At 60.2% G+C, this 57,671-nt stretch carries 50 protein-coding genes and 3 pseudogenes (1 of these 53 running past the window's edge); 27 read left to right on the top strand and 26 right to left on the bottom strand.

Annotated features, from left to right (window positions below; translation table 11 throughout):
- From NKH52_RS15970 to NKH52_RS15935, 8 genes are all read right to left on the bottom strand, one after another.
- Nucleotides 1-747: the 5' portion of an ATP-binding protein gene (locus tag NKH52_RS15970; RefSeq protein ID WP_352732022.1), read on the bottom strand. 393 nt of this gene lie to the left of the window's left edge; 747 of the gene's 1,140 nt are visible here — the first part of the coding sequence; the start codon lies at nt 745-747; its stop codon lies off the left edge, out of view.
- Nucleotides 744-1,199, bottom strand: coding sequence for a response regulator (locus NKH52_RS15965; protein WP_352732024.1), 456 nt, complete (start codon nt 1,197-1,199; stop codon nt 744-746). Before NKH52_RS15965 ends, NKH52_RS15970 begins: the two co-directional genes overlap by 4 nt.
- On the bottom strand, nt 1,196-2,374 hold the full coding sequence (locus tag NKH52_RS15960; protein ID WP_352732026.1) for a sensor histidine kinase: 1,179 nt from the start codon (nt 2,372-2,374) through the stop codon (nt 1,196-1,198). Before NKH52_RS15960 ends, NKH52_RS15965 begins: the two co-directional genes overlap by 4 nt.
- Before the next feature lie 175 nt (nt 2,375-2,549).
- Nucleotides 2,550-3,485, bottom strand: a complete 936-nt coding sequence (locus NKH52_RS15955) for a lactate/malate family dehydrogenase (protein ID WP_352732028.1) — start codon at nt 3,483-3,485, stop codon at nt 2,550-2,552.
- Between the two features lie 292 nt (nt 3,486-3,777).
- The gene (locus tag NKH52_RS15950; RefSeq protein WP_352732030.1) at nt 3,778-5,316 is read right to left on the bottom strand and encodes an efflux transporter outer membrane subunit; all 1,539 of its coding nucleotides are present in this window, start codon (nt 5,314-5,316) and stop codon (nt 3,778-3,780) included.
- A gap of 2 nt (nt 5,317-5,318) precedes the next feature.
- Nucleotides 5,319-6,905, bottom strand: coding sequence for a DHA2 family efflux MFS transporter permease subunit (locus NKH52_RS15945; protein ID WP_352732032.1), 1,587 nt, complete (start codon nt 6,903-6,905; stop codon nt 5,319-5,321).
- Nucleotides 6,902-8,224, bottom strand: a complete 1,323-nt coding sequence (locus NKH52_RS15940; RefSeq protein ID WP_352732034.1) for an HlyD family secretion protein — start codon at nt 8,222-8,224, stop codon at nt 6,902-6,904. The genes NKH52_RS15945 and NKH52_RS15940 overlap by 4 nt, the downstream gene beginning before the upstream one ends.
- A gap of 532 nt (nt 8,225-8,756) precedes the next feature.
- Nucleotides 8,757-9,575 carry a hypothetical protein gene (locus NKH52_RS15935; RefSeq protein WP_352732036.1) on the bottom strand — a complete coding sequence of 273 codons (819 nt, stop codon included), beginning with the start codon at nt 9,573-9,575 and terminating at the stop codon, nt 8,757-8,759.
- 42 nt (nt 9,576-9,617) lie between these two features.
- Here NKH52_RS15935 and NKH52_RS15930 point away from each other — a divergent pair, with 42 nt between their 5' ends.
- The 3 genes from NKH52_RS15930 to NKH52_RS15920 all read left to right on the top strand — a co-directional run bounded on the left by NKH52_RS15930 (nt 9,618) and on the right by NKH52_RS15920 (nt 14,530).
- Entirely contained in the window at nt 9,618-10,790 is a 1,173-nt protein-coding gene (locus NKH52_RS15930) for an efflux RND transporter periplasmic adaptor subunit (protein ID WP_352732038.1), read from the top strand.
- Complete coding sequence (locus NKH52_RS15925) at nt 10,787-13,891, top strand: efflux RND transporter permease subunit (RefSeq protein WP_352732039.1); 3,105 nt, start codon at nt 10,787-10,789, stop codon at nt 13,889-13,891. The genes NKH52_RS15930 and NKH52_RS15925 overlap by 4 nt, the downstream gene beginning before the upstream one ends.
- 105 nt (nt 13,892-13,996) lie before the next feature.
- A complete protein-coding gene (locus NKH52_RS15920) occupies nt 13,997-14,530 on the top strand; it encodes a c-type cytochrome (RefSeq protein ID WP_352732041.1) in 534 nt (177 codons plus the stop codon).
- A gap of 56 nt (nt 14,531-14,586) precedes the next feature.
- Here the strand turns inward: NKH52_RS15920 and NKH52_RS15915 are convergent, their stop codons facing one another.
- A complete protein-coding gene (locus NKH52_RS15915; RefSeq protein ID WP_352732043.1) occupies nt 14,587-14,742 on the bottom strand; it encodes a hypothetical protein in 156 nt (51 codons plus the stop codon).
- 196 nt (nt 14,743-14,938) lie between these two features.
- On the opposite strand from NKH52_RS15915, the gene NKH52_RS15910 reads away from it, so the two are divergent.
- The 4 genes from NKH52_RS15910 to NKH52_RS15895 all read left to right on the top strand — a co-directional run bounded on the left by NKH52_RS15910 (nt 14,939) and on the right by NKH52_RS15895 (nt 19,031).
- A complete protein-coding gene (locus NKH52_RS15910) occupies nt 14,939-16,717 on the top strand; it encodes a PAS domain-containing sensor histidine kinase (protein WP_352732046.1) in 1,779 nt (592 codons plus the stop codon).
- A 325-nt stretch (nt 16,718-17,042) separates the two neighbouring features.
- On the top strand, nt 17,043-17,363 hold the full coding sequence (locus NKH52_RS15905) for a BA14K family protein (RefSeq protein WP_352967331.1): 321 nt from the start codon (nt 17,043-17,045) through the stop codon (nt 17,361-17,363).
- A 48-nt stretch (nt 17,364-17,411) separates the two neighbouring features.
- Complete coding sequence (locus tag NKH52_RS15900; protein ID WP_352732051.1) at nt 17,412-17,570, top strand: hypothetical protein; 159 nt, start codon at nt 17,412-17,414, stop codon at nt 17,568-17,570.
- Between the two features lie 192 nt (nt 17,571-17,762).
- The gene (locus NKH52_RS15895; protein ID WP_352732053.1) at nt 17,763-19,031 is read left to right on the top strand and encodes a cupin domain-containing protein; all 1,269 of its coding nucleotides are present in this window, start codon (nt 17,763-17,765) and stop codon (nt 19,029-19,031) included.
- Between the two features lie 715 nt (nt 19,032-19,746).
- On the opposite strand, the gene NKH52_RS15890 is transcribed toward NKH52_RS15895, so the two are convergent.
- The 3 genes from NKH52_RS15890 to NKH52_RS15880 are packed head-to-tail and all read right to left on the bottom strand — an operon-like array spanning nt 19,747 to nt 23,501.
- On the bottom strand, nt 19,747-21,864 hold the full coding sequence (locus NKH52_RS15890; RefSeq protein ID WP_352732056.1) for a xanthine dehydrogenase family protein molybdopterin-binding subunit: 2,118 nt from the start codon (nt 21,862-21,864) through the stop codon (nt 19,747-19,749).
- Between the two features lie 12 nt (nt 21,865-21,876).
- Nucleotides 21,877-22,860 (bottom strand): FAD binding domain-containing protein, encoded by a 984-nt coding sequence (locus NKH52_RS15885; RefSeq protein ID WP_352732059.1) that lies wholly within the window; start codon nt 22,858-22,860, stop codon nt 21,877-21,879.
- A complete protein-coding gene (locus tag NKH52_RS15880; protein WP_352732061.1) occupies nt 22,857-23,501 on the bottom strand; it encodes a 2Fe-2S iron-sulfur cluster-binding protein in 645 nt (214 codons plus the stop codon). The genes NKH52_RS15885 and NKH52_RS15880 overlap by 4 nt, the downstream gene beginning before the upstream one ends.
- A 299-nt stretch (nt 23,502-23,800) precedes the next feature.
- Here NKH52_RS15880 and NKH52_RS15875 point away from each other — a divergent pair, with 299 nt between their 5' ends.
- On the top strand, nt 23,801-24,367 hold the full coding sequence (locus NKH52_RS15875) for a cupin domain-containing protein (RefSeq protein ID WP_352732063.1): 567 nt from the start codon (nt 23,801-23,803) through the stop codon (nt 24,365-24,367).
- A gap of 24 nt (nt 24,368-24,391) precedes the next feature.
- Here the strand turns inward: NKH52_RS15875 and NKH52_RS15870 are convergent, their stop codons facing one another.
- Together NKH52_RS15870 and soxC are read right to left on the bottom strand one after the other, a co-directional pair.
- Nucleotides 24,392-24,931, bottom strand: a complete 540-nt coding sequence (locus NKH52_RS15870; protein ID WP_352732065.1) for a c-type cytochrome — start codon at nt 24,929-24,931, stop codon at nt 24,392-24,394.
- The gene (soxC, locus tag NKH52_RS15865; RefSeq protein WP_352732143.1) at nt 24,918-26,207 is read right to left on the bottom strand and encodes a sulfite dehydrogenase; all 1,290 of its coding nucleotides are present in this window, start codon (nt 26,205-26,207) and stop codon (nt 24,918-24,920) included. Before soxC ends, NKH52_RS15870 begins: the two co-directional genes overlap by 14 nt.
- A gap of 312 nt (nt 26,208-26,519) precedes the next feature.
- Between soxC and NKH52_RS15860 the strand changes: the two genes are divergently transcribed.
- The 5 genes from NKH52_RS15860 (at nt 26,520) to NKH52_RS15840 (ending at nt 30,092) form a co-directional block, all read left to right on the top strand.
- Nucleotides 26,520-26,972: a DUF2231 domain-containing protein gene (locus NKH52_RS15860; RefSeq protein WP_352732067.1), complete on the top strand. Its 453-nt coding sequence runs from the start codon at nt 26,520-26,522 to the stop codon at nt 26,970-26,972.
- 26 nt (nt 26,973-26,998) lie between these two features.
- Entirely contained in the window at nt 26,999-28,327 is a 1,329-nt protein-coding gene (locus NKH52_RS15855) for a PQQ-dependent sugar dehydrogenase (RefSeq protein ID WP_352732146.1), read from the top strand.
- Nucleotides 28,328-28,826: 499 nt separating this feature from the next.
- Nucleotides 28,827-29,252, top strand: a complete 426-nt coding sequence (locus NKH52_RS15850) for an MBL fold metallo-hydrolase (RefSeq protein ID WP_352732070.1) — start codon at nt 28,827-28,829, stop codon at nt 29,250-29,252.
- Nucleotides 29,249-29,701, top strand: a complete 453-nt coding sequence (locus tag NKH52_RS15845) for an MBL fold metallo-hydrolase (protein WP_352732072.1) — start codon at nt 29,249-29,251, stop codon at nt 29,699-29,701. Before NKH52_RS15850 ends, NKH52_RS15845 begins: the two co-directional genes overlap by 4 nt.
- Before the next feature lie 121 nt (nt 29,702-29,822).
- Nucleotides 29,823-30,092: a thiaminase II/PqqC family protein gene (locus tag NKH52_RS15840; RefSeq protein ID WP_352732075.1), complete on the top strand. Its 270-nt coding sequence runs from the start codon at nt 29,823-29,825 to the stop codon at nt 30,090-30,092.
- A gap of 17 nt (nt 30,093-30,109) precedes the next feature.
- Here NKH52_RS15840 and NKH52_RS15835 read toward each other — a convergent pair.
- Nucleotides 30,110-30,238, bottom strand: a pseudogene (locus tag NKH52_RS15835) (pyrroloquinoline-quinone synthase PqqC); the annotation flags it as partial.
- A 123-nt stretch (nt 30,239-30,361) separates the two neighbouring features.
- Between NKH52_RS15835 and NKH52_RS15830 the strand changes: the two are divergent.
- On the top strand, nt 30,362-30,526 hold the full coding sequence (locus NKH52_RS15830; protein WP_352732078.1) for a hypothetical protein: 165 nt from the start codon (nt 30,362-30,364) through the stop codon (nt 30,524-30,526).
- Nucleotides 30,527-30,703: 177 nt separating this feature from the next.
- Here the strand turns inward: NKH52_RS15830 and NKH52_RS15825 are convergent, their stop codons facing one another.
- A complete protein-coding gene (locus NKH52_RS15825) occupies nt 30,704-31,390 on the bottom strand; it encodes a hypothetical protein (RefSeq protein ID WP_352732080.1) in 687 nt (228 codons plus the stop codon).
- Between NKH52_RS15825 and NKH52_RS15820 the strand changes: the two genes are divergently transcribed.
- Nucleotides 31,368-32,825, top strand: coding sequence for an MHYT domain-containing protein (locus NKH52_RS15820; RefSeq protein ID WP_352732083.1), 1,458 nt, complete (start codon nt 31,368-31,370; stop codon nt 32,823-32,825). The genes NKH52_RS15825 and NKH52_RS15820 overlap by 23 nt on opposite strands.
- Before the next feature lie 389 nt (nt 32,826-33,214).
- Here the strand turns inward: NKH52_RS15820 and NKH52_RS15815 are convergent, their stop codons facing one another.
- The gene (locus NKH52_RS15815) at nt 33,215-33,811 is read right to left on the bottom strand and encodes an NADPH-dependent FMN reductase (RefSeq protein ID WP_352732085.1); all 597 of its coding nucleotides are present in this window, start codon (nt 33,809-33,811) and stop codon (nt 33,215-33,217) included.
- A 14-nt stretch (nt 33,812-33,825) separates the two neighbouring features.
- Nucleotides 33,826-34,794 (bottom strand): aldo/keto reductase, encoded by a 969-nt coding sequence (locus NKH52_RS15810; RefSeq protein ID WP_352732088.1) that lies wholly within the window; start codon nt 34,792-34,794, stop codon nt 33,826-33,828.
- Between the two features lie 1,057 nt (nt 34,795-35,851).
- On the opposite strand from NKH52_RS15810, the gene NKH52_RS15805 reads away from it, so the two are divergent.
- From NKH52_RS15805 to NKH52_RS15775, 7 genes are all read left to right on the top strand, one after another.
- Nucleotides 35,852-38,176 (top strand): FdhF/YdeP family oxidoreductase, encoded by a 2,325-nt coding sequence (locus tag NKH52_RS15805; protein WP_352732149.1) that lies wholly within the window; start codon nt 35,852-35,854, stop codon nt 38,174-38,176.
- 5 nt (nt 38,177-38,181) lie between these two features.
- Nucleotides 38,182-39,603 carry a cytochrome ubiquinol oxidase subunit I gene (locus NKH52_RS15800; protein ID WP_352732090.1) on the top strand — a complete coding sequence of 474 codons (1,422 nt, stop codon included), beginning with the start codon at nt 38,182-38,184 and terminating at the stop codon, nt 39,601-39,603.
- Between the two features lie 4 nt (nt 39,604-39,607).
- Nucleotides 39,608-40,627 (top strand): cytochrome d ubiquinol oxidase subunit II, encoded by a 1,020-nt coding sequence (cydB, locus tag NKH52_RS15795; protein WP_352732092.1) that lies wholly within the window; start codon nt 39,608-39,610, stop codon nt 40,625-40,627.
- Between the two features lie 232 nt (nt 40,628-40,859).
- Nucleotides 40,860-42,821 (top strand): FUSC family protein, encoded by a 1,962-nt coding sequence (locus NKH52_RS15790; RefSeq protein WP_352732095.1) that lies wholly within the window; start codon nt 40,860-40,862, stop codon nt 42,819-42,821.
- A gap of 539 nt (nt 42,822-43,360) precedes the next feature.
- Entirely contained in the window at nt 43,361-43,651 is a 291-nt protein-coding gene (locus tag NKH52_RS15785; protein ID WP_352732097.1) for a hypothetical protein, read from the top strand.
- A 608-nt stretch (nt 43,652-44,259) separates the two neighbouring features.
- Nucleotides 44,260-44,472 carry a hypothetical protein gene (locus tag NKH52_RS15780; protein WP_352732100.1) on the top strand — a complete coding sequence of 71 codons (213 nt, stop codon included), beginning with the start codon at nt 44,260-44,262 and terminating at the stop codon, nt 44,470-44,472.
- A gap of 872 nt (nt 44,473-45,344) precedes the next feature.
- On the top strand, nt 45,345-45,635 hold the full coding sequence (locus tag NKH52_RS15775) for a hypothetical protein (protein WP_352732102.1): 291 nt from the start codon (nt 45,345-45,347) through the stop codon (nt 45,633-45,635).
- Nucleotides 45,636-45,852: 217 nt separating this feature from the next.
- On the opposite strand, the gene NKH52_RS15770 is transcribed toward NKH52_RS15775, so the two are convergent.
- Both NKH52_RS15770 and NKH52_RS15765 read right to left on the bottom strand, forming a co-directional pair.
- The gene (locus NKH52_RS15770) at nt 45,853-46,101 is read right to left on the bottom strand and encodes a hypothetical protein (RefSeq protein WP_352732104.1); all 249 of its coding nucleotides are present in this window, start codon (nt 46,099-46,101) and stop codon (nt 45,853-45,855) included.
- A gap of 42 nt (nt 46,102-46,143) precedes the next feature.
- Entirely contained in the window at nt 46,144-46,398 is a 255-nt protein-coding gene (locus tag NKH52_RS15765; protein ID WP_352732106.1) for a DUF768 domain-containing protein, read from the bottom strand.
- A 73-nt stretch (nt 46,399-46,471) separates the two neighbouring features.
- On the opposite strand from NKH52_RS15765, the gene NKH52_RS15760 reads away from it, so the two are divergent.
- Nucleotides 46,472-46,744, top strand: a complete 273-nt coding sequence (locus tag NKH52_RS15760) for a hypothetical protein (protein WP_352732109.1) — start codon at nt 46,472-46,474, stop codon at nt 46,742-46,744.
- Nucleotides 46,745-46,924: 180 nt separating this feature from the next.
- Here NKH52_RS15760 and NKH52_RS15755 read toward each other — a convergent pair.
- A pseudogene (locus NKH52_RS15755) lies at nt 46,925-47,768 on the bottom strand (ATP-dependent DNA ligase).
- 871 nt (nt 47,769-48,639) lie between these two features.
- Between NKH52_RS15755 and NKH52_RS15750 the strand changes: the two are divergent.
- The 3 genes and pseudogenes from NKH52_RS15750 (at nt 48,640) to cueR (ending at nt 49,717) form a co-directional block, all read left to right on the top strand.
- Nucleotides 48,640-49,002, top strand: coding sequence for a hypothetical protein (locus NKH52_RS15750; protein ID WP_352732111.1), 363 nt, complete (start codon nt 48,640-48,642; stop codon nt 49,000-49,002).
- Nucleotides 48,999-49,268 (top strand): hypothetical protein, encoded by a 270-nt coding sequence (locus NKH52_RS15745; protein WP_352732113.1) that lies wholly within the window; start codon nt 48,999-49,001, stop codon nt 49,266-49,268. The genes NKH52_RS15750 and NKH52_RS15745 overlap by 4 nt, the downstream gene beginning before the upstream one ends.
- A gap of 69 nt (nt 49,269-49,337) precedes the next feature.
- Nucleotides 49,338-49,717: pseudogene (gene cueR / locus NKH52_RS15740) on the top strand (Cu(I)-responsive transcriptional regulator).
- A gap of 515 nt (nt 49,718-50,232) precedes the next feature.
- Here cueR and NKH52_RS15735 read toward each other — a convergent pair.
- The 3 genes from NKH52_RS15735 to NKH52_RS15725 are packed head-to-tail and all read right to left on the bottom strand — an operon-like array spanning nt 50,233 to nt 55,261.
- On the bottom strand, nt 50,233-53,412 hold the full coding sequence (locus tag NKH52_RS15735; protein WP_352732116.1) for an efflux RND transporter permease subunit: 3,180 nt from the start codon (nt 53,410-53,412) through the stop codon (nt 50,233-50,235).
- Nucleotides 53,409-54,857 (bottom strand): efflux RND transporter periplasmic adaptor subunit, encoded by a 1,449-nt coding sequence (locus NKH52_RS15730; protein ID WP_352732118.1) that lies wholly within the window; start codon nt 54,855-54,857, stop codon nt 53,409-53,411. Before NKH52_RS15730 ends, NKH52_RS15735 begins: the two co-directional genes overlap by 4 nt.
- The gene (locus NKH52_RS15725; protein WP_352732120.1) at nt 54,854-55,261 is read right to left on the bottom strand and encodes a FixH family protein; all 408 of its coding nucleotides are present in this window, start codon (nt 55,259-55,261) and stop codon (nt 54,854-54,856) included. Before NKH52_RS15725 ends, NKH52_RS15730 begins: the two co-directional genes overlap by 4 nt.
- Before the next feature lie 215 nt (nt 55,262-55,476).
- Here NKH52_RS15725 and NKH52_RS15720 point away from each other — a divergent pair, with 215 nt between their 5' ends.
- A complete protein-coding gene (locus NKH52_RS15720) occupies nt 55,477-55,902 on the top strand; it encodes a hypothetical protein (RefSeq protein WP_352732123.1) in 426 nt (141 codons plus the stop codon).
- Nucleotides 55,903-55,905: 3 nt separating this feature from the next.
- On the opposite strand, the gene NKH52_RS15715 is transcribed toward NKH52_RS15720, so the two are convergent.
- Both NKH52_RS15715 and NKH52_RS15710 read right to left on the bottom strand, forming a co-directional pair.
- Nucleotides 55,906-56,472: a type II toxin-antitoxin system VapC family toxin gene (locus tag NKH52_RS15715; protein WP_352732126.1), complete on the bottom strand. Its 567-nt coding sequence runs from the start codon at nt 56,470-56,472 to the stop codon at nt 55,906-55,908.
- A gap of 1 nt (nt 56,473) precedes the next feature.
- Nucleotides 56,474-57,007 carry a hypothetical protein gene (locus NKH52_RS15710; RefSeq protein ID WP_352732129.1) on the bottom strand — a complete coding sequence of 178 codons (534 nt, stop codon included), beginning with the start codon at nt 57,005-57,007 and terminating at the stop codon, nt 56,474-56,476.
- Nucleotides 57,008-57,671: the final 664 nt, after the last annotated feature.

Genomic DNA, 57,671 nt, shown 5'->3' with positions numbered 1-57,671 from the left:
CACGCGGTTCTTTGCCACTTCGCCGCGGGCCAGAGCAATGACCTCGAGGATTGCTTCGTTGATGTCCAGTTGGCCGTGTACGGGCGGTACATTCCTGATGAGGGCGCGGATGCGGCCGATGACATTGCCGGCTCGATTGGCATCCCTTTTGATGGAAACGAGGGCTTGTCGGACCTCCTCCAGATCTGGAGGATCGCGCCCGAGCCAGACCAGGGCGGCATCGGCGTTGGTGACCGCCGCGGCGATCGGCTGGTTGACCTCATGAGCAATCGAAGCCGTCAGTAGGCCCATGGTCGTGATACGATTGACATGCGCGAGTTCGGCCTGGGCCGCGTGCAGCGCCTCCTCGGCCTTTATGCGTTCGGCCTTTTCTCGGGCCTCGCGCATCGCACGCCGCACCGAGGGTACGAGCCTTGATAGGCGCATCTTCAGAACATAGTCGGTGGCTCCGATCTTGAGCGCCTCGATTGCCACTTCTTCGCCAAGCGTGCCAGAGACAAAGATGAAGGGCAGATCGGGCACGGCGCTCAACGCAAGCTTCAGGGCCGAAAGCCCATCGAACGATGGGAGTTTGTAATCCGCCAGAATCAGGTCGATCTTGTTACCTTCAAGGGCTGTGATGAACTCGACACGAGTTTGCACCCGGGTTATTTCACAGTCGAAATGCTCCGCTTGAAGGACCTCTTGAATGAGTTCCGCGTCACTCGTGTTGTCCTCCAGCAACAGAATTCGGCACGCAGAGGTCATGTCACCTTCTTCATGCTGCCTGGTGGTGGCTGATTGACGATACCCCAGAAGACGCCGAGTTCCTTTATCGCATTGATGAATTCGTGAAAGTCGACCGGCTTTACGACATAAGCGTTCACCCCGAGTTTGTAGCTTCTCATCATGTCCTTTTCCTCCTGGGACGACGTGAGCACCACCACTGGTATCATTCTCAGGTGCTCGTCCGACTTGACCTGCTTCAAGACCTCCAATCCATCGACTTTGGGGAGTTTCAGATCAAGGAGCATGACGGCGGGGTTTTCGTCCGGGCGACCTTTGAACTCCCCGCGGCGATGGAGATAATCCAAAGCTATTTCTCCGTCACGCGCAACCGTCACCTCATTAGCCAGATTGTATTCCGCCAGCGCTTCCAGAGTAAGTTCCACGTCGCTTGGATCGTCCTCTACCAGTAGAATGCGTCCCAACAGGCTCATGGCGTGTTTGCCTCCCCCTTCGCTGTATCCTGGGCCGTGGGCAGCGAGAAATAGAAGGTCGCGCCTTGGTCCACCGCTCCTTCGGCCCGGACCCTCCCGCCGTGCCGGTGGATGATGCGCTGAACGATGGCCAGCCCTATTCCCGTACCCTCAAAATCCTCGGGCAGGTGCAGACGTTGAAAGACGCCGAACAATTTGTCCACATATTGCATGTCAAAGCCTGCGCCATTGTCCCTGAAGAACACCTCTACTTCGTCCTTATGCCCGTCAACGCAGCCGATCTCGATTTGGGCCTGCGTGCGCATGCTCGTGAACTTGATCGCGTTGGAAACCAGGTTGACGACAACCAGTCTCAGCATGGAGCGGTCACCGTGGCAAACCGGAAGTGCATCGATCTTCCACACAATGTCTCGCCCTCTCGTCTCCTCGCCGATCTCCGTCACGACCTCGTCGACAAGCTGCTGCAGGCTTACGAGCCTCCTGTTAGTCTCGGCCCGGCCGATCCTGGAAAACGCCAGCAGATCGTCGATCAGGTTGCCCATTCGTTTTGATGAGGCGAGAATCGTCTGTATGTATCTCCGACTCTTCTCATCCAGGCCAGACGCGTGCTTCTGCAGCAGCTCCGCATAGCCGGCCGAATGGCGAAGCGGCGCGCGCAGGTCGTGGGAGACGGAATAGGCAAACGACTCCAATTCCCCGTTGCTCGCTTCGAGCTCTGAGGCCCGCTTGGCGAGTTCCTGATTGAGACCTCGAATGTCGTTCTCGCGGTGCTTGCGCTGCTCCACCTCGAGCTGAAGGGTGTCGCGGGCGTGGCGCAGATCGCTCTCGATGCGACGGCGGAGGTTGACGAACGAAGCGACAATTCCCGCCCATCCCAGGAGGAGGACCAAGTACGGCAGATCTCGGGTAGAAAAATCGAAAGAGTAAAGGGGCTCCAGGAAGAAATAATCGAAGCACGCCATGGTCAGTACGACGGCGACAACGGAGGGGCCAAGTCCAGCGTACCAGGCGATCATGACGATCGCCAGTTCAAAAATCGGCAGCTCCAAGTCGCGCAGCCCGTAGTGCTGGAAGGCCAACGCCGGCCCAACGGCAATTCCAACGCAAACAACCGAGAAGCCATACCGCATGATGAGTGCGAGGCCTCTCGACAGCTTTGGGTTAGCGTGCTCCACGGCTTGCCTCACTCCGACATCTGTGAGCCTTCTGCGCCCCGGCGACTATAGCCTGCCAGTCGAACCCCGATAAGGAGCAAGCGTCGACCATGCCAGCATGGTCGTTGCAGACGCGGCTGCAACGCGCTGCATCGGCTGACCAACGGCGGCTCTTGTCCGCGCGCGAGGACCAGCCTCAGCGAACCACGTGCATCTCTGCCTTCCTGATCGTCTCGCCGCTTCGCCGCAGAGCCTGCCGCTCATCATCCCACATGTCCGGTTCGATCACGTCGATGATGCCTTGGCATCCGACGATGCTTGGCAGCGACAACGTCGCGCCGTAAGCCTCATGATAGCTGCCAATGGGGATGACGGCCCGTTCATCGCTCAGGACTATTTCGGCGATGCGGGCAGAAACCATGCCGATCCCGTACTGGCTGGCGCCGATGCCCTCGATAATGGTGATGTTAGCGTAGCGCACGTCTGCCTCGATGCGCTTGCGGAAGTCCTCACGGCTGAGACCGCGCCGTTCGATCGCCTCCAGGATCAGGGACCCGGCAACTCGGGCGGATGACCACAGGAATACTTGGGAGGTGCCGTGCTCTCCCACCACGAGGGCTTCGACGGAAGTCGGACTGACGCCGAGTTCGCGGGCAAGATGCACGCGAAACCGGAGGCTGTCGAGGTAGGTGCCCGTGCTCAGCACACGCTCGTGGCCCGCGAGGCGCCGGACGTGATCCGCGAGCGGGTCGGGAGGATCGGTTACAACGAGCAGCACGGCGTTTGGCGATGCCTTTGCGATCCTAGGCACGATCTCTTCATAGACTCTGACATTCTGGTCGAGCAGCTTGAGCCTCCCGGTCGGATCGTTGCGGTCGATGGCGCCTCCGGTCTTCTCGTTGACGCCCGCGGTAATCATGATCAGGGCGGCACCGGCCAGATCTTCATAATCGCCGGCACGGATTTCAGTAATTGGTGAGAGTGGCGTTCCGTAGCGCATGTCGGTTGCGACCGCTTCGGCGCGCTTGCTGTTCCGATTGAGCAGCACGATCTCACGTGTCACACCACGCATAATTGAGGCCAAGGCACATGCCGTGCCGACCCCTCCCACACCGACAATGCCGATCTTCATGAGCAGCTCCCATATCGTTCCGCAACGGTGGTCCAACACGCAGCAAACTGGTCCGTTCCCATTTGCACCCGAGATCGGCAGCAATTCTTTTTCGGCGTTGCCCCGATTGGCGATATGTTGCGTTTTTGTGCCTTGTCCTTCGACCTTGACAACAGCTGGACCTTCGTATTCGCGAATGCCAATTCACCAAAGATCGGCGTCGAGATTTTATCGCTATCAACTCGTGATGAGATACATGAATTGACCTCTCGCCGGCTTCCAGCACTGCGCGTCGCAACAGGCATCGACATGGTCATGTCGGTTCTGTTGCTCTTGAACGTCCTTGAGCGCTGACCGATGGTTCGGGCGGCGCGCTCGGGTATGTCAATTCCCACCCGCCACCGAGCGCTTTGTACAGTTGGACGAGATTGATCGAGATGTTGGTCGTGCTCTGCGCATGATCCTGTTCGGCCTGAAGCAGTATGCGTGCGGTGTCGAGCACGGTCGTGAACTCGGTGACCCCGTCATTGTAGCGGTCACGGGCCAGCGACAAGGCTTGCCGCAGATGCTGAACCTGCATGGCCAACCGGGCGCTACGCTGCCGTTCTGTCCGGTAGGCGACGAGGGCATTTACAACCTCGTGCCAGGCTTCCAGCACCGTCCTGTGATAGGCGATCGCCGCTTCCACCTGTTGCGCCTTGCGAAGCTGCAACGTCGCCTTCAGCCGGCCACCCTCGAAGATTGGTATCGAAATGCTCGGCCCGACACTGGTCGGAATCGCGTGGGCCGTCAACTGGCTCGCGACCTTGAGGGCGTCGAAGCCCACCGACCCATTCAATTGGAGGGATGGATAGAACTCGGCGACCGCCACTCCGATGTCGGCGGTGGCTGCGTGAAGCTGGGCTTCCGCGGCGCGGATATCCGGGCGCCGCCGCGCCAGCTCGGAGGGAATGCCAATCGGAATCCGGGCAGGCCTCGGCACCACTTGTTTCCCAGTGGCGAGTTCGCCGCGCAGCGCATCCGGAGGCAGGCCGAGCAGAAAGCTCAACGCGTTGATCTGCTGCGCTTCCTGCTGTTCCAGGCTGGGCAACTGGGCACGAACGGCTTCGACCTGCGCTGCGGCGTTCTCGACGTCCAGACTGGTCGTCAAGCCCTTCTGCTGACGCGTTTGCGTCAGCTGCAAAATGTCCCGCTCAATTTTCAGATTGTCATTGGTAATCCTGATCAAGGTCTGCGTCCCACGCAGCTGGATATAGTCGCGTGCGGTTTCGGCGAGGCTCGAGAGCAGCGCGTCGCGCCGCTGTTCCTCCGAAGACTGAACTTGCGCATCCGCCGCTTCGACCTGACGGCGGACATGCCCCCAAAGATCGAGCTCCCATGATACATCGAAGCCACTGGTAAACAGGTTGTCCGGCTTTGCGGAAGAAATGGTGCTGTTCGGCGAACCAAGCAGACTGTCGATCAGGGTGCCTTTGGCACTCACATCGCTAAGATTTTGATGTTGGTACCTAGCGCTGCCATTCAGGCTGGGCAGTTGGGCGGAGGCCACGGCACCGCGCTGAAAACGGCTTTCCGCGAGCCGGACGGTCGCAGTTTGCACATCGAGGTTGGCGTCCGCAAGGCGCCGCACGAGCGAGGTAAGCGTCGCGTCGTGAAAGGCCTGCCACCAGGCGGGGTCGACGGGCTCGAGAACCGCCGTGCCCGATCCCGCAGAATTCGCCGCTGCAGCACTGGTGGCAAACCAGCGTTTCGGCAGCGCCGAATCCGGCCGGACAAAGTCAGGCCCCACGGTACAAGCTGTCAACGCGAACGTGCTGGAAATCAGTGCCAGAGTGCTTAATTTATGGCCCATGATCAATCCACGTGGCTGGCGCCCACGCCACCGGCGGCCCTCTTCCCTGACAGAAGGAAGCAGAAGGGAACGGTGAGGAAGGCGACGAAGGAGAAGAACAGAAAGACGTCCGAATAAGCGAGAACGGCAACTTGCGTCCGAAAAGTCTGGTAGACCTTTCCTACCGCCACGCCATGCACCGATGCTGCGGCATGCCCGGTCGCGATCAACGCACGTTCGTATTGATCCACCAGCGCATTGTAGGGTTGGTGAAAGGATGAGGCCCATTCCGATAGATAGGACTGCCGGATCTGACTCCGCTCTGTGACCATCGAAGTTGCGACAGAAATCCCTATCGACCCGGATACGTTGCGGACCATCGAAAAGAGGGCCGCCGCATCGCCGCTCAGTTCGCGCGGCAAAGTGAGATAGGTGGTCGTGCTGATCGGTACGAACAGAAACGCGAGCGCGGCAGCCTGCCAGCTACGCATCAGCACGAGCGTCGGGAAATCGATGTTTGGTGCCAGATGGCTCGAGAAGAAGAGCGCGCATCCCATCACAAAAAAACCGGCTGCCACGACGAACCGCGTCTGGACGATTGTCATGAGACGGCCAACCAATGGAATGAGGACGATGACAATAAGGCCGCCCGGAGAAAGAATGAGCCCCGCCCAGGTTGCGGTATAGCCGAGAACCTGTTGCGCGAGCTGCGGAATCACGACGGCGCTGGCATAGAGTATGCTGCCCATCGCCGCGATCATCGCGCAGCCGGCGGCGAAATTCCTATCCTTGAACACGTCGAGATTGACGATCGGTTTCTTGGCAATCAGCAGCCAGCCGATCGCGCCCGCGATCCCCAGGAAGGCGAGAAGCGCCACGACCACGATGAAGGACGAACCGAACCAATCGTCGTCTGTGCCGCGGTCCATCATGATCTGTAGGGATCCGAGACCAAGCGTGATGAGCGACAGGCCAACATAGTCGAGCCCCCGGCTCTTCCTGTTTTTCACCCACGGCGGATCCTCAACGAGTATCGAATTCAAAACAACCGCGAGGATGCCGACGGGCACATTGATGAAGAAGATCCAGCGCCAGGTCGACTGATCGGTGATGATGCCGCCCAGTGTCGGACCAAGGACCGGGGCGACGACGGTGGCGATCGCCGTGACGCCGAATGCGGCCGCGCGCCTGGCCGGCGGAAACGTATCCAGGATGATCGACTGCTGGTTTGGTTGCAGGCCGCCGCCGAAGAAACCCTGCAGCAACCGGAAAACGATCAGTTCGCCCAGACTGGTCGACGTTCCGCACAAGAACGAGAACACCGTGAACATGGTGATGCAGATCAGAAAGTAACGTTTGCGCCCGAAAAAATTGCTCAGCCAGCCAGAAATGGTCAGCACGATCCCGTTTGCTACCAGGTAAGAGGTGAGCGCCCAGGTCGCCTCGTCATTGCTCGCCGACAAACTGCCCGCGATGTGCGGCAAGGCAACATTGACGATCGTGGTATCGAGAACTTCCATGAATGCGGCAAGAGTCACCGAAACCGCAATGAGCCAGGGATTGTAACGGGGCTTCCAGGTCGAGCCCTCGTCGACTGTAGGGTTGCTCATCGAACCGTTACCATCGGAACCACCGATATCCCGAGCGGTAGCGGGACCTTGGGATCGAGCCCGCGGTCGATCACGATCTTGACCGGCACGCGTTGAACGATCTTCACGAAATTGCCGGTGGCGTTTTCGGGCGGGAAGGCGGTGAACTTCGAACCGGATCCCATCTGAATACTGTCGACATGGCCATGCAGGTTGAGTTCTGGATAGCCATCCACGTCGATCTTCACGCTCTGGCCTGGCCGCAGACCATCAAGCTGGTTTTCCTTGAAGTTGGCTGTGACCCAGACGTCTGGTGAAACGATTGAGAAAATCTGCTGCCCAGGCGTCACGTAGTTGCCCATTTCGACGTTGCGCCGGGTTATCCAGCCATCCTGCGGCGCCCTCACGACCGTCCAGGAGAGATTGAGCGCTGCTTGGTCAAGTTGCGCTTGAGCCTGCTCGACTTGCCCGTTCAGTTGTTCGACCTGCGCATCACTCTGGCCGATGTGCTGCTCGACCGGTGAGCTCAGTTGGACCTGGGCTTCGGCTTGCGTAGCTTGTGCTTTGCTCTGGCGCAGCGCGGCCAATGCCGCGTCGACCTCTTGCTGTGTTGTCGCGGCCTTCGGCAGACTGCTCTGACGGTCGTAATCGGCCTGTGCCTTGGTCAGATTGGCCTGTGCCGTCAGCAATTGGGCCTGGGCCTGTTGATACAGGGCGGGGAAATTCCTGCGGGCGATTTCGGCCAAGAGCCGTTGCCCTGTAGCTTGCGCCTTGGCGCTGTCGAGCGCGCCCTGCCCCCGATTCTGATCGATCGTGTAAGAGCGCGGATCAATATGGATCAGCGGATCACCCTTGTGGACATATTGGTTGTCCGTCACGTCAAGCGACACGACGAGGCCCGAAACCTGCGGCGCGAGGGTGACAACCCGCCCATCAGTATAGGCGTCATCCGTGCTCACCAGGTTGAGGTTCGAATACCAGTAGTAGAACCCGCTGAGGGCGAGGACAGCCACGACAACAAAACCGACGATGAAGACAGCCGGCTTGCGCCCTCGGTGTCCTGTGTCTGAACCGCCTGGTCCGCGCTCGTGCTGCGCACTCTCGACGGTCGCCTCAGGCTTCTCCCCACCAGGCAGCAGGCTGCCAGGCCCTTGCTGTTCGGAATCGCCTTCGCCAGGGCGGCTATCGGCAGTTATGGAAATAGTGCGATTGGCAACGCGAGCATCGGTAACAAGCGTTTTTGTGCCCGCCGCGATTTCGCGCGTAGGGGCGCTTGCTGCCAGCCGCTTGGACTCGCCATTGACTTGGCGGAGGGGAGTGATGCTGGCCGTTTGGGACATCGGACGCCTCTTTCATGTGAACTGACTTGAGACGTTTTCCCGATGTCGCCGCTTTCCCCTGGCACGACCGCTGTCGACTCGCGGGACCCTGGCGAGCCCTCGGCTGAAGCCGGATTGCCATCCTGGAACCAGCGATCACGAGCTAACGCTGAGAATCAATCCGTTATTCGGGCAACTGGCTGTCTCTCTCCTTCCACCCACGTTAAAGGGCCACAGACCACGTGATCCATCCGACAGAGGTATAGGAGAATGGAGTATAAGTCTGAAAGGCTCATACGTTGGTTTGTAGCGAAGACTTAGTCTTCGCCGATGCATTTGCTCGGACACGCCAGAGTAATTCACAACGAGCAACAAAGTTTTCCTCAGACACTGCCTCTGCACGCGTCACATGCTCGGGTTTGGCGTGCGAATATGGAAATCCAGCCGCCTTTAGGGAAGAGCGGCTCCCTTCCTTCTGGCATCATTTCGCTATCTGATCGGACCAACCCGACACCAATCTAGGGGTGAAATCTGTCAGATGCTGCGTCGACGATCAAAATCTTGGTCGCGCGGCGTATGCGATCGCGGTGACAATAATACGACGTTGTCGCCTATGCCTAAGTCTAGACACACGAACTGACGGCTGCCCCATGCATAATGAGCATAATGTTGCGTCGTTGAGATTGCTGATTGCCATGGCGATCGCGGTATTGTCCGGCGAGCCGAGCTTGGCGCAAGTCAGCACTACGATGCCGGCAACAGGAATGACTTCGCCCCTCTCTGCAGTTGGTTCGCCCCTCAATCCAGTTGGTGCAAATCCGGTTGGTATTCCCCTGGGCGCCATGGAGCTCGATCCTGGTGGCTTGACGACGTCCATCTCGCCAACATCCAGCTCCATGGGCAGCATTGGTACCTCCATGGGCGGCACCAGTGGCACGGGATGTACCAATGTCGTGGCGCCAAGTGCCACGACGTCAAGTTCCACAGTTGCCGGAAATACTTTCGACGGCGGCGGCATGAACGGAACCACGTCCACCAGCGGGACGTCGTCTACGAGCTTAACGGCTTCAACAGCATTGGGCACCTGCAACTCGCTGACGTCGAGTACGTCCAGCACCACAGGGATACTATCGACGACCACCGGGACAACGTCCGGGACAACGTCCACGAGCCTTGGGACTCCGGTTGGGATTCCACTCGGGTCTTCAGAGCTCAGCAATTTGGGAGTGAGCCCAATGTTGAGCATGCCAACACCCAATATATCCGATCCAGTAACAAGCCCACTGGTGTCAATTCCAACACTCAATGCATTGGGCACATCCTGCAGCAGCACGGGTATGACCGGCACAAGCGGCACGTCATCGACATCCAATTGCTCGATCCCTTAACAGCCTTCCCTTGGAAAGGTCCATCAATGCGTAAGCGACCCTTCATTATTGCCGCGCTGCTGATCATTGTTGGAGGCGTTGGGCTTGCTGCCAAGCACGGCTACGATCCTTCCGAACCTGCAGCGGCCTCAGTTCCGGCCCCCGCGATTCCGGTCGTTGCCGGACAAGTAGCCAGTCACGATGTTCCGATCTACCTTCGTGGAGTCGGAACGGTGATCGCCTACAACAACGTGGTGGTGCACAGCCTGATCTCAGGACCGATCACGAAGATCACATTCACCCAGGGCCAGAAAGTAAAAAAGGGCGATCTGCTGGCCCAGATCGATCCAAATCCCTATCAGGCACAAATCGATCAGATAACCGCCACCTGCGAGCGCGACCAGGCGCAACTCGTCAATGCGCAGGCAAATCTGGACCGCTACACACCTCTGTTGGCGAAGGGTTATGCCACGTCCCAACTTGTAGCCACGCAGAAGGCTCAGGTGATCCAGCTCCAGGCCACGATCAAGGCAGACGAGGCTCTGTTACAGGCGGCGCAAATCAATCTGAGCTACACCCGTCTGACCGCGCCGATCGACGGCGTAACAGGTATCCGTCAGATCGACGAAGGCAACATCATTCACCCGACCGATACTTTCGGCCTGGTCGACATTGCGCAGATCCAGCCGATCTCGTTGATCTTCACGCTGCCCGAGGACACTCTCCCTCAAATCCAGCAGGAGATGGCCAAAGGCCCGCTCACCGTCCTTGCGTACACCCAGGACGACAAGACCCAGCTCGACGAAGGCAAACTCCTGCTTGTCGACAACCAGATCGTCCAGACGACGGGCACGATCCGTCTCCGGGCCACCTTTCCGAACGCACGGAACCAACTCTGGCCGGGTGCGCTCGTGAATGCACGGTTGCTTCTAAATACCCGTGGCGACGGGCTGACGATCGCCGAGTCGGCAGTGCAGCAGGGTCCGAACGGCTCTTACGTCTACGTGATCGCTTCTGATGGAACTGCACAGATGCGGCCTGTCACTGTCGCACAGATAACCGGAGGAGAAGCTCTCATCGATTCAGGTCTGAAGGCGAACGAAAACGTCGTGGTCGACGGACAATACAGGCTGGCGCAGGGCACCCCCGTCCAAGTCCTGCACGGCAAAGCCGCCAAACAAGCCGATCTGCAAAGCGCAGTGCAGCAGGCGATCCCGTGAACATCTCGGCCCCTTTCATCCACCGACCGATTGCGACAGGCCTGCTGATGGCGGGCCTGCTGCTGTGTGGGCTCGCTACCTACCAACTCTTGCCTGTCGCATCCCTGCCAAATGTCAACTTTCCCACGATTCAGGTATCAGCGCAGCTGCCGGGCGCCGATCCCGAAACCATGGCGTCGTCAGTAGCCACTCCGCTCGAGCAACAGATCAGCCAACTCCCCGGCGTGACCCAGCTGACTTCGGCCAGCGCGCTTGGCAGCACGCAGCTCACCGTTCAGTTCGACCTCAGCCGTAGCGTCGACAGTGCAGAGGTTGACGTGCTGTCGGCGATCAATGCCGCCAGCCCCTATCTGCCTGTGGGCATCCCGTATCCGCCGACCATCCGTAAGGTCAATCCGGCGGATACGCCGATCCTTGTGCTCGCACTGACATCCGATTCGCTGCCACTGACGACCGTAGATGCCTATGCGGAAAACATTCTGCTGCCGAAGATCTCGCAAATCTCGGGCGTGGGTCTCGTAGGCATTGGCGGTCAGCAGAAGCCAGCAATCCGTGTGCAGATCAATCCGCAAGCGGCCGCGGCCCGCGGCATTGGGCTCGAAGATGTCCGCAACGTGCTCGGCGAGGCCAACGTCGATATTGCGAAGGGCACGCTCAATAGTCCGCGTCAAACCTTCACGCTCAACACCAACGACCAATTGCTCAAACCCAGCCCTTACAATGATATTATCATCGCCTATCGCAATGGCTCCCCTGTTCGCATCCGTGACATAGGAAACGCGATCGACGGGCCGGAGAACCACTTTGTGGCAGGTTGGTTTGACAAGAAGCCCGCCATACTGCTGGCTATCCGGCGCCTGCCCGGTGCCAATGTGATCGAGACGGTCGGCAGCATTCAGGCTCTGTTGCCTCAACTGCAAGCTTCGATCCCGCCCGGCATCAAGGTATCGGTCGTTTCTGACCGCACACAAACCATCCGCGCCTCGGTCTCGGATGTGCAGTTCACGCTGATGCTGACGGTTGCGTTGGTAGTGATGGTAATATTCCTGTTCCTACGCAATTTCTGGGCAACGGTTATTCCCGCAGTCACCGTACCCCTTTCGCTCGTCGGCACCTTTGCAGTGCTCTATGTCTTTGGATACAGCCTCGACAATTTGTCGCTCATGGCCTTGTCGATCGCAGTCGGCTTCGTCGTCGACGATGCGGTCGTGGTGATCGAGAACATCGTCCGCCACATAGAAGATGGCCTCACGCCGATGGAGGCTGCGCTAAAAGGCTCGAGCGAAATCGGCTTCACCATCGTTTCGATTACGCTGTCCCTGATCGCTGTCTTCATTCCGCTGTTCCTCATGGGTGGCTATGTCGGCAAACTGTTCCAGGAATTCGCCGTAACGGTAAGCGTTTCATTGATCCTGTCACTGGTGATCTCGCTCACGTTGACCCCAATGATGTGTGCGCGTCTGCTCAAGAGCGAGGTCAATGTCAGGCACGGACGGCTCTATAATATTTGCGAAAGCGGTTTCGACGCGCTGCTTGGATTGTATGAGCGGGGCCTCAAGATCGTCCTGCAGCATACTTTCGTCACGCTGCTCGTCATGCTCGGAACGATCGCCGTCACGGGCTATCTCTACATTGTCATCCCAAAGGGTTTTTTCCCGCAACAAGACACCGGCCTGATTATCGGCGTCACCGAAGCCGATCAGGATATCTCGTTCCCAGCCATGGCCGAGCGTCAGCAGGCGATCATCGACACCGTGATGAAGGATCCGGCGGTTGCCTCGGTCGGGGCCTCGGTAGGAGCAGTCGGCGGGAACACGCTCAATCAAGGGACGATGTACATCGCCTTGAAGCCTAACGACCAACGTGACGTCAGCGCCGATCAGGTGATCAACCGGCTATCGACCCAACTCGCCAAGACCCAAGGCATAGCACTTTATATGCAGGCAGCGCAGGACATCACTATCGGCGGCCGCGTTTCGAAGACGCAGTATCAATACACTCTGGCCGATGCCGATTCCAACGAGCTCAACCATTGGGCGCCGATCTTCCTCAACAAGCTTAAAGGCCTGCCAGGAATTATCGACGTGGCCACCGACCAGGAGAATGCCGGACCATTACTCGATGTGACGGTCAATCGCGACGTCGCGTCGAGTTTCGGAATCCTGCCGTCGACGATCGACAACACGCTCGACGATGCCTTCGGCCAGCGCATCGTCTCCACAATGTTCACGCAGCTCAACCAGTATCACGTCGTTCTCGAGGTCAGCCCGGAATTCCAGTACGGTCCCGAAGCGCTGAAGGATATCTATCTGACTTCTTCGGCAGGGCAGCAGGTGCCGCTAAGCGCCCTGGTGACCAGCGTGACCAAGGCTGCGCCGATCGTGGTCAATCATCAAGGCATGTTCCCGGCGGTCACCATCTCCTTCAATCTGAAACCTGGTGCGCCGCTCGGAAATGCGGTGGCCGCTATCCAGCAGTTCGAACGCGATGCCGGAAAGCCCGCTTCGCTTGCAACCAGTTTCCAGGGCAACGCACAGGCGTTTCAGTCGGCGCTGTCAGGCACACCAATCCTGATCGGAGTGGCGCTGGTGGTGATCTACATCATCCTCGGAGTGCTCTATGAGAGCATAATCCATCCGATCACCATTCTGTCGACACTGCCGTCGGCCGCCATTGGCGCCTTGTTGTTGCTGATGGCGGTCCATATGGACTTCAGCGTCATAGCGATGATCGGCGTTATCCTGCTGATCGGCATCGTCAAGAAGAATGGCATCATGCTTGTCGACTTTGCGCTCGAGGTCGAGAGGAACGAGGGTCTGAGTCCACAGGAGTCGATCTACCGGGCTTGCACCATACGATTCCGGCCGATCCTGATGACCACCATGGCGGCGATTCTAGGCGGCGTGCCGATGATGCTAGGCACCGGCGCGGGATCGGAAATCCGCCAGCCGCTCGGCTACACCATCGTCGGTGGCTTGGTGCTCTCGCAAGTGCTGACGCTTTATACGACGCCGGTGGTCTACCTGTATCTTGATCGGCTGGGCAGGTTCCTGGGCGGCTCGCGCAAGCAGGTGATGCCCGTTGAAGCCGCCGGTGAATGAATGCCGTCTCGTTGGCGGCTGTACCAAGGCCGACGGTTGCTGCTTGCCGACCGAAACCGGCCGGCGACCAGCCGTCGCCACGAGAAATAACGTGAGGAGTTCCAAATGTTGGCTCGTTTGCTCCAGGCGCTCGGAATCGCTGTCGTTGCGGTCCCTGCTGGAGGCCTGCTCTACTTCCACATGAGCGGGTCTCACGGTTCCCCACTGGTGCCGATCGCAATGAGCGCGGCCCGCGCCTCGCAAACGGCAATGCCATACACCATTGCTGCAACGGCCGCCGCACGGGTGGAGGTTCCAGAAAATCTCGAGACGCCGGCTGCGGAGCAGGCTGGAGCGCGCCTATTTCGGGAGAACTGCGTCCAATGCCATGGGGCTCCAGGCCTTGCCGCGACCGTCCAGGGGTTGAGCCCGCCGCCCCCGAACTTGTTGCTCGGCGGCCGACGAAACGATCCCGCCGAGGTCTTCTCGAAGACCAAGAATGGCATCAATGGAACGGCAATGCCGGCCTGGGGCGATCGAATCCCGGATCAAAGCATATGGGCGCTCGCGGCGTTCCTTCACCATTCTCGCGGCATCTCGGCGGACGCATTCGATGCGCTGAGCACGGCAGAGGTAGATCCCGGAGAAGGGACACACTAAGCAGTGCCCGCGGCGGAAATGAAACGCCAATCAGGGCCATCGGCGTATTCTGCCCCTCAGCCTGACGACGCCCGTTTTGAATCGGGGAGCAGCAGCATGGCAATGTCACCGGTCGGCACGCGCTCGGCATGGGACTTCAGGAAACTCGAAGCGATTGGGTGCTCGGTGGCGTTGTTGGCCTCGTCGACACTTTCACCGCATGCGTTTGCCACTCCCTCGCCATCGACGCTACGGACGCTGCCGATAGTGGCGACGACATGTCGCGCAATGGTGGGAGCGTCGCCAAGTTGAGGTCCAAAAGATAGCGCTATGTCATCCCAGGTCCTGCCGTAACGAGAACCCTGAGAGGCATGCCAAATGCTGCAACGAACACGGGCAACAATGCGGTCGTACGTGCCCCTGTATCCCATGGCTGCGTTGCTGTTGGCTGCCAGCATCTTTGGTGTCGACACCTTCACATCCCTTGACAGTGCCGCTATCGCCGTCGGGTACATCGTGGTGGTTTTGATATCCTCCAGTTTCTTCAGTCGCAAGAGCCTGCTGGCTGTAGGAGTCCTCTGTGCGATCCTGACGCTAAGCAGCTTTGCGATCGTTCATGGAAACGCCTATGAAAGCGATCCTTTCGCTCGTTGCCTGATCAGCATTAGCGCTATCGGCATCATTACGTTTTTAGCGCTGAAGAACCAGCAGGCGACGCTTGCTCTGCGTAACCAGGCCGCACTCCTGGATCTTACCCATGACGCGATAATCGTCCGCGATGGTAATGATGTCATCACCTATTGGAACGCAGGCGCTGAAGAAGAGTATGGCTGGAGGTCCGAGCAGGCCGTCGGACGGCATGCGGCAGAGCTGCTGAAGACCAAGTTCCCGACCACACCCGGACGCATCGCGTTGCAGCTCCATGCTGAAGATCGCTGGGAGGGGGAACTCACACAAACGAAGCGCGATGGCAACGAGGTCGTCCTTGCCAGCCGGTGGTCGCTTCAGCGGGACGAACGCGGCCGCCCCGGCTCTACGATGGAGATCAACAACGACATCACTGAGCGCAAGCGTGCGGACGAGAAACTGCGTCAGGCCGAGCAGGAATTGCGGCGCGCGATCGACACGATACCTGGCATGGTCTGGAGCGCATCCGGCACGGATGGAACGATGGTTCTATTCAGCGCGCGCTGGTTGGACCTGGGTTGGACAGCGGCCGAAGTTGCCCAGGGTCGTTGGCAATCCATGGTGCATCCTGACGATGTGCAGCGGGTCGAGGCCGAATGGTTAAGGTCGTTGGCGACCGGGGAGCCTTACGAAACCGAATGCCGTGTCCGATCGGCGGCGAGGGAATATCGCTGGCACCTGGTGCGCGCATCGCCATTGCTTGGTGAGAACGGCCAAATTCTGCGCTGGTACGGCATCAATACAGACATCCAGGATCGCCGCCGGGCAGAAGACGCGCTTCACAAGACGCAGGCCGAGCTTGCACATGTGACCCGGGTGACGACGCTCGGGGAGCTCACGGCCTCGATTGCGCATGAGGTCAACCAGCCTCTGGCCGCGATCGTCACCAATGGAGAGGCTTGCGTGCATTGGCTGCGGCGGGACGTGCCCGATCTCGATGAGGTGCTCAGCTCCGTCGAACGAATGATCAGCGATGGCCGCAGGGCCAGCCAGGTGGTGACACGCATACGCGCCCTGGTCCGCAAGAGCGACCCCCGGCAGACCAATTTGAGCATGAATGAAATAGTGAACGACGTGCTTTTGCTCGTCGAGCGTGAATTGGTCAAGCAGCGGGTCACTCTGCAACTTGAGCTGGAGCCTTCGCCGCCGACCGTTTGGGGTGACCGTGTCCAGTTGCAGCAGGTGATGATCAATCTGGTGATGAATGCCATTCAGGCGATGTCGGGCGTCGCCGACCAACCGCGCGTCCTGTCCATCAGTTCCAGAAGTCAGGCGCCGGACACGAAGGACCGGTCGACAAGCCTGGAGGTACGGGATACGGGCGTGGGAATCGACCCCGCCTCAATGGCTCAGCTCTTCACCGCATTCCATACGACCAAGGCTGACGGCATGGGGATGGGATTGTCGATCTGCCGGTCGATCGTGGAGGCGCATGGCGGTCGCATCTCGGTCGCGACGGACCAGGAACGCGGTGCCTGTTTCGTTGTCCGCCTTCCGGTCACGCGAGAGACGCTGTCGTGAAACAGACTCAGGCCGGGCATGGCGATATCCCAATGCGTTCGTGGGCGGTGAAGGCAACGTTTGCTGTAGTCACGCGTGTCGGATCCGGGCGGGCGAGATTTTATCGCTACGGGATTACGCGCCAATCAGACGAAGGTATATCTTAAAGTATTAAAAGGTATTCATATTTAATTACTTGCGTGCCATCGCGAATATATTTTCCGTACATATATAAATGGGCAGGCTTTTCATACTTTGAAAGCCAACCTTGAAGGAGTTTACCATGCGAAAATCAACGTTAATCTTAACGACGATCGCTTTGGGTGCAGTCCTGGCGATTGGTTCGGTGTCAGACTCGATGGCCCGCGGCGGCGGCGGCGGCGGCGGCGGTGGCCACGGTGGCGGCGGCTTCGGCGACGGCGGTGGCGGTCATGACTTTGGAGGTGGTGGCGATCATGGCTTCGGCGATCGTGGCTTCGGTCGCGGTTACGGCGGCTTTGGCGGGTGGTGGGACGATTGGGGTCCTGACGACTATCCCTACTACTATGGGGACTATGCCGCAAATAATGACGCTAATGTCGCGTCCTGCGAGGCGCGGTACCATTCGTTCAATCCCGCCACCGGGACATATCTTGGATATGATGGACATCGTCACTATTGCTCGTGACAGCAAGCCTTTCGGATCCGGGCTCACAGGCCAGTGGGATCGGATCCGATGTCCGACGTAGCGACCAGTTTGATCGAAATGGCGCTTGAAACAGCAAGCAACTGCCAGGAGAAGCTCGAAGGCGGATTGGGTTCCATAGCCGGGCAGTTCGATATGGCAGTTGCACCCGTTTGGCGTCCTGCGAATTTGGTCTACCTGCCCGACTAACGTTAGCGGATCTGCGTCCAGTCGTCCGGCGGTTGCATTCTTCCTCCATCGGACGGTCGAACGCGAAGCGCGCAGAAGCGACGAAATCATCGCAATCCGGAGCAAGTCATCGCGAGGTCAAAAGCCTACTGTCGATGCCTCAAGGAACTTGCGGCGCAGGCCTCACCCTTTATGCGAGAGGAGCAGTAATCGATGATATCGAGACGTGACGTGCTGGCTGCGACAGCCGTAGGTGGAGTGGCAACAGCTGTGTCCATGAGCAGTGCCAAGGCCACACCGGTGAAGCAACCGATCGCCTTCGGCAACCCGAACGATCCGCCGCAAGGGGCGATCAACGCCACCAATCCAAGAAGCATCACAGATCCCGGTCCGCAAAACCCGGCGATCAGGGATCAGTTTCCGTCGGCATTCTCGCCGCCGGCGACCGACGTTGGCAGCATGCCGCTCACTTGGGCGTCATTCAACAATGCGCCGCGGCGCATCCAGAATGGCGGCTGGGCGCGTCAGGTTACCCAGGATACTTTCGCAGTCGCGGACACCATCTCCGGCGTCAACATGCGCCTGACATCCGGCGGCATTCGGGAGATGCACTGGCACCAGTTTGCCGAGTGGGCCTACATGACCTACGGCACCTGCCGGATCACCATCCTGGACGCGTTGGGCCGGCCCTACGTCGCCGACGTGAAAGAGGGCGACCTGTGGTATTTCCCCGCCGGCCTGCCGCATTCGCTGCAGGGTCTCGGTCCGGACGGCTGCGAATTCCTGATTTGCTTCGATGAAGGCTCGGCCTCCGAGTTCTCGACGCTACTGGTATCGGAATGGTTCACTCACACACCTCCGGACGTTCTTGCCGCCAACTTCGGGGTTCCAGTCGAAACGTTCCAGAAGATCCCACTGCGCGACCTCTACATATTCCAAGGCGAATTGCCCGGAGATCTGGCGGCGGACCGGGCAGCAGTGAGCGGAAAGGGCGCTCCGCCGCACCCGTTCACCTTCTCGCTCGGATCGATGGCCCCGACGCGCGAGACGCGGGGCGGCATCGTGCAGGTCGCCGACAGCACGAACTTCACCGTCTCGACAACGATTGCCGCGGCATTGCTGACCATCCGTCCCGGCGGCATGCGCGAAATGCATTGGCACCCAAACGCCGACGAATGGCAGTACTGGATCAAGGGCAAAGGCCAGATGACAGTTTTCAACACCGGGCCGAATGCGGTGACCATGGACTTCAACCCAGGCGACATTGGCTACGTCAAGAAGAATCTCGGACACTATATCAAGAATACGGGCGATACGGACCTGCAAGTCCTCGAAGTGTTTAGAGCTCCTCAATTCCAGGATGTTTCTCTGTCCGATTGGATCACACATACCCCGCCCGCGATGGTCGCCCAACACCTGAACGTCAGTAAGGCGACGATAGCGAGGTTCCCCAGGAACAGGGCGGAAAACATGCCCGAGTGATCTGCCAAAACCCTGTCCTGTGAACTCGATTGGCGGATCCCCTCAATTCGCGAGCGCCTCTGCTCTGGGGCCGATCGACGCGTGGCCATCCCCCATGACGTCCCCGATCAGGTGCCCGTCCCTCACCGAGCGCCACACCCAATTGGTCGATGAACCATTGTATTTTCAACATGGCGTGGCCGTTACCGCTGTTGGCTCGTTCTCGCGCCGGACTTGCTGAGGCCTCTTGTCTTCGGAAATGTCCAGTTCGCTCAATCGCCGATACCATCTGGACCCTTTTGATCTCCATGAGATTCCGCGCTCATTAATCTAAAACTACACATCACAACAATATAAATATACATATTAATACTATTATATAATGCCTCGAATATATTCTCATGAAATAAGATTCAGTTTTCAGGCACTTTGAAAAGCCGGTATTGACGGAGGCTCTATCATGAGAAAATCAACGGCAATCTTAACGACAATCGCTTTGGGTGCAGCGCTGGCGATTAGCTCGGTGTCAGACTCGATGGCCCGGGGGGGCGACTTCGCCGGTGGTCGTGGCTTCGGTCGCGGTCATGGCGGCCCGTTCCTCGGCCGTTCCCCCTGGATCTGCAGCCTGAGCGGATTTGGCCATCGCGCGACCTGCCGTTCCCGGTACCAGGATTAGCAGCCAAAACCAGACGTTCAAAAAGGACTGTACCGCAGCTTCCCGAAGTGGTTAAGCAAGCTAGCCGTCGAGCTTTTCGAGCGCAGCCAGCAGCTTGTCCGGGGTAGCGGGAAAGTCGCGGATCCGTGCCCCGGTAGCATTATGGATGGCGTTCATGATCGCGGCGCCGGCACCGCAAATACCCAGTTCGCCGACGCCCTTGCTGCCGAGGGGACTGCCGTGCGGATCGGCCTCCTCCAGAAACACCACGTCCATCGCACCGACATCGGCGTTTACCGCGACATGGTAGCTGGCCAGATCCTGGTTGATGAAGGAGCCGAAGCGCGAGTCGACGTGGTTCTCCTCGAGCAGCGCCGAGCCGATGCCCCAGGTCATGCCGCCGATCATCTGCGAGCGGGCGGTCTTTGCATTCAGGATGCGACCGGCCGCGAACACGCCGAGCATGCGTCGAACGCGCACCTCACCGGTGTCCCGATCGACGCCGACTTCCGCGAAATGCGCGCCAAAGCCGGCGTGTGAATACGCCTTGTCGAGATCGGCGGGCGTGACCGATCCCAGGGCTTCCGTCATCCCGGAGGCCCGCCCGGCCTTGAGTTTGCGGCAGGCCGCCAGAACCGCGGAACCGGACGTCGCCGCGCCAAAGGAGCCGCCCGAGCCGGCGGTGGGTGGAAAGCGGGTGTCGCCAAGGCGAACCATAACGCGGTCGACTGGCATTTCCATCGTGTCGGCGGCAATCTGCGTCAGGATCGTGTAGGAGCCGGTGCCGATGTCCGTCATCGCCAGCTCGATGATTAGCCGGCCGTCGCTCTCCAGCCGCGCTCGCGCCGTCGCGCTCTGCAGCACGTCGCCGCGGATCGCCGAGGCGACGCCGAGGCCGACAAACCAGGGCCCGTCGCGAACGCTGGCCGGCTTTGCGACGCGCTTGTCCCAGCCGAAGCGGCCAGCGCCCTCACGCAAGGCCTCTGCGAGATGGCGCGAGGCGAACGGCTGATCCTGCTGGGGATCGCTCTGGGTGTCGTTGCGCAAACGTAACTCGACCGGGTCCAGGCCAAGTGCCTCCGCCAGCTCGTCCATCGCGCATTCGAGCCCCAGCAGGCCGATCGCCTCGCCCGGGGCGCGCATCGAATCCGAACGCGGCAGATCAAGCTTGGCGCGGCGATGCCGGGTCAACCGGTTGGGCGCGGCATAAAGCCTGCGGGCCGCGTCGACGACCGGCTCGGTGAACTGGTCGAAGCGCGCACAATGCACCAGTGCTTCCTGGCCGTAGGCAGTCAGCCGGCCATCGCGGTCCGCGCCCAGTCGTATGTGCTGCTCGGATGCCGTGCGGTGTGTCGTGGTATGGAACAGCTGCGGGCGTGTCATTGCCACCTTCACCGGTCGACCAAGCGTGCGGGCGCCGATCGCGGCGAGGGTCGCGTCCACATAGTACGGCAACTTGCTGCCGAAACCGCCGCCGACATAACGGGTGATGACACGGACGTTCTCCTTGGGGATGTTGAACGTTCGGGCGAGACCTTCCTGCGGACTCGCCGTCAACTGCGCGGAGGTGTGCACCGTCAACATCCCGCCCTCCCATGCCGCCATTGTCGCATGTGGCTCCATTGGAGCCTGATGCTGATAGGGCGTTGTGTACTTTGCATCGATCCGCACCTGTGCGTTGGCAAACGCGGATTCGAAATCACCCGTGGCACTGTCGGCGGGAGCATTGCCATCGATCCGGCCGGGGTTTTCGGCGGTAGGACCCGCGGCATGCAGGTCATAATCACCAGGTGTTGGATTGTACCGGATGCGGACCATCGCGGCGGCCGCGCTGGCCTGCTCGAGCGTTTCGGCGACCACGAAGGCGACAGGAAAGCCGAAATAGAGCACCTCGTCGGTGTTGAGCGCGGGCTCTGCCCGCGCAAAGCGGTCCGGCAGATCGACTGGACCCCAGGGCGTCTGGGGAGGTGCATTGTCCTTGGTCAATACGAGCAGCACGCCCGGCGCACGCTGTGCATCGCTCGCATCGAGTGCCAGGATGCGGCCCTTGCCGATCGCTGCACTCACGATCACGCCATAGGCTGCGCTTCCTTGCCCAGCATATTCGAAGGCGTAGGTGGCCCGGCCCGTCACCTTAAGTCTGCCATCGATGCGATCGAGAGGAAGGCCTATTACGTCGGCGTGCTTGCTTTCGGTCATGCTCGCTTCTCCTCAGACGCCGACCGCGTCGGCCAATGTGGCCCGCAGCGTTCGGCGTGCGAGCGGGATCTTGAAGTCGTTGTGGCCATAGCCGCGTGCACTTTTAAGCGCGGCTATGCCGGCGGCATCAAAAGACGCTCGAGTCGCCGAGGCGCCGTCCAGCGAGGCTTCGGCTTCCACCGATCGCCATGGCTTGTAGGACAGGCCGCCGAACGCGACGCGCGCGGCGCGCACCCTGTCACCCTCGCGCTCTGCGACGACAGCGACCGAAACGAGTGCGAACGCGAAGGAGGCGCGATCGCGGACCTTGCGATAGACTTGACGACCCTTCGGCGGCGGCGGCAGCAGCACCGACCGGATCATCTCACCCGGTGCCAGAACCGTTTCAATATGGGGCGTGTTGCCGGGCGCTCGATAGAGCGCGTCGATCGGGATGGTCCGAATTGCGCCATCAGCGGCGACGGTCTCCACCCGCGCGTCGAGTGCCGTCATGGCGACCGCCATATCGGACGGATGCGCGGCGATGCAGTCGTCGCTCACGCCCATCACGGCGTTCATCCGGTTGATGCCGTGCAGCGCCGCACATCCGGACCCCGGCACACGTTTGTTGCACGGTTTAGTGGTGTCATAGAAGTAGGGGCATCGCGTGCGCTGGAGCAGATTCCCACCGGTCGTGGCCTTGTTGCGAAGCTGCGTCGAGGCGCCCGCCAGGATCGCCTGCGACAGCAGCGGATAGAGGCGGCGGACGCGCATGTCGGCGGCAAGCGCGCTGTTCGTGACCCCCGCGCCGATGCGCAGACCACCCTCCCCCGTGCTTTCGATGATGTCGGCGAGCGGCAGGAGACCGATGTCGACCAGCAGTTCAGGCGTTTCGATCTGCAGCTTCATGAGATCGATGAGGTTGGTGCCACCGGCGATAAACTTGGCTCCCGGTGCGGCTGCAGTGGCACAGGCGGCAGCGACTCCGCTTGCCCGTTCGTAACGGAACGGCTTCATCCGCGGCCTCCCTCGTTCACGTCGCGGATTGCCGCAACGATGTTGGGATAGGCTGAGCACCGGCAGATATTGCCGCTCATCCGCTCGGCGATCTCGGCATCCGTCAGGGCTGGCCTGGTCGCGACATCCGCCGTCACATGGCTTGGCCAGCCCGCCTTGTGTTCGGCCAGCAACGCGACGGCCGAGCAAATCTGACCGGGCGTACAGTATCCGCATTGCAATCCATCATGGCGCACAAAGGCAGCCTGCATCGGATGGAGATCGCCGTCCTCCACCAAACCCTCGATGGTGGTGATCTCGTCGCCGGCGTGCATAACCGCAAGCGTCAGGCAGCTGTTGATGCGCTGTCCGTTGACGATTACCGTGCAGGCACCGCACTGCCCTTGGTCGCAGCCTTTCTTCGTGCCGGTCAAGGCGAGGTGCTCGCGCAGCGTATCGAGCAACGTCGTGCGGGGGTCGAGATCAAGGGCGTGCTGCCGCCCATTGACGCTCAATCTGACATTCTCTTTCGGCAACGATGGGGGTTCTGCGGTGGGCTCGGCAAGTGCTGCCGGCGAAGCCAGCACCATGGTCGTAACCCCGGCTGTCCCAAGAAACCGCCGCCGGGATATGGATGAGCGAAGAGTGAGTTCTCTTTCCATGGCAGTGTCTCCGACTGGATGCGGATGAGGACGTACCCGTTTGCCCGAAAATGAAATCGCGCATATTTGCGCGATATGGCCCGGTCTTGCGTTGATTTCAGGAAACTTTCGTCGGACTGGAGTTTTGCGTATCCGTCGGTGAGGCCTTTGAGAAACGATGAGAGCGCGCTCTTCGCAAGCCGCCGAGGAAGGCACCTCAGCCGCGCTGCGATGGCGCTTCGAACGCGCCGCTGCACGCTGCTGTCGCAAAAGGCGCAAGCGAAAAGCAGAGCCAGCAATTTCGGACAAGCAAAACAGCTTTGATCGGATCACAGGAAGCTGGCTGCGAGCAAAGCTGTATACCTGCGCTCAACGCGATTGATGGATGGCAGCGCGCCGCGAGGCTCGCTGCTGAATCCCGCGGCAACGGTGCCCGAACTGGGGCCGTCTTCATCACCGACAAGGAGCCATCCATAGACATGGTGACCGAATATCCCTCAATTCGTATTGTCAGCCCGACCGCTTTCGACGCGGGCACGGCACAGACGCCTGGCTCCGTCCGCCTGGCCGCGGTCGCGCCGCAGCTCGGCATCCAATCGGCGATATGGGGCGGGCTGTTCGAGGTCATGCCTGGAGCCAGTACAGGCATCCACCATCATGGAGAGCAGCAGACGATTGCCTATGTCTTATCGGGCACCTGCAAAGTTCGCTGGGGCGTGAGGGGAGAATACGCCGCGAGCGCGAAAGCCGGCGATTTCATTCATGTGCCTGCGTTCCTGCCACACATGGAGATCAATCCATCGGATTCGGAGCCTTTTCACTGGGTGGTCGTCAGGAGCACCCCAACGCCAATCGTGGTGAACCTCCCTGATCATACGTGGCCATGACGGTTACGCTTCGCGTGAGACACGTCATGGCACGTCGGGACGGGGATCGCCTACGAACATGCTCCGGTTCGGCATCTCGATCGCGCTCAGTGTCTTGGCGTCGAGCGTTGCATCCGCCGGAAGCAGTCCGTTCAGATTGAGGATGTAGGCGGAGATCGCGTAGACATCCTCGTCGCTCAGCGATTGCGGCGCCGTCAGCGGCATCGCGCGGCGGATGTAGTCGAACAATGTCGGGGCGTACGGCCAATAGCTGCCAACGGTTTTGACCGGATTTGGCGTCGCCAGCGTGCCTTTCCCGCCGACCAGTTTGTCGCCAAGCCCGCCCTCGCCCTTTGCGCCGTGACAGGACGCGCATTGCTGATCGAACACCATACGGCCCTGACTGACACTGCCACTTCCCGGCGGAAGGTTTTTGCCGTCGCGATCGATATCGATGTTCCAGCCCGCAATCTCAGCCGGCGTTGCTGATCGACCGATGCCGTAGGGGCCTTGCGCCTGAGCGCGCGGAACGCATGTCAGCCCAAGCACGGCGAGCACCGCGATACAAAACTCACGCGTTGCCATTGGACACCTCGCCATCCGCTGCGATGCGCCACGGCCAAATGGCGTTGTTGTGGTAATAATAATTGTCGCCACGCACCGCGAGCAGCTCGGCCAATGTCGGCTGGACGTAACCCGTCTCGTCTGTTGCTCGGCTTTGAATCACGGCCGGTTCACCTCCCCATTGCCAGGGAAGCCTGAAGCGCGTCAGCGCCCGCGTCAGCACCGGCTCCTGCAGCTGCGCGTCTTGCCAGCTCTTGCCGTCATCGACCGAAACCTCGACCCGCTTGACCTTGCCATGTCCGCTCCAGGCGATACCCCTGATCTCGTGAAAACCCGGTGTGCTCAGCCGTTGGCCGCCCGAGGGCCGCGTGATGATGGACTTGGCTTCCATGTAGAACGTGAAGTCACGTGCCGATCCGTCTGGCATCAGGTCGGTGTATTTGGATGTTTCTTCGCGCGAGTAAGTCGGTTCCGCAGTGACGTGCAGACGGCGCAGCCACTTTATGCTCATGTTGCCCTCAAAACCCGGCAGCAGAAGCCGCAGCGGATAACCTTGCTGCGGGCGTAGCCGCTCGCCGTTCTGGCTGTAGATCAACATCGCGTCGTCGAGACATTTTTCGATCGGAATGCTGCGTGTCATCGCTGCAGCATCCGCGCCTTCGGCGACGACCCATTTCGCGCCTGGCTGCAGTCCTGCTTCCTGCAGAACGACCTTCAGGCTGACCCCGGTCCATTCGGCGCAACTCACGAGACCGACAAGGTCGGATGCCGTCTTGCCGTAGGGTTTCTTGTAGGAGGGATTGCCGGAGCACTCGAGAAAATAGATATGCGATTCCGAAGGGAAGCGCCGGATGTCATCCATGGTGAAGATCAGAGGCTTGTCCACCAGGCCATGCAGCATCAGTCGATGCTGCGCCGGATCAATCGTGGGCACCCCGCTATGATGGCGCTCGTAGAACAGTCCGTTTGGCGTGATGATACCATCGAGATCCTGCAGCGGCGTCCGTCCCGATGCGGACAGATACTGCGGCAGATTCTTCGGGATATTCTTGATGACGCCCTTCTCGAACGGCGAAGGCGTTCCATAGGGCTGGCTTCCCATCGGGTCGCCGGGCGCTTTCATCCATTCTGGAATGTTGGGCGGAAGATTGTCAGCACTATCGCTTGCGGCCAGCGCTTCGTTGCCCGCGAGGCTGCCCGCGACAAAGGCTCCGCCCAGCAACGCACCACCTTCGCGCAGAAACCGCCGGCGTGATGTCAGGCCAAGATCATTGTCGACGTCGGTTGGCAAGGTCATCGCGTATCCTCCATTCGAACACAGCGGCGATCGAGCAAACGGGACACCATCGGCAAGCAAGGCGTTGACCAGCCGTTATTGTGTGGAGCTATGGCGACCGGCGCGTCCACGGATTTTAATTCATCTGGGCAAGGCACCGCTTGCCGAGGATTGCTGCTCTTGCGTCATTCTTGCCGTTAGGCAACCGACCCTAAACCTAAGTATTCCCTTCTCAACCGGACGTAACGGATAGATAAGCCTTCGTTCAATAGTCCGGATCATCGAGCTACGGTTACGTTCGGGGTATAACTTGGGTAACCGGATGGCACTACAATGACAACCGATAGCACCAGCACTTCACCCGACCGGATGGACTTGGCCGTCGCACGACAAGCGATTCTTCCGATATTGGTGGCGTTTTCCATCGCCTGTTTCGTAGGCGCTTTGGTCACCGATATCGTCTATTGGCAGACCGTAGCCGTGACGTGGGAGACGTTCTCCATCTGGCTGATCACGGCCGGCCTCGTCCTGGCAGGCGTTGCGGTCATAGCTTTCGTGATCGACTTTGTCCGCGGCAAGCGAAGCCGTACGCTTGCCTTGCCTTACGCGGTTGGCTATGCGCTCGCCGTTCTGCTCTCGCTGATAAATGCCTTCGTCCACAGCCGCGACGGCTACACGGCAGTTGTGCCAACGGGCCTGACGCTTTCCGCCCTCACCATCATCATCCTGTTGATCGGTGCCTGGGTCGGCTCGGGATATCGCCATCGCATTGGAGCAAGAATATGATGCACGCTGTCGAAATTGCACATTCGATGAAGCGGCCTCGGCTGGCCTCTCTCGTTGCCGCTGTTGCCGGGCTGGGTCTCGCCGGCTGTGACAATGGTGGCGGCGACCCCAGCAAACAGGTCGGTGCCAATCCCGTGCTGCCCGCGCTGCAGCAGTTTTTGGTACCGCCGATAAAGGTCGCGAAAGTCGTCGCATGGGGACACGAAACTCCGACGGTGCCGGCGGGATTGCAGGTCCATGCTTTCGCCACCGGCTTTGAGCATCCAAGATCCCTCTACACTCTTCCCAACGGGGACGTGTTGGTGGTTGAAAGCAATGGTCCGAAAGCACCGATCTACCGCCCCAAGGACATAGTTCAAAGCTGGGTCACCTGGTACGCCGGCGCAACCGCCGAGGGCGGAAATCGCATCACGCTGCTCCGCGATACCAATGGCGACGGCGTTCCCGAGCTGCGAACCGTTTTCCTGGACCACCTCAATTCACCCTTTGGCGTCGCGTTGGTTGGCCATGATCTCTACGTTGCCAACACCGACGGAATCGTCCGCTATCCCTATCAGGACGGGCAAACCAGCATCAGTGCCACCGGCACCAAGCTCACCGACCTGCCAGGTGGACCCATCGATCATCATTGGACAAAAAGTATGGTGGCCAGCCCGGATGGCTCCAAGCTCTATGTAGGGGTCGGATCAAACAGCAACATCACTGAAAACGGAATTGGGGCCGAATATGAAAGAGCTGCGATCTGGGAGGTCGACCGTGCATCGGGCGCCCATCGTATCTTCGCCAGCGGCCTGCGCAATCCGACCGGGCTTGCCTGGGAGCCGGTGACCGGCAAGCTCTGGGCCGTCGTCAACGAGCGCGACGAGATCGGTCCCGACCTGGTTCCAGACTATCTGACCTCGGTTCGGGACGGAGCTTTCTACGGCTGGCCCTATAGTTATTACGGCCAGCACCTCGACCCGCGGGTCCAACCGCAGCGACCGGACCTGGTGGCTACCGCGATCCCGCCGGACTACGCCTTGAGCTCTCACGTGGCGCCGTTGGGTGTAGCGATGTATGCGGGCACCAACCTTCCCCCAAGCTACCGCGGCGGCGCGTTCGTAAGCGAACATGGAAGCTGGGATCGAACCCCCCTTAATGGCTACAAGGTGGTTTTCGTGCCGTTTAGCGGCGGACGCCCCAGCGGCCCGGCGCAGGACGTCGTCACCGGCTTTCTCGATGCGAGCAACCAGGCGCGCGGACGGCCTGTTGGTTTGGCGGTCGATCGATCCGGCGGACTGTTGGTAGCGGACGACCTGGGCGACACCGTATGGCGGGTGTCGTCGAACGGTTCCCCGACCGCGTCCAACAATTGACGCAACAGGCGATCGAACAAGCATCCGGCTGCAGCGATCCGCAAGAACAGCATCGGACGAGCCGCCGGATTCGGTTTCGAGTTTTCAGGACGTTTTGTTTCATTTGTCCATTTTCAAAGTGATGGACGAGCCTTGCACACCGATGACTCGCAATGGCTGATCAGCGGCCGGATCGGTCCTTTCGGGCCGGCGCAACAGGAGAAAACATGAAGAAGAACTGGACCAAACCGAGCATGTGCCAGGTCCCCGCAAGCCTGGAAATATCGCGGTATCTGCCTGCAAGAATGACTCCCAAGAAATAGGCTGCAGAAGTGCGTGTCCCCGGTCAGGGGCACGCACCTTCCCCACCGGGTAAACCCATGACAGGCCTTGACGCGCACGATGTCGGCCGTGACGCTTCCACGATTGCGATTTTCATGGACCATAGAGAACGCCGCGACGTGGAAACCGCCATGCGTCCGAGGATCGTCGGATCGGCGGCAGGCGGCGGTTTTCCCCAGTGGAACTGCAACTACCGGATGAGCCGTACGGCCCGTGCCGGGGCAGCGGGCATTTCCCAGCGGACGCAATCGAGCCTGGCTGCATCCGTCAACGGACGCGACTGGGTTCTTTTCAACGCCTCCCCCGACATCCGCCAACAGATCGCGCAAAAACCGCTGAATTGCAGCCTAGCGCCGACGCGCCGATGCGCTCTACGCCGATCCGAGCGGTGCTGCTTACCAATGCCGATGTCGATCACGTCGCCGGCCTGCTCACCCTGCGCGAGCGCCACCCTTTCACCATCTATGCAGCGGCGCAGGTTCTGGCGGTACTTCAGGCGATTTCAATTTTCAACGCACTCGATCCGGCAATCGTGGCGCGGCGTGTACTCCCGCCGGAAGGCGACTTGAAGATTTGCGATGCGAACGGCCGGGCCACTGCGTGACGATCGAGAGCTTCGCGGTGCCTGGAAAGGTGGCGCTCTACCTGGAGGATTCCACCCTGCCGGAAGCCGATTTCAGTTCCGACAAGGGCGATACGATCGGGGTACGCACCACCGGACACAATGGTGGCGGCTCGGCCTTCTATATTTCGGCTGCGCCCGCATGGACGGGGTTTTGCGCTCGCGTCTGGAAGGCTGCCTGCCTCCTGTTCGACGGCACCGTCCACACCAACGAGCAAATGATCGCGGCCGCGTTGGAGACAAGACCGGCACGCGCATGCGACATCTGGCAATGTCGAAGAAACGGGCTCGCCGGGCTGGCCAGCGTGAAGATCGGACGCCGAGTCTTTATCCACATCAACAACACCAATCCGGTTCTCGACGGAAACTCGCCCGAACATGCGGCAGTCAAGGCGATGGGCTGGGAAGTCGCACATGACGGCATGAGATAGAATTGTGAGCTGTTTCCATGGCGTGGCCAGAAGCGGACTGTCCGCAACGGGACTGGGAAGCCGTGCTGCGGCAGGTAGGTGCCGAGCGCTATCACAACCGCCACCTCTTCCACCACAGGGGATGACCGCAGGCTCCCTGTCGAAGATCGAGATGCAGGCCTGGGCGTTGAATCGTTACTGCTACCAGGCGGTCATTCCCCGCAAGGACGCCATGATCCTCGCACGCGCCGACGATCCGACCTTTCGGGCGGCGTGGCGCAAGCGCATAGAGGACCATGACGGCGACGACGGCCGAAGCGGCGGCGCGGCACGCTGGCTGCATCTCGCGTCCTCGCTCGGTCTCGATGCGGATGCCGTGGAAAGCGGGAGGCCGGCGACACGAGAGCGATGATTTCGCTGTGGTCGGTGGTATTTCGCCAGCATGGCCGGCACGCGCTCACCGATGATCATCGGTGAGAACAATTCCGTCAGCGACGAGGCGACCGCCTCGAGCGTCCGGTTGGCGCAGAAAGAAAGATGGGCGGCGACCGCGAAACGATCCTGTCGCTCCGCGGTTGGCCAGATCATGGCCGATCTCGCAGATGACGCACAGGAGAGAAAAGTGACCCGCGACGTCACTGCCTTCCTCCAAGAATGGTCCGACAAGTTGCTGGTGAAGCTGTGAACGAGCCGTTGCTTCCTCCGATCGCCATGCTGGCAGAACTGACCCATCGCTTCCCGCTGCAATGTCCCTATGCGTTGATGCCAAGCCGCGCTTCCGTCGAGCGGCAAGTGGAAATTGTTGAAGCCGCCTATGAGCGGCTGCGTGGGATCATGAACATATAGATTTAGTCACACCGGATTATTTCGCGATCTACCCCAAGCCCTGCATGGGCGGCTGGGCGCATGACGCTTTCATGGTCGCACCCGACGGCACTGTGTTGCCGTGCCACGCCGCACAGACGATCCCGTCATTACGCTTCGAACGTTTCGGGCCACGCACGCTGGCCGATTCACCGTTGTTCAACGCTTTCCACGGAACGGATTGGATGCAGGAGCCGTGTAGTGGCTGCGAACCGCGCGAGATCGACTGGGGCGGCTGCCGATGTCCGGCGGTGCCCGATTGCCGGCGATCCCGCCGCCACAGACCCAGCTTGCATCAAGTCGCCGATCCACGCTCGGGTGGGAAAGTTCATAGACGGTCCTCACAACCGCCGTTTCAGAAGCCACGGCGACAACGTCGCTGAAAGCTTCGTCTATCGCCGCATAGCCCCGCCACAACCCGGCCTGCCAGACGCGCATGGTTGTCGAGACAGATCTCCGTAACCAGATTTGGAAAACTTCTGCGGGATTGCGCTTCGTCACCGTGCGATCCGCGCTCGTTCGAGCGCCGGGTTTGCTTCGCGATGTTCGGATCGTTGTCGAGCAGCGGTTCTGTCGGCAGTCGCGTGGGTTGAAAAACTGGGCCGTGAGCGCGTGTGGAAATGATGGACGTTGTTTTCGTCCATCCCCTTCCAGCTTTTCATCGCGCAAATGCTCGGCAAGCTGTTCGAACTTCGGTGCGTACCGCAGCCCTGCATCCTGGGTTGAGCCGGTGGTCTCCAGGATCGAATTGTGGTAAGCTCTTCGGGCACTTTGGCGGATAGATCGCCCACCGGACTCGGATCTGAAAATTGGGCCGATCTCGATGATCGTTACCGGAACACACAATCCGTATCTCGTCGGTTTTTCGATTCTGGTCGCCCTCTTCGCGTCTTACACTGCGCTCGATCTCGGGGGGCACGTGGCACCCACGCGAGGACTTGTACGTCAGCTGTGGCTGGCGGCGGCCGCGATCACAATGGGGGGCGGAATATGGTCGATGCACTTCGTTGCCATGCTCGCCTTCAGCATGCCGACTCCGATGTCCTACGACATCGGATTGACCACGCTTTCGCTCGCGGTTGCGATCTTCGTAACCGGCGGCGCTTTTTACGTCATCAGTCGCCGGACGGCATCGCCGCTTCGCCTCATGCTCAGCGGCATCTGCATGGGACTTGGCATTGCGGCTATGCACTACATCGGCATGGCGGCGATGCAGGGCCCTCAGCTTAGCTACGACTACTTATTTGTTGCGCTCTCACTGGTCGTAGCGATTGGCGCGGCGACGGCGTCACTATGGCTGGCATTTCGAACCACGGCTCCTGGACAAAAGCTCGTTGCGGCCATTGTCATGGGCCTGGCCATTTCCGGCATGCACTACACGGCTATGGGAGCGGCCATTTTTACCACTCACGGCTCGGTTCACGACGCCCCAGGAAATGCAAATCTCGATCAAACCAATCTAGCGGTGGCGGTTGCCAGCGTTACGTTCGTTATTCTGGCTTGCGCGTTGGTCGCATCCTTGTCCGAGCAGAAGCGCGCCGAAGAAGCGCTGCGCCAGTCGCAGGCGGAGCTGGCGCATATCACACGCGTGGCGACGCTGGGCGAACTGACCGCCTCGATCGCCCATGAAGTCAACCAGCCACTCGCCGCCATCGTGACCAATGGCGAGGTCGGCTTGCGGTTGCTCGACCGCGAGGTGCCGGATCTGGTCGAGGTGCGCGAGGCTCTTCATGACATGATCAGCAATGGCAAGCGAGCAGGCGAGATCATCCATCGACTTCGCGCGCTTTCTAAAAGGACCGAGACTCGGAAGGTGGCGCTGAACATCAACGACGCGATCAGCGAGGTGATCCCGCTGGTGCAGCACGAGGTGCTCAAACACCAGGTATCGCTGCGCCTGGAACTGGCTCCAACGCTGCCGGCCGTGCTCGGTGACCGGGTCCAGTTGCAGCAGGTGATCATCAACTTGCTGGTCAATGGAGTGGACGCCATGGCCTCGGTCGACAGCCGGCCGCGCGCGCTTGACATACGGTCGCAAAGGCATGGCCCCGGGCAGGTGCTGATAGCCATCCGGGACACGGGAGTCGGCATTGATCCGCAAAGCGTCAGGAGGATCTTCGAGGCGTTCTACAGCACCAAGCCGAGCGGCATGGGCATGGGGCTGTCGATCTGCCGCTCTATAGTCGAGAGCCACGGCGGAACGATCTGGGCGTCACCCAATGTGGGGCCGGGGGCCACGGTTCAGTTTGCCTTGCCCTTGCGACCGGAGCAGGCCGCATGACGTTCTATGCGCAGCACGAGCCGCGAGGCGAGGACAACGAGCCCCTTCGCCGCTGTGATGCGCGGCTCTACGAGGACGCAGATCACGTGCTTGTCGACGGCATCCGGACAATGGCCGGAACGAGTCTGACAGGTCGCCGCCAAAGTCGCTATTGGTCCGGCGGTTCCTACTAACGTCCGAAGGCAACACCTGACCCGAAGGTGACCTTGGTCCGCCCATGAGATGCCCAGTACATAGATTCCCGTGGAAGGTTCGCTTCTGCCGCTTAGCGGAAGTTTCGTTGATCGATCTGGAGATCGCCTTCCAAACTACCACAATGTCAACGCGAAACACCCGCCGCGTGTTAGTCTACGGCTCGTTTCACCGCAGCATTTGGATATATCCCGACCTCAACTCAACGACGGGTGCGCATATTCGGCCTGACGAATGCCTGGGCACAGGACAATCAAACGATCGATCGCCGACAGGGCGAAGCGCAGGCTGGACTCGTCGACCAATTGTCCATCCCTGATCTTGTCGACGACGTTACCGATGACGACCTGCGGACCAGGAACGGGACGTGACTGGATGGCGAGGAGCGTCTCGTTGGCCTGCGCCTGGGCACGAACGCCGCCGGTGAAGGCCGGCGACACTGAGATGACGAGCACCGGTTTGCCGGTCAACGCCGACCGACCGAGCGGCCTCGACGCCCAGTCAAGCGCGTTCTTGAGAACACCCGGGATGCCGTGATTGTACTCCGGCGTTGCGATCACAACCCCGTCGTTTTCCGCAACGGCTTGTCTGAATGCCTGTACGGTCTGCGGTGTCGACGGTCCATCTTGGTCCTGGTCGTAAAGCGGCAGCCGCAGATCGCCAATCTGGAGATCAACCGTCGGCCCCAATGCCAGTTGGAGACCTCGCAGAACGGCAAGGGAGTAAGAACCTTGGCGCAGACTCCCAGGCAAGCCGAGGAGCCGCGTCTGACTACGTGCCTCTATCATCGTCATCGGTCCAATCACTCTTAGGGCTGCAAGGGACCCGAACCAGCGCCGGTCGCTTCGATGGCGGCAGCGATCTCGGCTAAATCCTGGCCGGTCAATTCGAGGCTGGCCGCGTCAAACCAGCCGTCCACCTGAGCCGGGCTGCGGGCGCCGACGATCGCGCCCGTTACCCCCGGCCAAGCCAGCGTCCAGGCAATCGCAACCGCGGCAACGCTGGTGCTGTGACGCTGCGCGATCGGATTTAACGCATCGGTGAACGCCAGGTTTCGGGCAAGCTTTTCGCCGGAGAATTCCGCATCGCGGGATCGCCAGTCGTCTTTAGGGAGGGCTTGGGCGCGCGCGATCGTGAAGTGGCCGGTAAGTAGGCCGGATTGCATCGGGCTATAGACAATGACGCCGGTCTCATGGCCGTGGCACCACGGCAGTTCGGCCTTGGCGACATCGCGCCGGATCGCCGAAAACGGCGGCTGCAACGTGTCGACATGGCCCAGGCTCTCGGCCGTTTCCAACTGCACGGCACTGTGGTTGGAAAGGCCGATGGCGCGCACCTTGCCCTCCTTCTTCAGGTCGAGGAGGGTTTGCCAATACACTTCAAGCGGCGTACCGTCCTCGGCCGGCCAGTGCATCTGGTAGAGATCGATGCGCTCAACGCCGAGGCGCTTCAACGAGGCCTCCACCTCGCGGCGGATGCTGTCGGTTGCGCCGACTTGCCGAGGCAGGGCCTGGCGATTGTTTTCATCCCAGACGAGACCACATTTGGTGAAAACGTACGGCCGCTCATTGGCCGGGATCTCAGCGAGCGCTCGCCGCACGACCTCTTCCGAGTGGCCGAGGCCGTAAATAGCCGCCGTGTCCATCCAATTGATACCGCGTTCCACCGCATGGCGGATCGCAGTGATCGAGTCACCATCGTCCTGTGCACCCCAACCAACGGCCCAATCGCCTCCGCCAATCGCCCAGGCGCCGAACCCGACGCGGGTGATCGCCATGTCGGTGCAGCCCAAGCGGCGGATCGGTAAACCCTTTGCGACTGATGTCGACCGTTGAAATGTATCCACGTCGTAGCTCCTGTGTGCACCAATGCAAAATTGCGTCCTTCATTTCCATCCTTCCGACAGCGAGATCAGGTCCCGTTGTCAGGGAGGTATGAACCGTGGACGCTGTTCCCTGCCACGCAAATGTGTGGCGGTTACGTTCCGCGAACTGCGGTGTTCAGGTACCCTTTATGCAAGCCCAGCTAGATGGGGTGCCACTTCTCGTGCCCCTGTCCGCAGTTGCCCTCGGAAGGGCGAACTGGGACGTGGGACGTTTGGAGTTCGGCCAGCGCGGGACTCGCTGCCAACAGGACGGCCACTAGGCGGAAGTCCATCGCTGAACATCCTCCAGTTGGTGTTGCGGGTCGTTTCGCCGAAACATTCCTGGGAGCAGAAATAGTACTGGTGAGGTGTTTTCGTCTCACAAGCGCAACTCAGGCATTTCATTCTTTTGCTCCATCTCCGCCTTGCAGGCGGACCTGCAACGCATCGCACAAAAGCGTTTTGTGAAGTTGTCGAGATAGTAATGTGATTTTGGATGGTTCAGACCTCCGCACCAGTGACAGTACTTTGACGATCTCTGCATGGTCTTCTCGATAGGTCTTGCATTTTTCTCAATCATGGATTTGTCATGCATTTGTCTGAACTATATTGACACGAAGTTCTATGCAATCAGCCGGTTCAGAACAGCCCGCCGCACTGGAATTCATTCGAACCCATACATAGCTTTTTCCATTGATATTAATCATCCATAGGTATGGCTGAGTAACCTATTTGGGCAGCCGTAGTTGAGAATTTTTGCCGGAGGATATCCGCCGGGCGCGCTTTGATTGGCCGAGAACAGCTGACCGAGATGGCGCCGCACGCGGGATCAGCGATTGACACGCCGGTGACTGCGTCAATGACAAAGCTGTCGGCAAAACGGGCGAAACTCGAATTAGGGCGGCGTTCTCGAAAGACATTTCTTCGCTTGAGCGCAACACTTCGCACACAATCTCAAGGATTTCCGCGCATGGCACACAGGAAGTCGATCGAGCCCTACAAATCCGCGGCCGGAGGCTGGGGCGCGTTACGAGCGACCGGAACAGCTCTGACGGAGCAGGGCATCGGCCTCAGTGGCTCGACGACGCTCCTGCGCATGAACCAGCCGACGGGCTTTGATTGTCCAGGCTGTGCTTGGCCCGACCCCAAACACACATCATCTTTTGAATTCTGTGAAAACGGTGCGAAGGCAGTCGCCTGGGAGGCTACGGCGAGGCGTTGCACGCCGGCATTCTTTGCAGCGCATACCGTGAGCGAACTTGAAGGCTGGAGTGACTATGATCTGGAAATGCAAGGCCGCATCACCGAACCGATGGTTTATGACTACGCTTCCGACCGCTACCTGCCGATCGACTGGAATGATGCCTTTGCCTTGATCGGGCGCCATCTGAACGGCCTTGCCGACGCGAACGCCGCTGAGTTCTATACATCGGGCAGGACATCGAACGAGGCGGCATTCCTGTACCAGCTCTTTGTGCGGGAGTTCGGCACCAACAATTTTCCGGACTGCTCCAACATGTGCCATGAAGCGACAAGTGTAGGCTTGCCGCAATCTGTCGGCGTCGGCAAAGGCACTTGCCTTTTGGAAGATTTCGACCTTGCCGACGCAATCTTCATATTTGGCCAGAACCCAGGCACCAACAGTCCACGCATGATGACCAGCCTTCATAACGCATCACGGCGTGGGGCGGCGATCATTTCGTTCAACCCGTTCCGCGAGCGCGCTCTGGAGCGCTTTCAGGCGCCGCAAAACCCGATCGAAATGATGACGATGACGTCGACACCGATCAGCTCCAGGCTCTACCAGGTCCGCGTTGGTGGAGATGTCGCCGTTCTGAAGGGAATGATGAAGGTGCTTGTCGAGGCGGACGAATCCGCTGTTGCCACCGATAAGCCGCTCGAGCTCGACTGGGATTTCATTCACGGCCACACGCAGGGTCTTGACGCGGTTGTTGCCGATCTTCGTGCCACGCCATGGGACGCGATCGAACGCATGTCCGGGCTAACCCAAGCCGATATTACAGCGGCGGCCGAGGTCTATATGCGTGCCGATAAGGCGATCCTCGTCTACGGAATGGGCATCGTCCAACATTCCAGAGGCACGCAGAACGTGCAGCAGATCGCCAACCTGGCGCTCATGCGCGGCAATGTCGGCAAGCCTGGCGCCGGCGTCTGCCCAGTGCGGGGTCACTCCAATGTGCAGGGCGACCGCACGGTTGGCATCACGGAAAGTCCCTCAGATGAGTTCCTTGACCGACTGGAGCGCAGGTTCGGCTTCAAACCACCCCGTGCTCACGGCCACAATGTGGTGACCGCTCTTGAAGCCATGGTTCGCGGCGAAGTGAAGGTCTTCGTCGCCATGGGAGGCAATTTCGCGGCGGCGATTCCGGATTGGCAGCAAACACAAAACGCGATTCGCAGCCTTGATCTGACGGTTCAGATATCGACCAAACTCAACCGCAGCCATTTGATTATCGGTCGCGAAGCGCTGATCCTTCCGTGTCTGGGACGCACCGAGGTCGACAACCAGGCGACAGGCCCTCAGTCCATCACCGTCGAGGATTCCATGTCGATGGTGCACGCGTCAGCGGGCCGGAATCGGCCGGCGTCCGAGCATCTGTTGAGCGAACCGGCCATTGTCGCCGCATTGGCGAAGGCGACGCTTGGGGCACGGTCGGTCGTTGATTGGGACGGGTTGGTTGCAGACTACGATCTCATTCGTGAGGCGATCGAGGACGTGTTCCCGATTTTCCAGGCCTACAATGCCCGTATCAGAGTTCCTGGAGGATTTCATCTTACCTCGACGGCGCGCGAGCGCATCTGGATGACGCCATCGGGCCGGGCCAATTTTCTGCTGTTTGAAGGTGTTGGAGAAGATCCGAAACAGCGAGACACTGATGGGCTGTGGCTTACCACGGTCCGCAGCCACGACCAGTACAACACCACGATATACTCGCTTTCCGATCGATATCGCGGCGTCTTTGGACAGCGCGACGTGCTGTTTATCAACCAAAGGGAGATGGATAAACGCGGACTGAAAGCTGATGATCGCGTCGATCTCGTGACACAGTCGACCGACGGCATCGAGCGTGCCGTACGAGAGTTCAGGATCGTCCCCTACGCATTCCCGGACGGCTGCTGCGCGGCCTATTATCCTGAGACGAATCCGCTGGTGCCACTGTATTTGCATGATCCAAGCAGCTTCACGCCATCTTCAAAGGCCATCCAAATCCGCCTGGTCCGATCGCAAGGTCATGAGATGACGACCGAGCACGTGGTTCGGCCAGGAGTATGATGCCGATGGACGCTGTCGAACTCGCGCGCCTGCAATTCGCCTTCACCATCGGATTCCACATTCTCTGGCCAACCTTCACTATTGGCATCGCATGCTTCGTTGCTTGGCTCAGCGGCCTGTGGTGGTGGACAGGCAAGCCCGTCTACCGCGACCTGATGCGGTTCTGGACCCGCATCTTCGCCCTCGGCTTCGGCATGGGTGTGGTGACCGGCATCGTGCTCAGCTACGAGATCGGCACCAATTGGGCGGGTTTCTCGCGCTCGGTCGCCAATGTGCTCGGACCGTTGTTCATGTACGAGGCGTTGACGGCCTTCTTCCTCGAGTCCGGCTTCATCGGCATCGTTTTGTTCGGCGAAGGCCGTGTCAGCAAGGGCATGCATTTTTTCTCCAGCTGCATGGTGGCGGGCGGCACGCTGCTCAGCGCGACTTGGATCATTGCCGCGAATAGCTGGATGCAGACCCCGGCAGGTGCGGTCGCGGATGCACAAGGCATCTATCACGTGTTGGACTGGTGGAAGGTGATCTTCAACCCGTCGTTCCCCTACCGCTTGGCGCACATGGTCTGCGCGAGCATCCTCACCGGTTCTTTCGTGGTCGCCGGCGTCTCAGCCTTCCATCTTTGGCGCCGCCAGCATCGCACAACCTCGAGCATCGCCTTCTCCATGGCCATGTGGATGGCTCTGGTTCTGGCGCCGCTCCAGATCGTGTTGGGCGACCTCCACGGCCGCAACACCCTCGTCTATCAGCCGACCAAGGTCGCCGCGATGGAAGGCCTGTGGGACACCACGCGCGGTGCGCCGATGACGGTGCTCGCATGGCCGGACATGCAGGACGAGACGAACCGCTTCGCGATCGATATCCCGCACATAGCCAGCCTTTATCTGACGCACTCCTGGAACGGGGAGGTCCCGGGGCTGAAGGCCGTACCGCGTGACGACCGCCCCTATGTCCCCATTGTATTCTTCGCCTTCCGCATAATGGTCGGCATCGGCATCGTCCTGCTCACCACCGCGATCACCGGCGCGGTGCTGCGCTGGCGCGGACGCCTCTTTGAGACGCGCTGGTTCCAACTCCTCGCGATGGGGGTTACCCCCCTCGGCTTTCTCGCCGTGCTTGCCGGCTGGACCACGACAGAAGCCGGCCGTCAGCCCTTCGTCATCTACGGGCATATGCGCACGGCAGACGCCGTCGCGCCGGTGAGCGCGGGCGCCGTCACAACAACATTGCTGATCTTTTTCGCCGTCTACAACGTGCTGCTGATTGCTTTCTTCTGGTTTACCGCCCATATCGCCCTCAAGGGACCCTCCGCCTCGATCACCGATCCGGGATCGACAAGGCCGGGACTGGACCGATCCGGCCCCACCCTGGCCGGGGCAAATGCCGCCAAACCGCCCGTGGCCGGCCTCGCCCACACGCCGGGAGAATGACGCCATGGACAGTTTGCTCCCTTTCGATCTTCCGCTTCTGTTCGGTGCGGTGGCCGCCTTTTCCGTCGCCGTCTATGTGCTGGCGGACGGCTTCGATCTCGGCGTCGGCATCCTCTTCCTTGCCGCGCCCCGCGATGCGGACCGCGATGTCATGATGGCCAGTATCGAACCCGTCTGGGACGGCAACGAAACCTGGCTCGTGATGGGCGGCACGCTGCTCTTTGCCGCGTTTCCGGCCGGCTACTACGTGCTGCTGCCGGCCTTCTATCTGCCCATCATGTTCATGCTGTTCGCACTGATATTCCGAGGCATCGCGTTCGGCTTCCGGCTGCAGGCTGCCTCATATCGCTGGGTATGGGATGTCGCATTTGCAGGTGGATCGATATTGGCCGGCCTCTGTCAGGGGTTCGTCCTTGGCGGTTTCATCAGCGGCATACCGATGGAGGCCGGCATGTTTTCCGGCGGGCCCTTCGATTGCTTCACGATTCTGGGATTGCTCTGCGGGCTCGGCCTCCTGGGCGGCTACGCGCTTCTGGGCGCGGGTTGGCTCATCTGGAAGACGGAGGGCTCGACCCAGATATTTGCCCGCGAGGTTGCGCATGCAGCACTTATTGTGGCCGCCGCGATGATGGCTATCGTCAGTGGTTGGACCGCGTTGGCCGACCCCAATGTCGCAAGCCGATGGTTTGTTTGGCCCAACATAGCCTATCTCGCGCCGTTGCCGTTGTCGGCCGCCATCATCGCCTGCTTCATCTGGCGCAGCCTCTGGGGCAAGCGCGAGACATTACCTTTCATCCTCTCCGTTGTGCTGTTCCTTCTTGGCTTTGCCGGTTTGGCGGTCAGCCTCTGGCCTTACATCGTACCAAGGCACATTTCGATCTGGGACGGCGCCGCCGATCCTCAAGCGCTTGCCTTCGCGGGCGTCGGGATCGTCATTATCATTCCGATCGTGCTGGCCTACCAAGCCCATGCCTACTGGGTGTTTCGCGGCAAGGTGGAGCGTTCCGCTTATGGCGAGCACTAGTCCGCGCTCCTGCTGGCAAATTTCAGCACACGGGAATGAAGAACGTTACCGATGGGATTGGTGGCTTTGAGGGCTAGAGGGCCGCCGCACCACCCATTGTGCCATACGAAAATGAAAACCTCGATTTTTGGCCCCTATGACCCGTGCGTCCCAATGCTTCGGGGTATTGCCCGATGTAAAACAATATATGTCACGAGAAACTCACCGAGTTTGCTGCCGCCGGTCGCCCGGCATGAGTCTGGTGCGAGCGGCACTCGACCGGCTGTTCCCGCCGGACCCAGGCTGGCTGCGCCTGATCGCAGCCGTCAGCGCAACCCTCGCTGGACTGACAACCTTCGTCATCGTCGCGCTGATGGGTACTATCGCCGCTGTGCCGGTCATCGACTGCGTCCTTGGATTTGCCATCGCCCTCTTCATCGCCGCCACGGTTCGCGACAGCACCACCCCCCAGAAACTCAAGACCATTGCGATTGGCGGGATTGGGGCATGCGCATCAACGATCGTCGCCGCGCTGCTGATCGATCAGCCGATGGCCGACGCAGTGTTGCTGCCTGCCATGATGTTCGTGATCGCATTCTTCTCGGTTCGCGGTCCACGTCATGGATCGATCGGGCTGGTTTCGCTGATCGCCTACCTGATCGCCCTCGTCTCGAAGCAGCCGGCCGAAACCCTTCCGCTGCGATTGCTGGTCATCGTGGTTGCCGCGACCGTTGCCGCGTTGGTGCGCTGCGTCCTGATTCCGGAGCGGCCGGAGGCCGTGATCGAGCACCTGCGCCGCGCCATCCGTAGTGGCCTCAACCAGGTACTTGCGCGCATCGCAGCCGCGGTAGACGCAGGCGCGTGGACGGCTGCGAGCCGCCGCAGCCTCCGGCGCCAAGTCTCTCGCCTTGATGAGATCATCATGCTTGCCCAAGCACGGCTCGCGTGGTCGGCCCAGCAGCCGGATTCCCATGGCTTGGGCTGGCTCCAGCTCTTCGAGATACAACTGGCGACGCGGCGTGTCGAGCAGATTGCCCTGCAGGATCTCGGCGGTCCGGAGGAGCGCGTGGCCCTGCTGTCGCGGATTGCGCTGATCGGAACGGCAGACCAGCAAGCGCCCCCGCTCGCTGTGCCGGGCCGTCTCGGAGGAGCGCTGGATATACTCGACCACGTCCTGCTCGAGAAGGCGGGCGAGCCCGATCATCCTGCCTCCATTCCGCCGACGGCATCTCCACCTGGATGGCGTCCGGCGCTGCAGACGGCGGCCGCCTCGACCCTCGCTATCGCGTGCAGCGAACTGATCCTTCCCAATCGCTGGTACTGGGCGGCGTTTGCAGCCTTCGTCATGTTCCGGGAAACGCGTTCGCGCGGCGAATCCGTGGCAAAAGGCATCGCGTTCGTTACCGGCACGTCGGCCGGACTGTTGGCTGGCCAGTTGCTGGCGACCGTGCTGTCTGGTCACGAGTTGATGAGCATGGTTGCAATCGTCGTCGCCGTGTTTCTCGCCTTTCAGGCCAATGTCATCGCCTATGGCGTCATGGTCTTCTGGATTACGGTGATCCTCGGCCTGATGTTCGGGATGATGGGGTATTTCACCTTCGATGTCCTGCTGACGCGTCTTGAGGAGTCGGCTATCGGCGTCGCGTCGGGCGTGCTGGTCGCGTGCCTCGTTCTGACGCGGCGCGAACGAGATGTGACGGAAGAGGCGGCCGCCGCGTTCTTGCGTTCCTTGCGCGAATTGGTGAGGGGCACCGCCGCCGTGCTGCTGGAAGGCAAGCCGACGCGCGACCTCGCCAGCCACATCCTCGGGACCGGGCAACGTTTCCGCGAACTCAAAGCAGTCGCCGCATCTGAGCAGTCGAGTTTCGGGATGGTACGCCGCGAGAGGCTGCGCAGGCGCGTGCTGGTGTTAGGCGCGTGCGAGAACTGGGGGCGAGAACTCGGAACAATCTGCCTAAGAAGCGGTCGCATCGAGGACGCCGGGCTTACGAAAATAGCCGCAGATGCGCTCGCGCGCACAGACGCCACACTGGGTTACCTGACAGGCGCAGGGTCCAAAACGGCGGAAGCGGCAGCAGGCGCCGATACCGCCAACAATGTGGTTCCGGCAGGGGCCGGCGATCCCATATCTCACGCCGTTCACTTGCTCTTGCGCCTGGATGCGGCCCTGGATCGCGTCGCAGCAATACGCGATGAACGCGCGAGCGTGCGATGAGACTGTTCGGCGCCGTGCCGCGCGTTAGCAGGTTGTAGGCGCGCTCACAACTTTGAGAACGCCACCCAGGCCCCTCGATGCGTCGGTCGATCGTGCGAAAAACCTCCTGAACGCCGCGCGAAACGAGGCATCATCCTAGACGAAGAGGCACGGCGCGCGAGTCGCCGGCGATGCGCCAGGCCACGTGGCAAAGCGGGCGAAGCTTGAACTACGGTGGCGTTTTTGAAAGACACTTCGACGTTTAAGAGCGATGCTCCATGCTCAAACGCAAGGATTTCGACTATGGCAACAAGTAAGCCAATCCGGCCTTACAAATCCGCGACCGTAGGCTGGGGCGCGCCGATGTCGACGACCGATCCCGTTGTTCTGTCTGGAGGCTGAAGGCCATGGGTGCCGTCCAACTCGAGTGGCGCTCCTCTCAGGCCCGCGGTCGGCATGGTTCGGTGCCTGGCTCCGTGGCGTCCACCGGGGTTGGCCCGCTCGACTTGCCGAGCCTTGATGCACTGTCACGCAGGCGCGGCCGTCTCCGCGAGACGCGCTTGTTCGAACTGATCACTATGATGATGATGGTGGTTATGATGGCGTCACTCGGCCTTTTCGCCTTGCTCAATGGCTCGAGCGCGGATTGGGCGATCAGATTGTTTCTGATTTTCTTCGCCATTTATTCAGATTTGTTGATCGTCTTGCTTTGGCTTGCAGAGAAAGACGATGCCCAGACCGGATCGGCCGAGCCTTATCCGCGGCACGAGCGGATTGTTCCATGCATCAAGGGCCACGCGGATGGCTATCCCCAACCCCTACAGCCGGGCGGATGTACGCGAAGCTCATAGTCAACGACACGGTCAGCGTCCGGCGATTCGACTGATCAAGCCCGAATCCTGGATCATCGCCGCCTTCCATCATGAGCGTCTGCACGCACTTAGGATAAACGTGTCGGCGGGAGAGAGTATGGCCGAAGCGTCGACCGCTATGTGGGGGACCGCTTCCTCGCTTCGACCTTGGCGAGCGTCGTTCCTACCCCGGCCGATTTCGTCAATTTCCCCAATTTGGTGCAGTTGCCTGACACAAACCTCGCGCGAGATCGACATTCCTTTCAGCTATTGCAAGCTCATCACCCTTGGATGGCCGCGACATTGACGTGCGTGCACAGCTCCGCTTTGTCTCGGCAACATCTTTTTCGAACGTATCGGATAGCCGATCCGCAACTGCCCGCGCGCGTTGTTTGTGTGCACGCACAAGCTCTCTGCGGCCAGGCTCGTGGACTCCAGCCTATCCCCACGATCATCGGGGCCACGGCCACTGTATGATCTTCATTTTCAGCATTTTTTCTTTAACATCAAATCGTTAGTACCTGCCGAGTGCACACGAATTTACGCCAGAATACGACCCTTTTCGCCACGTTTCGATCTCTCAGTGCACACGGAGCGCACACGAAGAAATGGCCACCTACACAAAACTCTCGTCCGGCTCCTGGCGTGCGCAAGTCCGGCGCAAAGGTCGCTACGTCAGCGAGACCTTCCTGCGCCGCGACGACGCGCGACGCTGGGCCACCGAAACCGAACGCCAAATCCATCGTGGTGAGACGCCGACCAAATCCCGTATTGCGCCTAAACCGTCGAGGCAAGATGGCCCTCAGTTGCATCGTCACTGATCGATGGTTTCGCTTTAAGGATCCGATCGTCGATGGAATCGAGGGCGGCACACCGATAGAGGTCGATTGTTATGACCGATTTTAGTGGCCGCGATGGTGAAACTACGCGGAAGCTGGTCAGCTTAATTGTTACGGTCGAGAATCTGCAAAAACTGCTTTCAGAGATAGAGTACAGAATGGGCGGGCCGATAGGCTGAAATAAGCCGGCCACCGTGAGGCAGCGGGCCGTCGCCGGGGGGCCTGTGCAACAAAGGCCGTCGATCCGCGTTGAGGCTCGTCTCAGTGGAGCTTCGAGAATGGACCCGGCAACCGCAGCAGTAATGCATTTACTCTCTTGCAGCCCAGGCGAGGCTGCCGTCTGCACGCCCACTGATGCCGCGCCGACCACATATGCGTCGCTTGACGTATGTTGGGCTTCTCTGAAAGCCAGGCTCGCAGGTGCGCCAAACGGGGAAATCGTCGGACGATGCCATTCTGTCGACGAGACTGTCACCGGTTCACTCCCCGCCGGGTACACCACCGTTGTTGTCACGCGGGGCGTTGGGAGCAAAGCCATCAGCAATAGCTACATCGTTCAACACAAAGAATAGAAACGCCCGCCACCGTGAGGCAGCGGGCCACGTTGACGACAAAATGTCGCCAACGTTAGAGCGACACCGGTACCTCCTGCGACTGCGGGTCGTTTTCCCATGTGACGGTTTCGCCGTCGCATTTGCGTCGTGGCCGTCTTCGAGGTCGCAATAGTCCTCTTCCCTGTCATCGGTTCCGACAACTTCGATGCCGCCGGCCAGCCACCGCTTTAGATCCTGGTGATGCACCGCCTTTCGCATTGCGAAGGATCGACGCGGCAATCTGCCCGTGCCAGTCCTGCCGTGCCTGAACGCGACGCCGGCCGCCCGGCCAGTTTGGTCCCACTCGGCCAACGCTTGCGCCTTGATGACCAAGCCCTCCATCGTCAGATCGGTCTCGTACATGATGGCCGCAACGTGCTTCTCAAGAGTCTCATGGAGTTCTCCGGCGACGGGCTAAAACTTCGGCGCGCTGCGTTGATGCTCCGGAACGTTGCTGGTGTGGCGCTTGAGCCGGCGACGGAAAATGCGCTGAACTCCATCGCCGCCGAGATGAAGATCGGCCGGTCGGATCTCATTCAGAGTATTGCGTGAGTGGCTGGAAACGAATGCCTATCTGCCAGTACGGATGATCGACGAGGAAAGCGAGACGGACGGCAGCGCTTAAGCCTTCGTAGATGCAGCGGAAGCCCGCGCCACTTGCGGGAGGCGCGGGCCGATCGGGAGGCCGGTGAAGATCCCGATCTTCGGCAGTGATGGGGTGAGCATCGCTTGCCGCAAACATAAATAGTTAGATAGTGCTAATGTTCCTTCAGCCCGGTTTTGCTGGTGTTGGCAGCACCGGTCCCGTGGTGTTCCACCGGATGAACTCCACTTCCTTCCCCGTGACTTCTCGCACGGCTTTCAAAAGCGTCTCGTGTAAGACGCGTGTCTGTCTGTAGTGGTCGCAGTGCGGCGATATGAACGGCTTGACGATGCTTAGGTGCAGCGCTTCCGCTGCGACCACAAAGCGCTCGATTTCAGCCTGTGATAACTGCTTGGAAGGTTTCGATCTTGCCATTTCTGCGAACTCCGTTTGAGGGGGATCGCCGCAACGGAAGGATTATATTCCTCGTCTTGATCTCCCTGGCAAGGGCCATTCGGCCAAGCTGCCTTCCCGGTGGTGCATCGCCTCGAAGATCACCTCAAAGACGCTGTCGACCTCCTCGTTGATCTCGTCGGCACCGATTCCCTCACGCTCCGCAGATTTCATCATTTCGTCAGCGAGGTCGCTAATCGCCACAGGATCATCAGTCATCGCGTTGGGCAGGTGCTCTGCCATCCACCGATCGAGAAAGTTGATGCCGCGTGTGCTCATCAGCCGATAAGTTCAAAGCGCATATTAGGTTCCGCTACTTGACCCGTGAGACGGCCGCACCAGACTCCAGTGCATGGCTAGAGGTCTCAACATCGGAGATGAGGTGGCGATCGACGCCACCAGTATTCGACGCGTCACTGACGCCAGGATCAGCGTGTCAATACCGACCTACGGATTTCCCCATTCCGTTCGGGATAGCACCACGAAGGTGGTCAAAGGCCAGACCATGGAACTGATCGGCAGCGTCACACGGGTCGAGAAGGACGCCGTAACCGTCAGCCTGGGTGGCCCGGTGGTGACGGTCGCGCTTGATGTTGTGCGGCTGGTGACGCCCAGAGTGCGTTAGTCAGCCAAGGACCATCCCAGCGAATACCACAGTGAGGAGCAGTGATACCGGCACGGCTAGCAGACAGCACAGCTCAATGGTCTTGTTATCTTGCCGCTTGTCCATCTCACCGCCTCGCATTGTTCGCTGTGATTTTGACGAAAAGGGGTGGCCAATGGAAGCGGATCCGCGCGCGATGCGTTAGAGATGCTGTCGGGTGCTGTATATTAGCAACACCTTGAGCGACCCCTGCTCATTCCTCCTGACACACTGCAGTGAAGCGTGGCGCAGGTCATCCTCGCCGCGCAGGTGCTTCACACGGCCGATCAGCCCCGGCTTGACCCATTGGGTCGATGGCCGCTTCATGATGCCCTTGGGCGCCGTTCCTGGGTGCTCCTGGACTCGTTGCCACAGCCGCTCGCGCATTTCCCGGTTCAAGGTGACGAACGCGCTGCCGACATAGCGCCCTGTGCCGCGTTCAGCCATCAGAGCGAACGCCGGCTTGCCCGCCTCACGCTCGACGCCCAGCAGTTCATACTCGTCGATCGAATAGCATTTCGCCTTTAGCCAGTTGGTGCACGGCCCGCTGCGGTATTTGCCTCGCCCGGCAGCGGCTCGCTGAACTGGATACGGCCGCCGGGCTCGATCATACTGGCAAGGATCTCGCGCCGCTCCTCCAGCGCCATGTCTCGCAAATCATGACCATTGAGGTGGAGCAGATCGAAGGCAACGAAATAGAGGTCGTGCTGCCTGCGGGTGATCGCCTTGCGCAGTTCGCCGAAGTGGGACAGGCCGGCTTCGTTCAACACGATGATCTCGCCATCCACGATGACGCTCTAGGCGCCAAGGCTCTTGGCCTCTGTCACGAGGTCGTGATATTTCGCCGTCCAGTCGTGACCATTGCGGGTATAGATCCTGGTGCCGTCTTCATCGATGATCAATTGCGAGCGATACCCATCAAACTTGACCTTGTGAATCCAACCGTCGCGTTCTGGAGGCTTCTCCACCAAGTCGGCATAAACGCGGGGATGAACTTCAAACGCATGCACTGACTCGCGAACCGCGATTCAATTAGCACACACTTAATTAGTTCCGGAGCATTTTAACGAATCGTTGACCGCGCTGTCCCAGAATAGGACGGCGCGGTCAAACCCCAACCGGACTGCGCAGGCGGCTTCGGCACTCAGCGCCCACCGAACTGTCGGAGCCGCCACCCATATCCCACATTGTACCAGCAATGGTTGAATCAACCGTTACTGCACGTGCATTAGAGGGGCACGCCGCCAGTCAGCGAGCGGAACCTTGGCGAACTTCTTCTGTTGTGTGCAAACAGGAGGCGATGCCATGGCGGACGACAAGAGCAAATGTGATTTCCGCGACGCGACCGGGTATCAGGCGACGAAGAATATGAGCTCGGTTATCTCGCCAGCAAGTTTCAGCTTACGATCCCCGAGGTCGTGAACTTATCAAAAAGCATGGCAACGACCGGGAGACGCTGGAACGAGAAGCAAAAGCGCTGGGCAGTAGATGACCAAGCTATCTGATCTCGGCCCTCTCATTTCCGGCAAGCCGCACGGCGGCCAAGACATCCCGGAAAAAGCGCATTTCTATCCATGCCCTTACTGCGGACAGAAGGTCGATGAGCGCGATTTTCGCCAAGTGTTTTACCATGAAGAGCCTAGGCACGAGCCGCTAGAGGCCGAAAGATGGTGCCGTCATCCTTACGTTCCCGGAGCGCCCAAAATGTCGCGCCCATCGGCCGTCAACCAAAGCCGGCGGCCATGAAAAGCAGGACAACGAAAGCAAGGAGCCACAGCCTCATCGCTTCACGCTACCAAAAATGAAAAAAAGGCTCGCCAGCCGTCCACGCCAGCGGGCAGTTCTCATGGGGGAAAGCACTGAATGGGGACAGTGCAATGGCCGAAGTTCGAGAGCGCGATTTCCGATATTCACGCGCATCGGCTGAAGGCCGAAGAAGGGAGTTTTCGATGACCTCAGTTTCGAACCTCGCAAGCAAGGCGTTTCGCTTGGCGATCGCCGTCGCTGGCCTGATTGTCCTGCTCGGCGTAAACATCGCAGCGGCCGCCGACGATCCGGGGCTGGTCAAACGTTTCGAGGATCTCAGCAAAAACGGCAACAGCACGTGCTCGGCCAAGTTCACGGAGTCGATCGCTACCATGCCGGCGATGTCTCGCATCAAGGGTTCGTGCTGCAGCCCGATGGAGCTGAAGCGTTATACCGAACAGACGCAGGGCTTGACCAAATACCGTACATCGTGATCATCCCGCAGGACCCCTACGACGTACCGGCGGCCACCGCGCGGCAGGCGGCGTCCTATTACGACCTTAAACTCAGCGGCGACGAGCAGAAGGCCTACGACTACGCGATGGCCAACTCCAACGATAAAGGCCCGTGTTGCTGCCAATGCTGGCGGCGGAAGGTGTATGGCGGGCTGGCGAGGTACCTGATCCACGAACACGGCTTCCCGGGCGAGAAGATCGTCGACGTATGGAACCTGTCGGACGGCTGCGGCGGGGCCGATTAAGTTGCCAAGGCGTATTGACCTTTCAGCGAGGAGAAGCCTTACGATCCTAGCGATACGGAGACTTTAATTATGAATATCGGAACCGCGTCCGAGAAATCAGGCCTGCCGCCCAAGACCATACGGTACTACGATATATCGGCCTCCTGAGCCCCGCCCGGGCACACAACGTTTACCGTGACTATTCAGTGGCCGACGTTCATCGCCTGCGCTTCCTGCAGGGCTCCCGAAGCTTGGGATTTTCTGTGGAAGAGTGCCGTCAGCTACTGTCGCTCTATCGTGACAAGGAGCACGAGAGCGCGGACGTGAAGGCGCTGGCAGAAGCCAAACTGGTGGAGATCGACAGGAAGATCGCCGAACTGGTCGGGCTGCGTGGCCTGCTTCATCACCTTGTCGAGCACTGCCAGGGCGACGAGAGACCGGATTGCCCCATCATCGACGAACTGACCTGACCTGGTACGGTGCAATAGGGGGATAGGCGGCCAATCGAGCTTTCCTGTCGTCTTGACGAAAATCCACGCGGAACAACTTCACTCAGAATCACCGATGTAGTCGGCGAAGCAAGCCTTTCGCCGACTGTAAGGAGAACCGCTATGATGGGTGGTTCAAGCGTGTGGATGGACGATGGGCGGCATGGCCGTCATCTGGATCCTGGCGTTCATTTGCCCTTTTGCTCGCGATTGCGGCGCTCGTCAAATATCTGCGAAGCTGAGGGAACTGAAGGCGATGCGATGCGCGAAATAGCTCAGCGACACCCAATCTGCCTTGCCAACATGCCTCCCTGAGGAGGCGGAACCGTCTTTCGAGCCCCATGGTTGCTCCTGTCGTCGGATGACCTCCGCAGGCAAGGCTCCAGCCGCCGGAGGTTAAGGCGTTTTCAAAAATTGGCCGCCGACGCTTCACTATGAGGCGGCCGGCGGAATGTCAGGTCAACATCAGCTAGTCGTGTCCGTCACCAAGGCTCCCATCATTCGGCCGCGAGGTCGAACATTGCTGGTTCCGTCAGCGCAACCTCGTCGCCAGTCGAGGCAACGCCCTTCGGCAATCCCCATCCCTTGACCAATCCATATATGGCCGGGATCACCACCAGGGTCAGGAGGGTCGACGAGATCATACCGCCGATCATCGGCACGGCGATGCGCTGCATCACTTCCGAGCCGGCGCCTGTGCTCCAGAGGATCGGGATCAGTCCGGCCATGATGGCAACAACAGTCATCATCTTCGGCCGGACGCGCTCCACTGCGCCGAGCATGATCGCCTCATAGAGATTTGCCCGGGTGAACCGCCGATTGTGTGCGGCCCGCTCTGCCTTCACTTCGGCCATGGCCTGCTCCAGGTAGATCAGCATGACGACACCGGTCTCGGCGGCGACGCCGGCGAGCGCGATAAAGCCGACCGCCACCGCCACCGACATGTTGAAGCCGAGCCACCACATCAGCCAGATCCCGCCGACAAGCGCAAAGGGCAAGGACAGCATGACAATCAGCGTCTCGGTGAGCGCCCTGAAGTTCAGAAAGAGCAGCAGGAAGATGATGAGCAGCGTGACGGGCACGACGATCTTCATCCGCGCCGCCGCTCGCTCCAGATATTCGAACTGCCCGCTCCAGGCGACCGAATAGCCGGGCGGCAGCTTCACCGTCTCCGCGACGGCCTTCTGGGCGTCGGCGACATAGCCGCCGAGATCCCGGCCGTTGATGTCGACGAAGATGTAAGTCGCGAGCTGGCCATTTTCAGTGCGGATCGAGGTCGCGCCGCGCGTGAGCTGGACTTTCGCCACCTCACCGAGCGGAATGGCGCCGCCACCGGGCAATGGCACTTCGACGTCGGTAGCCGTCGACTGAGGACTCGATCGCAGGTCACGGGGGTAGCGGATATTGACCCCATACCGCTCGCGTCCCTCGACAGTCGTTGTCACGGTCTCGCCGCCGAGTGCCGTCGCGATTACGTCCTGCACGTCGCCGACGGCAAGGCCGTAACGGCCGAGCGCCTCGCGATCCGGGACGATATCGAGATAGTAGCCGCCGATCACCCGCTCGGCATAGGCGCTCGACGTGCCCGGAACCGTCTTGAGAACCACTTCGATCTGGCGTGCGATCTGTTCCATCTGCGCCAGGTCGGTCCCGTACACCTTTACGCCTACCGGGGTTCGGATTCCTGTCGAAAGCATGTCGATGCGGGCGCGGATCGGCATGGTCCAGGCGTTGGAGACACCAGGGAACTGCAGAGCCTTGTCCATCTCGGCCTTCAGGCTGTCGATGGTGACACCAGTCCGCCATTGCTCCTTTGGCTTCAGATTGATGATGGTCTCGAACATCTCGGTGGGGGCCGGGTCGGTCGCGGTCATCGCCCTACCCGCTTTGCCATAGACCGAATCCACCTCCGGAAAGGACTTGATAATCCGGTCCTGCATTTGCAGGAGCTCCGCCGCCTTTGTGACGGAGATTCCCGGCAGGGTCGTCGGCATGTACATCAGCGTGCCTTCGTTCAGGGTCGGCATGAATTCCGAGCCGATCTGGCTTACAGGCCAGATGGATACTCCAAGCAAGACAAGCGCGAGCGCGATGGTGAGCGTCTTCGCCTTCAGGACGCTGCGAATGACGGGGCGATAGACCCGGATCAGGAAGCGGTTGATCGGGTTCTTGTGCTCCGGGATGATCCGGCCGCGCACGAAGAGTACCATCAAGGCTGGCACCAGCGTGACCGATAGGATCGCCGCGGCCGCCATGGCGAAGGTCTTGGTGAAGGCGAGCGGACCGAACATCCGGCCTTCCTGCGACTCGAGCGTAAAGATCGGCAGGAATGACACCGTGATGACAAGCAGGCTGAAGAACAGCGCCGGGCCGACCTCGCTCGCCGCATCGATCAGGATCTGTACTCGAGGCTTGCCTGGCGGAGCACGCTCCAGATGCTTGTGGGCATTCTCGATCATGACGATAGCGGCGTCGATCATGGCGCCGACGGCGATGGCGATGCCGCCGAGGCTCATGATGTTGGAGCCGAGCCCGATCGCCTTCATGGCACCGAAGGCCATCAGGATGCCGACCGGCAGCATCAGGATGGCAACGAGCGCGCTGCGCAGGTGAAGAAGAAACACGACGCAGACCAGGGCGACAATGATGCTCTCCTCGGCCAGCGTGTGCTTCAAAGTCTCGATCGCCGCTTCGATGAGATGCGAACGGTCGTAGACAGGCACGATCTCAACACCCTTGGGAAGGCTCCCGGCGATGTCGCTCAAGCGCTGCTTGACGTTCTCGATCACCGTCAGGGCATTGGCCCCGAACCTCTGCAGGACGATGCCGCTCGCGACCTCGCCTTCGCCATTGAGTTCGGTGATGCCGCGCCGTTCGTCGGGACCGATCTCGACCTTGGCGACGTCCTTGAGGCGCAGGGGCACGCCCTGGTCCGTTTTCAGGACGATGTCTTCGATATCGGCAATCGACTTGATGTAGCCACGGCCACGCACCATGAACTCGAATTCGGAAAGCTCCAGCGTACGTCCGCCGACATCCCGATTACTGGCGCGCACGGCGTCACGGACCATCGACAGCGATATGCCCTGGGCGCGCAGCCGCAGCGGATCGACGACGATGTTGTACTGCTTGACGAAGCCGCCGACGCTCGCGACCTCGGCGACCCCCTCAGCCTTGGAGGCGGCGTATCGCACAACCCAGTCCTGCAGCGACCGCAGCTCGGCGAGCGTCATGTCCTTGGCAACGACGGCGTACTGGTAGACCCAGCCGACGCCGGTCGCATCGGGCCCGAGGCCCGGCGTGACGCCAGCCGGCAGGCGCTGCGCGGCTGCGTTGAGATATTCGAGCACGCGCGCCCGCGCCCAATAGGGATCCGTGCCGTCTTCGAAGATGACATAGACGAAGGACACGCCGAAGAAGGAGAACCCACGCACCACCTTGGACTTCGGTACGGTCAGCATTGCCGTCGTCAAGGGATAGGTGACCTGGTCCTCGACCACTTGCGGCGCCTGGCCGGGATACTCGGTATAGACGATGACCTGGACGTCCGAGAGGTCCGGAATCGCATCGAGCGGAAGCGTCTTCAGCGCGTAGGCTCCAGCGGCCACCGCGAAGGCTGTGGCAACGAAGATGAGAACGAGATTGCGTGCGGACCACGCGATGAGCCGGGCAATCATGGCGCAGTCTCCGGGTTCGTCATGCCGCTCAGTGCAGCCTTCAGATTGCTCTCGGCGTCGATCAGGAAATTCGCCGCGACCACGACCCGGTCGCCGGCGGCAATGCCGTTGCGGATTTCGGTAAAGCCGCCGCCTTGAAGGCCGATCTTGACCTCCCGCGGCTCGAAGCGGCCCTCGCCCTTGTCGATGATCACGACTTGCCGCGTTCCGGTGTCGATCACCGCGCTGTCGGGGACGGCGACGACCGCGGCGGCATTGCCGCCGCTGCCGATCTCGACATTGGCATACATGTCCGGCAGCAACAGGCCATCCGAATTGGGGATCTCGATCCGCACCTTGGTCGTGCGCGTTTCCTTGGCGACCTGCGGATAGATCAGGGCGACGCGGCCGCTGAAGGTCTGGCCAGGCAGACTTCGCACTCTGATCGTAGCGAGGGCGCCGACCTTCACCGCTCCCAACTCATATTCAGGAACGTCGGCGACGATCCACACGGTCGAGACGTCGGCGAGACGGAAGAGCACGTCGCCGGGCGATGCCTTCATGCCCTCGACGGCATTGCGCTCGAGGATCACGCCATCGCGCGGGGCGGTCCAGGTGATGGAAGTCAGGACCTGGCGGGTGCGCTCGATTGCGGCGATCACGTCGGGCGGGACTGCAAGGTTCTCGAGGCGCTGGCGAGCCCCGGACGAGGCCCGGCCGCTTCCGTTCAGGTCGACAAGGTATTGAGCGCTCGCGGTCGCGATCTCGGCCGAATACAGCCGCATCAGGGGTTCGCCTTTTTTGACCCGATCGCCAGTGGTGACATCGGCGACCTTGTCGATGAAGGCATCGGAGCGCGTTGCGACCACTGTGATGCGCCGCTCATCGAGCTGCACGGTGCCGGGCACTCGCACCGGACGAACGATCACCTGCTCGGTGGCGGCCTCCGAACGAACGCCTGTCCGTTGCAGTTTGCCTGCCGCGACTTTGACGGTCGAACCGTCGTCATCCTCGCCCGCGTAGACGGGGATGTAATCCATCCCCATTGAATCCTTCTTCGGCGCCGGCGAAGTGTCCGGAAGGCCCATCGGGTTGCGATAGTACAAGATCCGCTTCGGTTCGCCGTTCGCGGGAGCAGCGGCAACGGTCGCAGCGGCGACCGGCGGCTTGTCCTCGAAGCTCAGGTCTTCCCCCGCTAGAACGGGCAGGAAGTCCCGCCCATCCGCGGTCTTCTTCGGAGTTCCCGCATAGGTTGGGAGGCCATCCGGATCTCGGTAGTAGATGACGGGTCCGGCAGGCGCGGGGTTGGCGCTCGCCGGGGCTGATGCAGTGCCTTCAAGCCAGGCGACGGCTTGCAGCCACTGTGTGGCAGGCAGCGCGAGATTGCGGTGCCCCGCCCAATAGCCTCCAGCCCCCGCCGCCAAAATGGCGGCGAGGGTGAGGCCAGTGCGGCCTGCGCGGTTCATGGGGTGGCCTTGAATTCGAGCTTGTTTTCGAGAGAGCCGGTTTCGCCCTGCACCTTGGCGCCGAGTGACAGGCGCCAGCCACCTGGCATCATCAGACTGGCCTTGAAACGATAGATTCCGGGCTCCGTCGAGGGCAACGGTTCGATTGGCGCCGTCATCATCTCCATACCGTCCGGCGCCATGTCGACGCGTTGGGCAAAGATCACAGCGTCGGGCACCACCTTGCCGGAACGCCTGTCGATTAGGCGGACCGCGACAATCGCGGCATCGCCTTTCTTGATCGCGCTTTGAACGAGTTGAAACTCGTAATCATCGATCCCGGCCCAGGCCTTCGAATTGGCGCCACCGAGGGCAAGACCGATCAGCGCCGCGGCTGCGACGTGCTTCACATTGCAAAAGTTCATTGTCTGATTTTCCCAAAGTTCATCGTTCGGCCGCACGGAATGCACGGCAGGCTTGTGGCCAGGCTCATGCCAAAGCCACGGGCTTTCGCCGCAAGGCCGTCAGCCATGGGGCGACAAATGGCTCCGAAAAGAGCCGTCGATGAACTCAGGTACGTGGAGGTCTGGGAGGCGGCGGAGGAGCTGGGAACTCCTGTCCGACGCTATTGCCAGGAGCGATGGCGTCGGCTGTTGATAACCAGGTCAGCGTGATTGCTGAGGGCGCCGCGCTTGGAAAGCACTTGGCGACGCATAAGGCCGCGAGAGGACAGGAGTTCTGGCAATCAGGTAATGGCTGCTTCTGGTCCGAAGGGCACGGCATACCGTCAGACATGGACGCCATATCCGCCATTGTCGCCGTAGAATCGACAACCATCGTCATCGCGGCAGACGGCAACACCATCGGCGCTGTGAGAATGCTCACAACGGCCAGAATCGAAAGCAGGCGGGGGAATACGGTCCAGAACTTCACACAACCTCAATGGCATATGGTGCGGTGCAAGAGAAGACCCACGCGCTCACATTTCCGTCAGGTGATACGCCACACAATGCGTGCGCTGCCGGGCGTTAAGCAGAGCTTACAAATGGTGATGTGCCGGGAGTGACGATCAGGCTTGCCGATAAAACAGCGCCCGTCCAGTCGGGATTAGCTGAAGAAGATAATCGAAGTCGCTGATATTCCCCGTGAGTACTGTGAACCCTAGCTTCTGCGCTTGCAGGAACAAGACACAATCCTGAAGCGCGCGGAGGCGAGCATCTTTGTGATAGCCCTGAAGGCGACACAGGATGCCTGAGAGTAGCGCAGCTTTTCCAAGCACATCAGGATCGGGTGCGAACACGCGATGCGGGTGCATGTCGCCAATGGTAGCGCCAATCTGTTTGATTGCCGTCTTTGTGCCAGGATGCTTGGGATCTAGCACGCCGACGGTGTGCATGAGTTCCTGGATGGCAACCGTCGAATGATTGCTGAGCCTGAGATCGAGCAGATCGGCGACGACATCCGGAGCATGGCCCTGCAAACCATCAATGTAGACACAGGTATCGAGCATCAGCTCTTGCCCCGCCTCGGCAGTAACACCGAGGAACGGAAGGTCGTCGTCTTTGCGGCGAAGCAGCCTCTCCTGAGGATCGAATCGTGCCCAGCGCACAGAACTGGCGAAATCAAAGTCCGTCAATTCAGAACCCGAGCTTAAGCGTCGGATCGACGGTGCCTCTCGTCTTTCTGAACGTCTGTCCGAAATTGTCATCGAGTGCGACATTGGCGAGGGCGAATTCGATCAAGTCGGTGTCAGTCTCGATCCCGGTCTGCTTCTTGGCTTTTTCGATCAGCGCCGGACTGATACGACCACCGATCCGCGTGCTCTTCTCGCCTAACAGACCAGAATGTTCCGCCGCCTTCATGACGGCCTCAAAACGGGTTCTGCTGACCGCGACAAACTTGCCGGTCTTGGTTGCCCGCCCAATCTTCGGAAGTGGCTCGCCCGCCTTCGTCGTCATTTCGATCATACCGGCGCGCTTCTGAATGGCAAATCTGCCTTGCCGTTCCGCGCCACCACCCGTGTGTTTCTTCCTCGCTGCCTTCGCCATGACGCAGCCTCCAATGTCTGACAATTTCACGATTTCGTCCAACATAACATGGCCACGGCAATTTTTCAAGGACCCACCGAATTGCGGCAGCCAGTCGCGGAATGTCGTGATTTTGGCGAGCACGACGTCGCCTTGGGGCAGACGATCCCGACCACGATTTGGGTTTTCATTACTCGCCCCTGATCTTCACCGCAATTCGCTCCTCCGCGAGGCGCGGCAGTTGCTCCTGCAGCGTTTGCGTTAGGCTCGCAGCGAGAGACGCCATGTTCCTTAATTGAGCACACCTACGCGGTCATCTTCATTGCAAATCGAAATTGGAATGCCCGCTTGGGATGACACATTGCGTATTTGGGCACCGGGCACTTGAAATGGACCGGGCTTTCTTCGGCAATACCTATGCCCTCACCCAGCCATTTGCTCCTTCGTTTTCTGAACATCTGCATGAGAGCTACCGCGCCGAGGAGAATTATCGGCGCGCTTCCGGAGGCAGCGCGGTCGCCGGACCCCGGCTAGGCACTCTTGAAGATATTTGACGAAACTTCCTGCATGTGAGGTTGCTGTCGGCGTATCGGACACGACGACGGTATCAGAATTCCTGGGCGCAACTCGCACCGAAATAAGGGCCCGCCCCAGGGCGACCTTAGGGGCTACGCAGCATCCGAGTAGGGCATGCAGGACTCGTCATGCTGAGCCTGCTAAAGTTAGTGTGCTGAGAGTTCTGCAAATTCGCTGAGAGAGGGCGGTCATGGCAGGCTGGTGATGTTCAACGTCACCGATTCCCGCGAAG

This window comes from Mesorhizobium sp. M1066 (assembly GCF_040318635.1).
In the GTDB taxonomy this organism is placed as follows: Bacteria; Pseudomonadota; Alphaproteobacteria; order Rhizobiales; family Rhizobiaceae; genus Mesorhizobium.
This window is presented reverse-complemented; position numbering and strand designations above follow the sequence as displayed.

What these genes read in the sequence shown, in the direction of transcription:
- NKH52_RS15810 (WP_352732088.1), bottom strand. Translation starts at nt 34,794, where the DNA reads ATGGCGATCACCCGCGTCGGGTTCGGCGCCTGGGCGATTGGCGGAGGC.
- cydB (WP_352732092.1), top strand. Translation starts at nt 39,608, where the DNA reads ATGGACAGTTTGCTCCCTTTCGATCTTCCGCTTCTGTTCGGTGCGGTG.
- NKH52_RS15890 (WP_352732056.1), bottom strand. Translation starts at nt 21,864, where the DNA reads ATGACCGAAAGCAAGCACGCCGACGTAATAGGCCTTCCTCTCGATCGC.
- NKH52_RS15860 (WP_352732067.1), top strand. Translation starts at nt 26,520, where the DNA reads ATGACAACCGATAGCACCAGCACTTCACCCGACCGGATGGACTTGGCC.
- NKH52_RS15930 (WP_352732038.1), top strand. Translation starts at nt 9,618, where the DNA reads ATGCGTAAGCGACCCTTCATTATTGCCGCGCTGCTGATCATTGTTGGA.
- NKH52_RS15950 (WP_352732030.1), bottom strand. Translation starts at nt 5,316, where the DNA reads ATGGGCCATAAATTAAGCACTCTGGCACTGATTTCCAGCACGTTCGCG.
- NKH52_RS15750 (WP_352732111.1), top strand. Translation starts at nt 48,640, where the DNA reads ATGGCCGAAGTTCGAGAGCGCGATTTCCGATATTCACGCGCATCGGCT.
- NKH52_RS15780 (WP_352732100.1), top strand. Translation starts at nt 44,260, where the DNA reads ATGGCCACCTACACAAAACTCTCGTCCGGCTCCTGGCGTGCGCAAGTC.
- NKH52_RS15840 (WP_352732075.1), top strand. Translation starts at nt 29,823, where the DNA reads ATGACCGCAGGCTCCCTGTCGAAGATCGAGATGCAGGCCTGGGCGTTG.
- NKH52_RS15735 (WP_352732116.1), bottom strand. Translation starts at nt 53,412, where the DNA reads ATGATTGCCCGGCTCATCGCGTGGTCCGCACGCAATCTCGTTCTCATC.
- NKH52_RS15805 (WP_352732149.1), top strand. Translation starts at nt 35,852, where the DNA reads ATGGCACACAGGAAGTCGATCGAGCCCTACAAATCCGCGGCCGGAGGC.
- NKH52_RS15965 (WP_352732024.1), bottom strand. Translation starts at nt 1,199, where the DNA reads ATGAGCCTGTTGGGACGCATTCTACTGGTAGAGGACGATCCAAGCGAC.
- NKH52_RS15800 (WP_352732090.1), top strand. Translation starts at nt 38,182, where the DNA reads ATGGACGCTGTCGAACTCGCGCGCCTGCAATTCGCCTTCACCATCGGA.
- NKH52_RS15790 (WP_352732095.1), top strand. Translation starts at nt 40,860, where the DNA reads ATGAGTCTGGTGCGAGCGGCACTCGACCGGCTGTTCCCGCCGGACCCA.
- NKH52_RS15720 (WP_352732123.1), top strand. Translation starts at nt 55,477, where the DNA reads ATGGCGTCGGCTGTTGATAACCAGGTCAGCGTGATTGCTGAGGGCGCC.
- NKH52_RS15900 (WP_352732051.1), top strand. Translation starts at nt 17,412, where the DNA reads ATGTCCGACGTAGCGACCAGTTTGATCGAAATGGCGCTTGAAACAGCA.
- soxC (WP_352732143.1), bottom strand. Translation starts at nt 26,207, where the DNA reads ATGACCTTGCCAACCGACGTCGACAATGATCTTGGCCTGACATCACGC.
- NKH52_RS15870 (WP_352732065.1), bottom strand. Translation starts at nt 24,931, where the DNA reads ATGGCAACGCGTGAGTTTTGTATCGCGGTGCTCGCCGTGCTTGGGCTG.
- NKH52_RS15815 (WP_352732085.1), bottom strand. Translation starts at nt 33,811, where the DNA reads ATGACGATGATAGAGGCACGTAGTCAGACGCGGCTCCTCGGCTTGCCT.
- NKH52_RS15725 (WP_352732120.1), bottom strand. Translation starts at nt 55,261, where the DNA reads ATGAACTTTTGCAATGTGAAGCACGTCGCAGCCGCGGCGCTGATCGGT.
- NKH52_RS15765 (WP_352732106.1), bottom strand. Translation starts at nt 46,398, where the DNA reads ATGAGCACACGCGGCATCAACTTTCTCGATCGGTGGATGGCAGAGCAC.
- NKH52_RS15730 (WP_352732118.1), bottom strand. Translation starts at nt 54,857, where the DNA reads ATGAACCGCGCAGGCCGCACTGGCCTCACCCTCGCCGCCATTTTGGCG.
- NKH52_RS15910 (WP_352732046.1), top strand. Translation starts at nt 14,939, where the DNA reads ATGGCTGCGTTGCTGTTGGCTGCCAGCATCTTTGGTGTCGACACCTTC.
- NKH52_RS15880 (WP_352732061.1), bottom strand. Translation starts at nt 23,501, where the DNA reads ATGGAAAGAGAACTCACTCTTCGCTCATCCATATCCCGGCGGCGGTTT.
- NKH52_RS15760 (WP_352732109.1), top strand. Translation starts at nt 46,472, where the DNA reads ATGGCTAGAGGTCTCAACATCGGAGATGAGGTGGCGATCGACGCCACC.
- NKH52_RS15920 (WP_352732041.1), top strand. Translation starts at nt 13,997, where the DNA reads ATGTTGGCTCGTTTGCTCCAGGCGCTCGGAATCGCTGTCGTTGCGGTC.
- NKH52_RS15940 (WP_352732034.1), bottom strand. Translation starts at nt 8,224, where the DNA reads ATGTCCCAAACGGCCAGCATCACTCCCCTCCGCCAAGTCAATGGCGAG.
- NKH52_RS15895 (WP_352732053.1), top strand. Translation starts at nt 17,763, where the DNA reads ATGATATCGAGACGTGACGTGCTGGCTGCGACAGCCGTAGGTGGAGTG.
- NKH52_RS15855 (WP_352732146.1), top strand. Translation starts at nt 26,999, where the DNA reads ATGAAGCGGCCTCGGCTGGCCTCTCTCGTTGCCGCTGTTGCCGGGCTG.
- NKH52_RS15945 (WP_352732032.1), bottom strand. Translation starts at nt 6,905, where the DNA reads ATGAGCAACCCTACAGTCGACGAGGGCTCGACCTGGAAGCCCCGTTAC.
- NKH52_RS15770 (WP_352732104.1), bottom strand. Translation starts at nt 46,101, where the DNA reads ATGGCAAGATCGAAACCTTCCAAGCAGTTATCACAGGCTGAAATCGAG.
- NKH52_RS15955 (WP_352732028.1), bottom strand. Translation starts at nt 3,485, where the DNA reads ATGAAGATCGGCATTGTCGGTGTGGGAGGGGTCGGCACGGCATGTGCC.
- NKH52_RS15820 (WP_352732083.1), top strand. Translation starts at nt 31,368, where the DNA reads ATGATCGTTACCGGAACACACAATCCGTATCTCGTCGGTTTTTCGATT.
- NKH52_RS15885 (WP_352732059.1), bottom strand. Translation starts at nt 22,860, where the DNA reads ATGAAGCCGTTCCGTTACGAACGGGCAAGCGGAGTCGCTGCCGCCTGT.